The organism is Seonamhaeicola maritimus, from assembly GCF_008056315.1.
Taxonomy (GTDB): Bacteria; Bacteroidota; Bacteroidia; order Flavobacteriales; family Flavobacteriaceae; genus Seonamhaeicola; species Seonamhaeicola maritimus.
In genome coordinates this window covers 1,845,730-1,903,400 of sequence record NZ_VRKQ01000008.1, presented here as the reverse complement: position 1 = coordinate 1,903,400, position 57,671 = coordinate 1,845,730, and the positions used below count along the sequence as shown (strand labels likewise).

The 57,671-nt window shown below is 31.8% G+C and carries 53 protein-coding genes (2 of these 53 only partly in view); 32 read left to right on the top strand and 21 right to left on the bottom strand.

The features are described 5' to 3' along the window. Both FUA22_RS07980 and FUA22_RS07975 read left to right on the top strand, forming a co-directional pair. Positions 1-643 carry the 3' portion of a glycosyltransferase family 9 protein gene (locus FUA22_RS07980; protein ID WP_147767364.1) on the top strand. Its footprint begins 407 nt before the window's first position, so the window shows 643 of its 1,050 coding nt (coding positions 408-1,050); its start codon lies off the left edge, out of view; the stop codon is at positions 641-643. Positions 644-841: 198 nt separating this feature from the next. After that, positions 842-1,417 (top strand): Crp/Fnr family transcriptional regulator, encoded by a 576-nt coding sequence (locus tag FUA22_RS07975; RefSeq protein WP_147767363.1) that lies wholly within the window; start codon positions 842-844, stop codon positions 1,415-1,417. Between the two features lie 152 nt (positions 1,418-1,569). Here FUA22_RS07975 and fumC read toward each other — a convergent pair whose 3' ends face one another. Then, the gene (fumC, locus tag FUA22_RS07970) at positions 1,570-2,967 is read right to left on the bottom strand and encodes a class II fumarate hydratase (RefSeq protein WP_147767362.1); all 1,398 of its coding nucleotides are present in this window, start codon (positions 2,965-2,967) and stop codon (positions 1,570-1,572) included. Positions 2,968-3,163: 196 nt separating this feature from the next. On the opposite strand from fumC, the gene FUA22_RS18415 reads away from it, so the two are divergent. Further along, positions 3,164-3,340 carry a hypothetical protein gene (locus tag FUA22_RS18415; protein ID WP_170309871.1) on the top strand — a complete coding sequence of 59 codons (177 nt, stop codon included), beginning with the start codon at positions 3,164-3,166 and terminating at the stop codon, positions 3,338-3,340. A 71-nt stretch (positions 3,341-3,411) separates the two neighbouring features. Here the strand turns inward: FUA22_RS18415 and FUA22_RS07965 are convergent, their stop codons facing one another. The 4 genes from FUA22_RS07965 to prfB form a co-directional block, all read right to left on the bottom strand. Further along, positions 3,412-5,835, bottom strand: a complete 2,424-nt coding sequence (locus FUA22_RS07965) for an outer membrane beta-barrel protein (RefSeq protein ID WP_241664786.1) — start codon at positions 5,833-5,835, stop codon at positions 3,412-3,414. A gap of 115 nt (positions 5,836-5,950) precedes the next feature. After that, positions 5,951-6,292: an arsenate reductase (glutaredoxin) gene (gene arsC / locus FUA22_RS07960; protein ID WP_147767360.1), complete on the bottom strand. Its 342-nt coding sequence runs from the start codon at positions 6,290-6,292 to the stop codon at positions 5,951-5,953. Then, on the bottom strand, positions 6,289-6,909 hold the full coding sequence (locus FUA22_RS07955; RefSeq protein ID WP_147767359.1) for an HAD family hydrolase: 621 nt from the start codon (positions 6,907-6,909) through the stop codon (positions 6,289-6,291). Before FUA22_RS07955 ends, arsC begins: the two co-directional genes overlap by 4 nt. A gap of 1 nt (position 6,910) precedes the next feature. Then, a protein-coding gene (gene prfB / locus FUA22_RS07950; RefSeq protein ID WP_147767358.1) for a peptide chain release factor 2 occupies positions 6,911-8,021 on the bottom strand; the annotation gives its coding sequence in 2 pieces (ribosomal slippage) (positions 6,911-7,957 and positions 7,959-8,021; 1,110 coding nt in all). A gap of 93 nt (positions 8,022-8,114) precedes the next feature. On the opposite strand from prfB, the gene FUA22_RS07945 reads away from it, so the two are divergent. Then, positions 8,115-9,131: a threonine aldolase family protein gene (locus tag FUA22_RS07945; RefSeq protein ID WP_147767357.1), complete on the top strand. Its 1,017-nt coding sequence runs from the start codon at positions 8,115-8,117 to the stop codon at positions 9,129-9,131. A 4-nt stretch (positions 9,132-9,135) separates the two neighbouring features. Here FUA22_RS07945 and FUA22_RS07940 read toward each other — a convergent pair whose 3' ends face one another. Next, positions 9,136-9,459, bottom strand: coding sequence for a YbaB/EbfC family nucleoid-associated protein (locus FUA22_RS07940; RefSeq protein ID WP_147767463.1), 324 nt, complete (start codon positions 9,457-9,459; stop codon positions 9,136-9,138). 71 nt (positions 9,460-9,530) lie between these two features. On the opposite strand from FUA22_RS07940, the gene FUA22_RS07935 reads away from it, so the two are divergent. The 3 genes from FUA22_RS07935 to FUA22_RS07925 all read left to right on the top strand — a co-directional run bounded on the left by FUA22_RS07935 (position 9,531) and on the right by FUA22_RS07925 (position 14,214). Further along, positions 9,531-11,591 carry a S9 family peptidase gene (locus FUA22_RS07935; protein WP_147767356.1) on the top strand — a complete coding sequence of 687 codons (2,061 nt, stop codon included), beginning with the start codon at positions 9,531-9,533 and terminating at the stop codon, positions 11,589-11,591. A 77-nt stretch (positions 11,592-11,668) separates the two neighbouring features. Next, the gene (locus tag FUA22_RS07930) at positions 11,669-12,709 is read left to right on the top strand and encodes a PLP-dependent cysteine synthase family protein (RefSeq protein WP_147767355.1); all 1,041 of its coding nucleotides are present in this window, start codon (positions 11,669-11,671) and stop codon (positions 12,707-12,709) included. A 245-nt stretch (positions 12,710-12,954) separates the two neighbouring features. After that, positions 12,955-14,214 (top strand): aminotransferase class I/II-fold pyridoxal phosphate-dependent enzyme, encoded by a 1,260-nt coding sequence (locus FUA22_RS07925; protein ID WP_147767354.1) that lies wholly within the window; start codon positions 12,955-12,957, stop codon positions 14,212-14,214. A gap of 52 nt (positions 14,215-14,266) precedes the next feature. Here the strand turns inward: FUA22_RS07925 and FUA22_RS07920 are convergent, their stop codons facing one another. Next, positions 14,267-15,388 (bottom strand): GTP cyclohydrolase, encoded by a 1,122-nt coding sequence (locus FUA22_RS07920; protein WP_147767353.1) that lies wholly within the window; start codon positions 15,386-15,388, stop codon positions 14,267-14,269. 22 nt (positions 15,389-15,410) lie between these two features. Next, positions 15,411-16,436 (bottom strand): transporter, encoded by a 1,026-nt coding sequence (locus tag FUA22_RS07915; RefSeq protein WP_147767352.1) that lies wholly within the window; start codon positions 16,434-16,436, stop codon positions 15,411-15,413. A gap of 156 nt (positions 16,437-16,592) precedes the next feature. Here FUA22_RS07915 and FUA22_RS07910 point away from each other — a divergent pair, with 156 nt between their 5' ends. Genes FUA22_RS07910 through FUA22_RS07895 form a run of 4 tightly spaced genes read left to right on the top strand, consistent with a single transcriptional unit; the run spans position 16,593 to position 22,077 of the window. Then, positions 16,593-16,877 (top strand): DUF4834 family protein, encoded by a 285-nt coding sequence (locus FUA22_RS07910; protein ID WP_147767351.1) that lies wholly within the window; start codon positions 16,593-16,595, stop codon positions 16,875-16,877. Positions 16,878-16,908: 31 nt separating this feature from the next. Then, positions 16,909-19,347 carry a YfhO family protein gene (locus tag FUA22_RS07905; RefSeq protein WP_147767350.1) on the top strand — a complete coding sequence of 813 codons (2,439 nt, stop codon included), beginning with the start codon at positions 16,909-16,911 and terminating at the stop codon, positions 19,345-19,347. Then, positions 19,340-20,617, top strand: coding sequence for a glycosyltransferase family 4 protein (locus tag FUA22_RS07900; RefSeq protein ID WP_170309870.1), 1,278 nt, complete (start codon positions 19,340-19,342; stop codon positions 20,615-20,617). The genes FUA22_RS07905 and FUA22_RS07900 overlap by 8 nt, the downstream gene beginning before the upstream one ends. After that, positions 20,617-22,077 (top strand): oligosaccharide flippase family protein, encoded by a 1,461-nt coding sequence (locus FUA22_RS07895; RefSeq protein WP_147767349.1) that lies wholly within the window; start codon positions 20,617-20,619, stop codon positions 22,075-22,077. Before FUA22_RS07900 ends, FUA22_RS07895 begins: the two co-directional genes overlap by 1 nt. 79 nt (positions 22,078-22,156) lie before the next feature. Here FUA22_RS07895 and FUA22_RS07890 read toward each other — a convergent pair whose 3' ends face one another. Continuing rightward, positions 22,157-23,428 (bottom strand): DUF3300 domain-containing protein, encoded by a 1,272-nt coding sequence (locus FUA22_RS07890; protein ID WP_147767348.1) that lies wholly within the window; start codon positions 23,426-23,428, stop codon positions 22,157-22,159. 137 nt (positions 23,429-23,565) lie between these two features. Here FUA22_RS07890 and FUA22_RS07885 point away from each other — a divergent pair, with 137 nt between their 5' ends. Both FUA22_RS07885 and FUA22_RS07880 read left to right on the top strand, forming a co-directional pair. Continuing rightward, positions 23,566-24,966, top strand: coding sequence for a Gfo/Idh/MocA family protein (locus FUA22_RS07885; protein WP_147767347.1), 1,401 nt, complete (start codon positions 23,566-23,568; stop codon positions 24,964-24,966). 138 nt (positions 24,967-25,104) lie between these two features. Then, complete coding sequence (locus tag FUA22_RS07880) at positions 25,105-25,839, top strand: hypothetical protein (RefSeq protein WP_147767346.1); 735 nt, start codon at positions 25,105-25,107, stop codon at positions 25,837-25,839. Positions 25,840-25,896: 57 nt separating this feature from the next. On the opposite strand, the gene FUA22_RS07875 is transcribed toward FUA22_RS07880, so the two are convergent. Beyond that, on the bottom strand, positions 25,897-26,583 hold the full coding sequence (locus tag FUA22_RS07875; RefSeq protein WP_147767345.1) for a hypothetical protein: 687 nt from the start codon (positions 26,581-26,583) through the stop codon (positions 25,897-25,899). Between the two features lie 164 nt (positions 26,584-26,747). On the opposite strand from FUA22_RS07875, the gene FUA22_RS07870 reads away from it, so the two are divergent. Continuing rightward, entirely contained in the window at positions 26,748-27,824 is a 1,077-nt protein-coding gene (locus FUA22_RS07870) for a DUF3667 domain-containing protein (RefSeq protein ID WP_147767344.1), read from the top strand. Between the two features lie 3 nt (positions 27,825-27,827). On the opposite strand, the gene uvrA is transcribed toward FUA22_RS07870, so the two are convergent. After that, a complete protein-coding gene (uvrA, locus tag FUA22_RS07865) occupies positions 27,828-30,611 on the bottom strand; it encodes an excinuclease ABC subunit UvrA (protein ID WP_147767343.1) in 2,784 nt (927 codons plus the stop codon). A 241-nt stretch (positions 30,612-30,852) separates the two neighbouring features. Between uvrA and FUA22_RS07860 the strand changes: the two genes are divergently transcribed. After that, positions 30,853-31,437 (top strand): RNA polymerase sigma factor, encoded by a 585-nt coding sequence (locus tag FUA22_RS07860; RefSeq protein WP_147767342.1) that lies wholly within the window; start codon positions 30,853-30,855, stop codon positions 31,435-31,437. A 228-nt stretch (positions 31,438-31,665) separates the two neighbouring features. Here FUA22_RS07860 and FUA22_RS07855 read toward each other — a convergent pair whose 3' ends face one another. Continuing rightward, on the bottom strand, positions 31,666-32,325 hold the full coding sequence (locus tag FUA22_RS07855; RefSeq protein ID WP_147767341.1) for an endonuclease III domain-containing protein: 660 nt from the start codon (positions 32,323-32,325) through the stop codon (positions 31,666-31,668). A 36-nt stretch (positions 32,326-32,361) separates the two neighbouring features. Between FUA22_RS07855 and bcp the strand changes: the two genes are divergently transcribed. Then, positions 32,362-32,814, top strand: coding sequence for a thioredoxin-dependent thiol peroxidase (bcp, locus tag FUA22_RS07850; RefSeq protein WP_147767340.1), 453 nt, complete (start codon positions 32,362-32,364; stop codon positions 32,812-32,814). Positions 32,815-32,842: 28 nt separating this feature from the next. On the opposite strand, the gene FUA22_RS07845 is transcribed toward bcp, so the two are convergent. Next, positions 32,843-34,324: a TonB-dependent receptor gene (locus tag FUA22_RS07845; RefSeq protein ID WP_147767339.1), complete on the bottom strand. Its 1,482-nt coding sequence runs from the start codon at positions 34,322-34,324 to the stop codon at positions 32,843-32,845. A gap of 93 nt (positions 34,325-34,417) precedes the next feature. Between FUA22_RS07845 and FUA22_RS07840 the strand changes: the two genes are divergently transcribed. Then, positions 34,418-35,179 (top strand): MBL fold metallo-hydrolase, encoded by a 762-nt coding sequence (locus tag FUA22_RS07840; protein ID WP_147767338.1) that lies wholly within the window; start codon positions 34,418-34,420, stop codon positions 35,177-35,179. A gap of 9 nt (positions 35,180-35,188) precedes the next feature. Beyond that, entirely contained in the window at positions 35,189-35,689 is a 501-nt protein-coding gene (locus tag FUA22_RS07835; RefSeq protein ID WP_147767337.1) for a hydrolase, read from the top strand. Between the two features lies 1 nt (position 35,690). Here FUA22_RS07835 and FUA22_RS07830 read toward each other — a convergent pair whose 3' ends face one another. Both FUA22_RS07830 and FUA22_RS07825 read right to left on the bottom strand, forming a co-directional pair. Then, on the bottom strand, positions 35,691-36,059 hold the full coding sequence (locus FUA22_RS07830; RefSeq protein ID WP_147767336.1) for a DNA topoisomerase IV: 369 nt from the start codon (positions 36,057-36,059) through the stop codon (positions 35,691-35,693). Positions 36,060-36,097: 38 nt separating this feature from the next. After that, positions 36,098-36,478, bottom strand: coding sequence for a helix-turn-helix domain-containing protein (locus FUA22_RS07825; RefSeq protein ID WP_147767335.1), 381 nt, complete (start codon positions 36,476-36,478; stop codon positions 36,098-36,100). Between the two features lie 283 nt (positions 36,479-36,761). Between FUA22_RS07825 and FUA22_RS07820 the strand changes: the two genes are divergently transcribed. Both FUA22_RS07820 and FUA22_RS07815 read left to right on the top strand, forming a co-directional pair. After that, the gene (locus FUA22_RS07820; RefSeq protein WP_147767334.1) at positions 36,762-37,913 is read left to right on the top strand and encodes a M14 family zinc carboxypeptidase; all 1,152 of its coding nucleotides are present in this window, start codon (positions 36,762-36,764) and stop codon (positions 37,911-37,913) included. A 70-nt stretch (positions 37,914-37,983) separates the two neighbouring features. Further along, a complete protein-coding gene (locus tag FUA22_RS07815) occupies positions 37,984-38,466 on the top strand; it encodes an Lrp/AsnC family transcriptional regulator (protein WP_147767333.1) in 483 nt (160 codons plus the stop codon). 66 nt (positions 38,467-38,532) lie between these two features. Here FUA22_RS07815 and aroB read toward each other — a convergent pair whose 3' ends face one another. Next, positions 38,533-39,600, bottom strand: a complete 1,068-nt coding sequence (gene aroB, locus FUA22_RS07810) for a 3-dehydroquinate synthase (RefSeq protein ID WP_147767332.1) — start codon at positions 39,598-39,600, stop codon at positions 38,533-38,535. Between the two features lie 96 nt (positions 39,601-39,696). Here aroB and FUA22_RS07805 point away from each other — a divergent pair, with 96 nt between their 5' ends. After that, positions 39,697-40,878, top strand: coding sequence for a proline dehydrogenase family protein (locus FUA22_RS07805; protein ID WP_147767331.1), 1,182 nt, complete (start codon positions 39,697-39,699; stop codon positions 40,876-40,878). Between the two features lies 1 nt (position 40,879). Here the strand turns inward: FUA22_RS07805 and FUA22_RS07800 are convergent, their stop codons facing one another. Together FUA22_RS07800 and FUA22_RS07795 are read right to left on the bottom strand one after the other, a co-directional pair. Next, a complete protein-coding gene (locus tag FUA22_RS07800) occupies positions 40,880-41,233 on the bottom strand; it encodes a hypothetical protein (protein ID WP_147767330.1) in 354 nt (117 codons plus the stop codon). Positions 41,234-41,256: 23 nt separating this feature from the next. Continuing rightward, entirely contained in the window at positions 41,257-42,456 is a 1,200-nt protein-coding gene (locus FUA22_RS07795) for an alanine dehydrogenase (RefSeq protein ID WP_147767329.1), read from the bottom strand. Between the two features lie 187 nt (positions 42,457-42,643). On the opposite strand from FUA22_RS07795, the gene FUA22_RS07790 reads away from it, so the two are divergent. Beyond that, the gene (locus tag FUA22_RS07790) at positions 42,644-45,058 is read left to right on the top strand and encodes an outer membrane beta-barrel protein (RefSeq protein ID WP_170309869.1); all 2,415 of its coding nucleotides are present in this window, start codon (positions 42,644-42,646) and stop codon (positions 45,056-45,058) included. Between the two features lie 9 nt (positions 45,059-45,067). Here the strand turns inward: FUA22_RS07790 and FUA22_RS07785 are convergent, their stop codons facing one another. From FUA22_RS07785 to porX, 3 genes are all read right to left on the bottom strand, one after another. Further along, the gene (locus FUA22_RS07785; RefSeq protein WP_241664785.1) at positions 45,068-45,616 is read right to left on the bottom strand and encodes a hypothetical protein; all 549 of its coding nucleotides are present in this window, start codon (positions 45,614-45,616) and stop codon (positions 45,068-45,070) included. 263 nt (positions 45,617-45,879) lie between these two features. Further along, a complete protein-coding gene (gene tsaE / locus FUA22_RS07780) occupies positions 45,880-46,326 on the bottom strand; it encodes a tRNA (adenosine(37)-N6)-threonylcarbamoyltransferase complex ATPase subunit type 1 TsaE (protein WP_147767327.1) in 447 nt (148 codons plus the stop codon). 90 nt (positions 46,327-46,416) lie between these two features. After that, the gene (gene porX / locus FUA22_RS07775) at positions 46,417-47,970 is read right to left on the bottom strand and encodes a T9SS response regulator signal transducer PorX (protein WP_147767326.1); all 1,554 of its coding nucleotides are present in this window, start codon (positions 47,968-47,970) and stop codon (positions 46,417-46,419) included. Between the two features lie 61 nt (positions 47,971-48,031). Between porX and FUA22_RS07770 the strand changes: the two genes are divergently transcribed. From FUA22_RS07770 to FUA22_RS07725, 10 genes are all read left to right on the top strand, one after another. After that, positions 48,032-49,264 (top strand): HD domain-containing protein, encoded by a 1,233-nt coding sequence (locus FUA22_RS07770; RefSeq protein ID WP_147767325.1) that lies wholly within the window; start codon positions 48,032-48,034, stop codon positions 49,262-49,264. An 86-nt stretch (positions 49,265-49,350) separates the two neighbouring features. Then, positions 49,351-50,364: a UDP-3-O-(3-hydroxymyristoyl)glucosamine N-acyltransferase gene (gene lpxD / locus FUA22_RS07765; protein WP_147767324.1), complete on the top strand. Its 1,014-nt coding sequence runs from the start codon at positions 49,351-49,353 to the stop codon at positions 50,362-50,364. Next, positions 50,365-51,771 carry a bifunctional UDP-3-O-[3-hydroxymyristoyl] N-acetylglucosamine deacetylase/3-hydroxyacyl-ACP dehydratase gene (locus FUA22_RS07760; protein ID WP_147767323.1) on the top strand — a complete coding sequence of 469 codons (1,407 nt, stop codon included), beginning with the start codon at positions 50,365-50,367 and terminating at the stop codon, positions 51,769-51,771. 92 nt (positions 51,772-51,863) lie between these two features. Then, a complete protein-coding gene (gene lpxA / locus FUA22_RS07755) occupies positions 51,864-52,649 on the top strand; it encodes an acyl-ACP--UDP-N-acetylglucosamine O-acyltransferase (RefSeq protein ID WP_147767322.1) in 786 nt (261 codons plus the stop codon). A gap of 4 nt (positions 52,650-52,653) precedes the next feature. After that, positions 52,654-53,220, top strand: a complete 567-nt coding sequence (gene efp / locus FUA22_RS07750) for an elongation factor P (protein WP_147767321.1) — start codon at positions 52,654-52,656, stop codon at positions 53,218-53,220. Between the two features lie 6 nt (positions 53,221-53,226). Next, entirely contained in the window at positions 53,227-54,171 is a 945-nt protein-coding gene (locus FUA22_RS07745; protein ID WP_147767320.1) for a UDP-3-O-(3-hydroxymyristoyl)glucosamine N-acyltransferase, read from the top strand. Between the two features lie 96 nt (positions 54,172-54,267). Beyond that, entirely contained in the window at positions 54,268-55,140 is an 873-nt protein-coding gene (sucD, locus tag FUA22_RS07740) for a succinate--CoA ligase subunit alpha (protein ID WP_147767319.1), read from the top strand. A 135-nt stretch (positions 55,141-55,275) separates the two neighbouring features. Then, positions 55,276-55,848 carry a DUF4082 domain-containing protein gene (locus FUA22_RS07735; protein ID WP_147767318.1) on the top strand — a complete coding sequence of 191 codons (573 nt, stop codon included), beginning with the start codon at positions 55,276-55,278 and terminating at the stop codon, positions 55,846-55,848. A gap of 109 nt (positions 55,849-55,957) precedes the next feature. Continuing rightward, positions 55,958-56,704 carry a 3-oxoacyl-[acyl-carrier-protein] reductase gene (gene fabG / locus FUA22_RS07730; protein ID WP_147767317.1) on the top strand — a complete coding sequence of 249 codons (747 nt, stop codon included), beginning with the start codon at positions 55,958-55,960 and terminating at the stop codon, positions 56,702-56,704. A 126-nt stretch (positions 56,705-56,830) separates the two neighbouring features. Beyond that, positions 56,831-57,671, top strand: the 5' end (the start) of a protein-coding gene (locus FUA22_RS07725) for a VWA domain-containing protein (protein ID WP_241664784.1). Its footprint extends 1,073 nt past the window's final position; 841 of the gene's 1,914 nt are visible here — the first part of the coding sequence; its start codon is at positions 56,831-56,833; its stop codon lies beyond the right edge, outside the window.

The following is a 57,671-nucleotide window of genomic DNA, read 5'->3' as shown; positions in this document are numbered from 1 at the left end:
GTTAACACAACAAGCTAAAGCCAAATTCAAAATTTTTGGAGAAGTAACAGAGGAGATTCAAAACAAATATCCAGATTACAGACACATCTCAAAATACCCTGTTTATAATTTGAGATATTATTTGCAAAAGTTGGGATTAGATTATAATTCCAAAGATCTTCCTGTTCTTGATATTAAATTAAATGAGGCTGAAATTACAGGCGGAAAAAAGATTCTGGATGATTTAGTTAAAAATGATAAAAAGACCATCTGTATTTACACGAATGCAACTGGAGATAAATGTTATTCCGAAGAATGGTGGGTAACCTTTTATCAACGTTTATTAAAGGAATATCCAGATTATAACGTAATAGAAATGCTGCCTATTGAAAATATTTCAAAGATTAACTTTAAGGCACCTAATTTCTATAGTAAGGATATTAGAGAAATGGGAGCTGTATTGCGTAACACAGCTGTATTTATAGCTGCTGATAACGGAGTGATGCATTTAGCTAGTGCTTCATTAGTGCCTACAGTGGGCTTCTTTTCTGTTACTAAAGAGGAAGTTTATGGGCCTTACGGAAGAAATGGAAGTTTTGCTCTAAACACTAATAAAACTGATATAGATGCTTGGTTTGAGGCTATAAAAGTTATTTTGCCATAGATTTTGTTTTAAATAAAATGTTTGGCTATTTAGCCTTATGTAGAATTTCTTTTTGATTTGTAGTATTATATTATTCTAGTTTATGAATGTAATTGGTAAAAGTTTATATGTAAGTTATCGATTAATTAAGTGATTTTATAATTGAGACATTATTTTAGAATTACCAATAAAACCCCTAACATAATTCCTTAAATATTAATGAACCAAAATTTTGCCTTTTTAAACTCCTTTATTGAGATTTCTGAAGAAACATTTTTAGAATTAGATAAAATAACAACTTTCAAACGAGTAGAATCAGGGACTCAAATTGTTAAACTTGGTGAGGTACCTTCTAAAGTTTATATGCTGATTTCTGGGACAATAAGATGTTATTTAAGTACAGAATCTGGTAAAGAATTTAATAAATCTTTTTATCTCCCAACAAGTTTTGTTGCCTCCTTAACCGCTTTAATTAATAGTAAACCTTCATTATTTGTTTTTGAGACCCTTTCTGATTGTAAAATGTTTGAGATTGATTACAAAAAGCTCAAAGAGTTATGTAAAAAGGATCAGAGTATTAATGATTTGTATTCTAGGGTTTTAGAGGTTGTTTATATTAAGTATGAAAGGCGTTTGGTAGAATTGATATCTCTTGATGCTAAAGAAAGATATTTAGAATTAAGGAAAAAAATACCTAATGTAGATGAAATTATCCCTCAGTATCATATTGCTTCTTATTTAGGGATTACAGCGGTTCAATTAAGTAGAATTAGAAAAAAAATAGAGAGTTATTAACATTTGTTAATAGTTAACAATATGTTAAACAATATATTTGAGGTGATTTCCTTTCACGAATGAAAAGTACAAAGGATTGATAGCTAACCAACCAAAAAAAAACAGGTAAATTAATTTACCTGTTTTTTTATAATTATTTTTTGAACTGAGTATTATTTCAAACTTCCAACCATATCTTCTGGTTTTACCCAAGCATCATATTCCTCTGCTGTTACGTAGCCCAAATTAATGGCCTCTTCTTTTAAGGTTGTCCCGTTCTTGTGAGCTGTATTAGCAATTTCTGCAGCTTTATAGTATCCTATTTTTGTGTTTAATGCTGTTACAAGCATTAAAGAATTATTAAGTAATTCTTTAATTACGGCATGATTAGGTTCAATACCTATTGCACAATTTACATCAAAACTTACACAAGCATCACCAATTAATTGAGCAGACTGCAACACATTAGCTGCCATTACAGGTTTAAACACATTTAATTCATAATGACCTTGAGTTCCACCAACAGAAACAGTAACGTCATTACCAATAACTTGAGCACAAACCATTGTCATGGCCTCACATTGTGTTGGATTAACTTTTCCCGGCATAATTGAACTACCTGGTTCATTAGCCGGAATAATGATTTCACCAATACCACTTCTTGGTCCGGAAGCCATCATTCTAATATCATTTGCAATTTTATTTAGAGAAACAGCTAACTGTTTTAAAGCACCATGTGTTTCAACTAAAGCATCATGAGCAGCTAAGGCCTCAAATTTATTAGGTGCTGTCACAAATGGTAAATTTGTAAATTCAGCTATAAATTCAGCAACGCGTTTGTCATATCCATTTGGTGTATTTAACCCCGTTCCAACAGCTGTTCCTCCTAAAGCTAATTCACTTAAATGCGGTAAGGTGTTTTCTAATGCTTTAATGCCATGATTTAATTGAGCAACGTAACCAGAAATTTCTTGACCAAGAGTTAAAGGTGTAGCATCCATTAAATGGGTTCTACCAATTTTTACTACATCTTTAAATGCTTTTGATTTTTCATTTAAAGTATCTCTTAATTGTTTTACACCAGGAATTGTTGTCTCAACTACTTTTTTATAAGCAGCAATATGCATGCCAGTAGGGAAGGTGTCGTTGGATGATTGTGATTTATTAACGTCATCATTTGGTTGAATAGTTTTTTCACCTTCACCAATAATCTTTCCGGCCAATTGATGTGCTCTGTTAGCAACCACCTCATTAACATTCATGTTACTTTGAGTACCAGAACCGGTTTGCCAAATAACCAAAGGAAATTGATCATCATGCTTTCCTTCTAAAATTTCATCACAAACAGCAGCAATTAAATCTCTTTTTTCAATTTGTAAAACTCCAAGATCGCAATTTGTATAAGCAGCAGCCTTTTTTAAGTATGCAAAACCATAAACTATTTCTAATGGCATCGATCCAGAAGGACCAATTTTGAAGTTATTCCTGGATCTTTCCGTTTGGGCTCCCCAAAGTTTATCGGCAGGTACTTTTACCTCGCCCATAGTGTCTTTTTCTATTCTGAAACTCATTGTTTTAATTATTAATAGTAAGCTACAAAGTTACTTTTTTTTCGATGGTTATAGACATGATTTTTGTTAGTTTTTCAGCCATGTTTTTAATAATTCTTCATTGTGAAAAACCCTGTTAATAATTTTTAAATTGATATTGTATAACAAATAGCTTTACATTATCTTTGCAGCAGTTTATAAATGATAACTTACAATTATGTTCGATTTTGACCAATATTTAGGATTTTTAGCTTTTTTAACCATTTTAACAATTGGGTTCTGGCTAATGATATTTTTGTTAACCTTTGTGATTCCTTATTGGATTGGAGGTGCTTTTATTGAAAGAATGAAAGAAATTAGAGAAGCAAAAAAAGCTAAACGTCAAGAGGCATAGTTTTAAAATATATTGAATAAAAAAGGGAAGCTAAATTAGCTTCCCTTTTTTATGATTATAAATTTAAATATTTATATCTGAACATCTCCGCCACCGCCATAATCTCCACGACCTCTTTCTACTTTTTTCTTTTGATTAAACCTATATGTAAACGATAACTTATACGTTCTGCCTCCCCTATAGCGTATGTCTCTTTCAGTAAAAAATAAAGGAGTATCTACGGTACCACCAAATTTGTTACTATTTAGTAAATCATTTATGCTAAAAGCAATTGAGGCCTTTTCTTTGAATAAATCTTTACTAAAAGCTTGATTTATACCAAACACACCTTCTCTTACATTTTGAGCATCTTCTGTACGACCTCTGTAGCTAAAGTTTGATTGCCAATCAATGCTTCCGGGTAAGGTGTATTTATTTGAGAACCTGGCGTTCCAACTTAAGTTTTCATAGTCAAAATTAATACCATTGGCTTCTCCATCAACAACAGAATTAAAAAGGTTAAAGTTGGTGTTCATACGCCATTTTCTAGAAGGGGAATAGGTTAAATTAAATTCAAATCCTAAACGATCCTCTGATGCTACGTTTCCAGGAGACCTAACAATTACAGGAAGATCACGTCCGTCAATATTTACAAACTCACCTGTTTCAGAACTTATAAATTTAAAGATATTAGTAGAATGCTGGTGATATAAAGACGATGATAAAATGAATTTCCCCATTCTATTTAAATAACCCAAATCAATCTTTCCGGCATAAGTAGGATTCAATCCTGGGTTTCCCTGAAAGACATTTGTTAAACTACTTCTTGATGGATAGGGGTTTAAAAAGAAAGACCAAGGCCTACTTAACCTTCTGTTAAATCCTAGAGTAATATTTTGATCTTCACTAAACTCATAACTTAAGTTGACTGTTGGAAATAGACCCGTTAAATTTCTTCTTTCAAAATCTCCACTAGTTGGTTGATCTAAGGTTAATTGTGTGTTTTCCATTCTCAATCCTAACAAATAAGAAAACTTATTAATCTTACTTCCAAATTGCATATAAGCAGCATGGATATAATTTCTATAATTAAACACATTGGAGAGGTTCCTGTCTATTTCAAAGGTATTCGTGTTATTATCAAGTAGGAGTACGGTATAGTCGGTTGTGCTATCTGAGTAATCTCCACGATAACCAATTTCGAACTGACTATTTTCTCCAAGAGGTAGGATGTAATCTGACCGTAATAATATTTTTGATGAGGCCTGTAAATTGCTTAAAATATCTGTGTCAACGCCATCACTATTTATTAAAGAGTTTTCATTTTGGTCATTTTCTTCATACTGAAAATCAAAAGTTAATTTATGTCCGCTTGACTTAAAGTTTTTGGTGAAATTAACAGAGTACTGTATGGTTTTGTTGTCACCTAATTCTGGGTCCAGTCTAATGCTTTCTGAAAAGGGGTTGAAGTTTGAATCAAATTGAGTAATTATGTTCTCTGAAAATCTATCTCTATCACCCTCGCTATAAACTAAGGATGTTGTAAGTGAAGCAGAATCATTTATATACCACTCAATACCTATGTTATTTGTTAATCCTTTTCTAACATTAGTCCAATCTCTTTTTTCATCAAACACACTTCTATCTTCCTTATTTGTGGTCGTTGTATACCAATGCCCAATAGATTCGCCATAGTTATAAGAAACAGTATTAAAGATGTTAACATTCCCTGTTCTGTAATTTATATTACCAGATATACCAGCAGATTCAGGGTGTCCAACATTAGCTGTTATAGCGCCGTTTAAACCTAATAACTTACTTCTTCTTAAGATTATATTCAAGATACCTGCAGTACCCTCAGCTTCGTATCTAGCTGAAGGGGAAGTGATAACTTCCACTTTCTCAATAGCTTCAGCTGGAAGTTGTTGTAAAGCATCAGATGAATTTAATCCTACTAATCCAGACGGTTTTCCATTTATTAATATTCTAACATTCTCGTTTCCTCTTAAAGCTACATTTCCTTCTGCATCAACCGAGACGGAGGGTACATTATCTAATACATCACTTACGTTTCCACCTCTAACAGTTAAATCTTTACCAACATTATAAATTTTCTTATCTAAACGCACTTCAACTGTGGTTCTTTCAGCAATAATTTCAACTTCGTCTAAAGACTCCATATCAATTTCTAATTCAAAAACACCAATGTTTTCGTTTTTAGAAATTTGTTTATTTGGAATAGTTCTAGTTTTAAAAGAAATGTATTCAATTTTAATATCATAAAAACCCTGAGGTACTTTCACACTAAAATCGCCATTAACGTCAGTTATGCTTCCTGTTAATATTTTGTTTTCTTTTTTACTGAAAAATGAAATGGTAGCATATTCTAAAGGGTCCTTAGTCTCTTTGTCAATTACTTTTCCAGTAACGGTAACATCCTTAATACCAATTGAATTCCCTTTAGAATTTTCTAGTGGTTGTGGTTGAGCGTAAGTAGTAAATACACACAATATCATTAAAAAGGAGGTTATAATCAGTCTGTTCATCAAAACGTTTAATGTTTAAGACCGCAAAAATAACCTATGGTTTAGTGTAGTTCGGTTAAAGTTATGTTAATAGAATTGGTAAATGTTAAATTATATCTAATATCTTTTCTGTAGGTCTTCCAATAGTTGCTTTATTACCATTTATAACTATAGGTCTTTCAATAAGTTTGGGGTTTTCAACCATGGCAGAAATGATTTCAGAATCTGTTAAGTCTTTCCCTTTATAATTCTGTTTCCAAATAGCTTCATTTTTTCTAACAAGTTCTATAGGCTTGATACCTAATAGGTTGATGATTTCTTGTAGTTCTTCTTTTGAGGGGACATTCTCTAAATATTTAACAATTTCAAAATCTTTACCAGATTCTTCTAAAGCCGCAACTCCTAAACGGGATTTACTACAGCGGTTGTTGTGATATATTTTAATCATAATAAATTGATATTGTATTGATTTAAATCTTCAATTAATTGTTTTGGGCTTTTAAACCGAATACCATTAATGCCTAATTTGTTAGCTGCTTCAATATTTCTTGCATTGTCGTCTATAAATATGGAGTTTTCTGCTTTTATATTGAACCTATTTAAGGTTAAATGATAAATCTCATCAAATGGTTTTCTTGTTTTCTCTTCTCCTGAAACAATAATTCCTTCAAACCATTGTAAAAACTCAAACCTATCTATTGCAATAGGGAAGGTTTCTGCACTCCAATTAGTTAGTGCAACCACTTTATACTCTTTTGAATCTACCAGTTTTCTTAAAATATCTACCGTTCCGGAAATTTCATCTCCTAACATTTCTACCCATCTCCCGTAGAACATTCTAATAAGATTTTCGTGCTCAGGAAACATAGCGACTCTTTCTTCTGTAGCTTTTGTCATTGAGTAGCCTGCGTCTTGGTTTTCATTCCATTCGTTAGTACAAATGTTATCAAAAAACCATTGCATTTTTTCTCGATCTCCATTGAATTCATCTAAATAAACAAATTCAGGTTGCCAATCGATTAAAACACCTCCAAGGTCAAATATAAAAGTATCTATTTTGCTCATATTATAATTGATCTGTGCCTTCTTGTTTCTGTCCCATGGTCATTAAATAGGACTTTAAAAAGCTATTAATTTCGCCATTCATAACAGCATCTACATTTCCAGTCTCATGAGCTGTACGCACATCTTTAACTAATTTGTATGGGTGCATCACATAATTTCTAATTTGACTTCCCCATTCAATTTTCATTTTACTCGCTTCAATGTCATCTCTTTGAGCTCGTTGTTTTTCCAACTCTATTTCATATAATTGAGAGCGTAACATTTGCATGGCTCTATCTCTATTATCATGTTGTGAGCGTGTTTCAGAACATTGAATTTGAATACCTGTTGGTTTATGTAATAACTGAACTTTTGTTTCAACCTTGTTTACATTTTGTCCGCCAGCACCACTTGATCTTGCTGTTGTTATTTCAATATCTGAAGGATTAATATCAATCTCAATAGTGTCATCTACTAAAGGATATACATAAACAGAAGCAAAACTAGTATGACGTTTCGCATTACTATCAAAAGGAGAAATTCTAACTAATCTGTGAACGCCATTTTCGCCTTTTAACCAACCAAAAGCAAAATCGCCATCAATTTCTAAAGTCACTGTTTTAATTCCAGCTACATCGCCTTCTTGATAGTTTAATTCCTTCACCTTGAAACCGCTTTTTTCGGCATACATTAAATACATACGCATGAGCATGCTTGCCCAATCACAACTTTCGGTGCCTCCAGCACCAGCAGTAATTTGAAGTACGGCACTTAGACTGTCACCTTCATCAGAAAGCATGTTTTTAAACTCGGTATCTTCTAGAAAGGTAGATGTAGCTTCATACTGTTTAACTACATCATCAGCTTCAGCGTCACCTTCTTTGTAGAATTCATAAAGTACTTCTATATCTTCTAATTGGGTCTTTAATAAATTGTAATCTTCTACCCATTTCTTTTTAACTCTGAGTGATTTCATTACAATTTCTGCTTTTTTGGGGTCATCCCAAAAGTTGGGGTCGAAGGTTTTTTCTTCTTCGTTTTGTATTTCAATAAGTTTTCTATCTACGTCAAAGATAGTGCCTAAGTTTGTCGAGGCGGGTATTAAGATCTTTAATTTGATCTGAAGTTATCATAGAATAATTTGTTTTGAACAAAAATAGAATTAATAGTGATTAGCAAAAATAACTTCGGATATTTTTTTAGCTTTAACCATTAATTTTTTCGAAATGAAAATAGACTTAAGAAGCGATACAGTTACAAAACCATCTAAAGATATGCTTGATGCCATGATGCAGGCCAAGGTTGGTGATGATGTTTTTAGTGAAGACCCAACTGTTAAAGAATTAGAACATCAGGTTGCAGATATGTTTGGAAAATCAAAGGCATTATTTTTTCCTAGCGGAACTATGGCAAACCAAACGGCTTTAAAATTACATACTAACCCAGGAGAACAAGTTATTTGCGATAAGTACGCGCATATTTATAATTACGAATCTGGAGGGGTTGCATTTAATAGTGGCGTTTCTTGTAAATTATTAGATGGTGAAAGAGGTATGTTTACAGCAGATCAAGTTGTGGAAGCCATAAACCCATCTGACTATTGGTATGCACCATCAAGTCTGGTTGCCGTGGAAAATACAACTAATAAAGGTGGAGGAGCTTGTTGGGATTTTGATGAGTTAGTAAAGATTAGAAAAGTATGCGATACAAATAAATTAGCATATCACTTAGATGGTGCTAGATTGTGGAATGCATTAGTGGCTAAAGAAGAAACCACAAAACACTATGGCGAAATATTTGATACCATTTCGGTTTGTTTGAGCAAAGGTTTAGGTTGTCCAGTAGGCTCGGTTCTTGTTGGTAATGAAGACATCATGCAAAACGCCATAAGAATAAGAAAAGTTTTTGGTGGTAATATGCGTCAAGCAGGATATTTAGCTGCGGCAGGACTTTATGCTATAGATAATAATATTGACAGATTAGTAGAAGACCATAAAAGAGCCAAAGAAATAGGTGGTGCATTATCTCAACTATCAGCTATTAAAGTTGTAGAAACTATTGAAACTAATATTATAATTTTTGAACTAAATGATGATGTAAATGAAAAAGCATTTGTTCAAGGTTTAGCAAACAAAAATATTCATATTATAAGTATGGGAAGTAAAAAACTACGATTGGTTACTCATCTAGATTACACCAATAATATGCATAAAATAGTATTAAAATCGCTAAAAGAAATTTAAGTTCTTATTTGAACATATCCATTCCCGGAATGTTTGGCATGCCTTCTTTAGCTACAGCGGCTAATTCTGCTTCATTAATATTAGTTGCCTTCTCAATGGCTTTATTGAGTGTAAGTATTAAGTAATCTTCAAGTTGTTCTTTGTCCTTAAGCAACTCATCATCAATTCTTATAGATTTAATTTCTCTATTAGCTGTAAGAGTTATCTTTAGTTTATTATCGTTACTATTCTCATCGACTAAAACTGTATCTAACCTTTTTTTTGTTTCTTCAACTTTTTTCTGGGTTTCCTTTAGTTTCCCCATCATATTCATCATATCTCCAAACATAATCTTTAGTATTTTAAATCGGTACAAAGCTATTTAATTTTTATATTTTTGACAGCTAAAATTTCAAGAATTTGGAAAAATCAATTAAAGCCCCAGCAGCTGTGAAAAGGCCTAAAGAGCTTAGTATTCATAATGATGTTAGAATTGATAACTATTATTGGTTAAACGATAGAGACAATCAAGAAGTTATTGATTATTTAAATGCTGAAAATGAATACACCAAGCAGGTTATGCAGCACACTGAATCTTTTCAGAAAGATTTATTTGAAGAAATGAAATCTAGAATTAAAGAAGATGATACATCAGTTCCTTATAAGTTAAACGGCTATTGGTACTTAACTCGATTTGAAAAAGGAAAAGATTATCCAATTTATGCCAGAAAAAAAGAGAGCTTAGAAGCTAAAGAGGAGGTGCTGTTTGATTGTAATGAAATGGCAAAGGAGCATACATACTTTAAATTAGGAGGTATTGCAATAAGCCCTGATAACAAGTTGGCTGCTTATACAACAGATATAGTAAGTAGGCGTCAGTATACTATTCGGATTAAGAATTTAGAAACTGGTAATGTTTTAGAAGATTGTATCAAAAACACTACTGGCAGTGTTACTTGGGCTAATGATAACAAGACCTTGTTTTACGCCATGAAAGATGAAGTAACACTTCGTTCACATAAAATACTTAAACATAAACTAGGAGCTAATTCTAAAGATGATAAAGTAGTGTATTTTGAAGAAGATGATACTTATAATACGTTTGTCTATAAAACCAAGTCAAAAAAACACATTGTTATTGGTTGTGCAAGTACTTTGTCTACAGAATATCGTTTTTTAGATGCTAATAATCCTGATGGACAATTTAAAGTTTTTCAAGAGCGTCAAAAAGATTTAGAATATAGTATAGCACACTATAACGGTTACTTTTACATTATGGCAAACTGTGACGGTGCAACCAATTTTAAACTTTTAAAAGCGGACGAAAATAAGACAAGCATTGAACACTGGCAAGAAGTAATTCCACATAGAAAAGATGTTCTTCTTGAAGATATTGAAATTTTCAAAGATTATTTAGTAGTTAATGAACGGAAAAATGGATTAAACAAATTGCGAATAATTAGTTGGGTTGATAAAGAAGATTATTACCTGTCCATTCCTTCTGAAACCTATACAATTTATATTGGTAGTAATCCGGATTTTGATAGTGATTGCTTACGTTATATTTATAATTCACTAATAACACCAAACTCTGTAATAGACTATAAATTTAAGACCAAAAAACGCCAAGTAAAAAAGGAACAAGAAGTTTTAGGAGGAAAGTTTGATAAGGATAATTATGAATCCAAAAGAATTTGGGCTACGGCAAGAGATGGAGTAAAGGTGCCAATTTCTTTAGTTTATAAAAAGGGAATAAAATTAGATGGATCAAACCCCTTGTTACAATATGCCTATGGTTCTTATGGGTCAACTATAGACCCATCGTTTTCAACTATTAGATTAAGCCTGCTTGATAGAGGTTTTATTTATGCCATTGCACATACTAGAGGAAGTGAATATTTAGGTAGAGATTGGTATGAAAACGGAAAATTACTTTTTAAGAAGAAAACATTTTTCGATTTTATAGATTGTTCGAAATTTTTAATTGAGCAAAAATATACTTCAAAAGATCATTTGTATGCATATGGTGGATCTGCGGGAGGCTTATTGATGGGTGCTATTATAAATATAAATCCAGAATTGTATAAGGGTATTTTGGCAGCTGTTCCCTTTGTTGATGTAGTTACAACTATGTTAGATGATACTATTCCTTTAACCACAGGTGAATATGACGAATGGGGAAATCCTAACAATGCTGAATATTACAAGTATATGAAATCGTATTCTCCTTATGATAATGTAGAAACTAAAGAATACCCAAATATGTTGGTAACAACAGGGTTACACGATTCTCAAGTGCAGTATTGGGAACCTGCCAAATGGGTAGCTAAATTGCGGGAGTTTAAAACAGATTCTAACAAATTATTATTGCACACAGACATGGATTCTGGACATGGTGGTGCATCGGGTAGATTTGAAAGTTTAAAAGAAATTGCCCTTGAATATGCATTTTTGTTAGATTTGGAAGGTATTAATGCGTAATTTAAAAAAAAACCTTACTTTTGTCAGGTTTTAAGGCACATTTTAACAATAAATTTGTGGCTTGTAAAAAGCATTTAATGAAACAAGAAAACAAGGTTTTTAAAAGTGTTTTAGATTTAATAGGCAACACGCCGCTTGTTAAGCTTAACAAAATAACCTCAAACTTTAAAGGCGATTTTTATGCTAAAATCGAATCCTTTAATCCAGGACATTCTTCCAAAGACAGAATTGCACTTTATATTATAGAACAAGCCGAAAAGAAAGGCATATTAAAACCAGGTGATACTATCATTGAAACTACATCGGGTAACACCGGATTTAGTTTAGCTATGGTTAGTATTATTAAGGGTTATGAATGTGTTTTAGCAGTTAGTTCTAAATCGTCACCAGATAAAATAGATATGCTTAAAACCATGGGAGCCCAGGTTTTTGTATGTCCTGCTCATGTTAGTGCAGATGACCCAAGATCTTATTACGAAGTTGCAAAACGTTTACATCAGGAAAGAAAAGGTTCGGTATACATCAATCAATATTTCAATCAATTGAATATTGATGCACACTATCATGGAACTGGTAAAGAAATTTGGAATCAAACAGAAGGAACTATAACACATTTAGTTGCCTGTAGTGGAACTGGTGGAACTATTTCTGGTACTGCAAAATATATAAAAGAACAAAACCCCAATGTAAAAGTTATTGGAGTTGATGCTTTTGGATCGGTTATAAAAAAGTATCATGAAACTAGAGAGTTTGATGAGAAAGAAATTTACCCTTATAGAATTGAAGGATTAGGTAAAAATCTTATTCCGGCGGCTACTGATTTTGATACAATTGATGAGTTTATTAAAGTAACAGATGAGGATAGTGCTCATACTGCTAGACAAATTGCTAAGACAGAAGGTATGTTTGTTGGCTATACTTCAGGAGCGGTTGTTCAAGCTTTAAAACAGCTTAACGAAGCAGGAGAATTTAAAGAAGATGATAAAGTTGTCGTTATATTTCCAGATCACGGCTCAAGATATATGAGTAAAGTTTATAGTGATAAATGGATGAATGATCAAGGCTTTTTTGACAGTGTTCACGAGGAAACTGTTGAAAAAGTTCAGTACATAAAATAGTGTTATACTACTGTTAAAAAAGAGAGATTGGTTTTTGTTGTATAGCAAAATTTAATCTCTTTTTTAATTTTTGATAATTGAGCAATAAAAATTATGCTTAAACCATTAAAATAATTAATTTTGCAAGAACTAACTAAGGACTAATCTTTTTAAGAATTACGTCTAAATAATTCATTATTTAGCTTGCTTTTAATGCACTTCCTTTTTTAGTTATATCATAATTTAAAGCATTTAGATTTATATAAATGAAAGATTTATTTGAAAAGATTTATAAAGATAAAGGGCCATTAGGAAAGTGGGCGTCTCAAGCTGAAGGATATTTTGTGTTTCCTAAATTAGAAGGAGAGATTTCAAATAGAATGAAATTTCAAGGAAAAGAAGTTATAACTTGGAGTATCAATGATTATTTGGGTTTAGCAAATCATCCAGAGATTAGAAAAGTGGATGCTGAAGCTGCAGCTCAATATGGTTCTGCTTACCCTATGGGAGCTAGAATGATGTCAGGTCACACAGATTTACATGAAAAACTTCAAGATGAATTAGCATCTTTTGTAAGTAAAGAAGCTGCTTATCTTTTAAATTTTGGATACCAAGGTATGGTATCTACAATTGATGCACTTGTTGCTAAAGATGATATTATTGTTTATGATGTTGATGCTCATGCTTGTATAATTGATGGAGTTCGTTTGCATATGGGTAAACGTTTTACTTATAAGCATAATGATGTTGAAAGTTTAGAGAAGAACTTAGAACGAGCCACTAAAATGGCAGAACAAACTGGCGGAGGAATTTTAGTTATTTCTGAAGGTGTGTTTGGAATGAGAGGAGAACAAGGTCGTTTAAAAGAAATTGTAGCTTTAAAAGAGAAATTTAATTTCAGATTGTTTGTTGATGATGCTCATGGTTTTGGTACTTTAGGTGTTACAGGAGCTGGTGCGGGTGAGGAGCAAGGCGTTCAAAAAGATATTGATGTATATTTTGCTACGTTTGCTAAATCATTGGCAAGTACGGGAGCATTCATTGCTGGTGATCAGGAAATTATTGATTATTTAAAGTATAATCTTCGTTCTCAAATGTTTGCCAAATCATTGCAAATGCAATTGGTTGTTGGGGCACTTAAACGTTTAGACATGCTTAAGACGATGCCAGAATTAAAGGCAAAATTATGGGAGAACGTAAATACTTTACAGTCTGGTTTAAAAGAACGTGGTTTTGATATTGGTACTACGCAAAGTTGTGTGACTCCAGTATATTTAAAAGGAAGTATTCCAGAAGCTATGGCCTTGGTTAAAGATTTACGTGAGAACTACGGTATCTTCTGTTCTATAGTAGTATATCCAGTTATTCCTAAAGGAATGATATTATTGCGTTTAATTCCAACTGCTACACATACATTAGAAGATGTTAAGGAAACTCTTGCTGCCTTTGAAAGCATTAGAGAAAGACTTGAAAATGGAACTTATAAGCGCTTATCTGCTGCAGTTATGGCTGCTATGGGAGAGTAGTTTAGAAGTGTAAAATATAAATTAAAAGTCCGATTATGTAAATCGGACTTTTTTATGCTAAACTCTTTCTGTATGTTTTTCTTCGTCTATAAACAACAGGATCAAAGTGTTTCCATATTTTATGAATGGCAACGTTGTCTTCCAATTCTGGCGTTCTATAACATGTTTCTATACCTTTTTCAGTAAATGTGTTATAGTATTCATTAAAAATAACAGCATGAACCCCTTTGTTTTGGTAATCTGGATGTATGCCTATTAGATAAAAAATAACATCTTTACTATTCTTTTTCGCTTTTAAAATATGAGAAAATCCAATAGGAAATAACTTTCCATTAGCTTTTTGAAGTGCCTTAGCAAAGGCTGGCATTACAATGGCGAAACCAACCAATTCATCATTTTTATCAATAACAAACTTGATGTATTCTGGATTTACAAAGCTTATAAACTTCTTTTTGAAATACTCTTTTTGAATATCTGTAATTTCAACAAAACTTGATAAGGAAGCATAACTCTTATTAAATAAATCAAACATTTTATCAACATAAGGCATAACCTCTTCTGTCTTGGTAAATTTAAGAGCAGTAAGTTGATAACGCCTTTTTATAAGTTCTTGTGCTTTATAAAAGAATTCAGGCTTTACGTTTTTAAATGGGAATATGCTTTCTGAATAAGCTTTTTCAATGGTGTAACCAGCCGATTCATAATGATTTACATAGTAAGGGTGGTTGTACCAAGTAACCATTGGAGCAATAGTATCAAAGCCATCTGTTACAACACCTACTTTATCAAGGTTTGAAAAACCTACGGGTCCTTCTGTATAGTCCAAATTATTTGCTTTTCCAATATTTTCTACTTTATTAAGTAAAGCTTTAGAAACTTCTATATCATCAATAAAATCAAACCATCCAAACCGCATTTTCCGTTGATCTTGATTTTTTACCTCTAACCAGTTAATAATGGCGGCTACTCTTCCAACCAGTTCATTTCCCTTATAGGCTAGAAATAATCTAGCTTCCGCATCTTTAAAAACAGGGTTTTCTTTTTTGTCGAATGTTTTTAATTCTTGGCTAATTATAGGAGGTGTCCAGTATTCAGAATCTTTATAAAGCTTGAAAGGAAATTTTACAAACGCTTTTAAATTCTTTTTGGAACTTACTTCTTTAATTGTAATCATTTAGGGTTAACGTCTTTGTTGGTTAGTTGTCATCAAAATCAATTTCTTTCTTTTTTTGCTTTTTTGTCTTATTGTTGTCATCAAATACATCAGATTTTCTCTTCTTTCTTTTTGAAGATTTAGTCCTTTTAGAACCTTTACTGGATTCCAACATATTTTCACTATTCTTTTCTTCAGGGTCTTTATGAAAATCTAATCTATAGGAAGCCCCTATACTAACACCAAATACAGAAGGCGTGTCTTTTGAGTTAAAAGTTATTGCCGTGTCTAGTTGAAAATCTTTACCAAATAAATAAGCACCGCCAACTCTAAACAAATTGTCTGCGTAAAAATCACTTTTTATACCTTGAGTTTCTCCAAAAACCACCCATTTTGGATTAAAAGAATGAGTAAGAGTAAGAATATATTGAAAGTCTGATTGGTCTGTACCAATTCTATCCTTAATTAAATTCATAACAAACACCCAACCACCAGAAAAGTTGTTCTGAGTTGCTATCATTATCTTTGGACTAAAGCCTTCAATTCCAGGCGCCGTATATGGGTTGTTTTTAGTGTCATAATTTGCTCCGGCGTAAACTGATATAGCAGGAATTAGGTGTCTCCATTGAAAGCTATGGTTAGCTTTCCAACTGTATAAATTTGGTTTATTGGCCTCTTCATTTTTATATGGGTCAAATACCAGGTATTTAGCTCCTAAAGTAACATGCTTGAAATTGGCTCTATTATCTTTAGCATCAACTGAATAGGTGTATCTCTTAGTGTCGTTTTGATAGTTTCCTTCTAAACTAATCTCTAATTCTTCAAATAATAAGCCATATCTAGCTGCAAAATCAACGCCTAAGCCAGAAACTTCATAGGTGGTAGCTGGTGTGCGCTTTTCTTTTACAAAATAAGGGCCGATTTCAAATTGTACTACATTTTTTCCAACAGAGAAAGCACTTCTTGAAACTCCAGGTCTGTTAGAGTTTATAACATCAGTGTATTGACTAAAGGCGTGTGTGGTAATTAAGCATATAAAGATTAGGATAGTAGATTTGAAAGGCTTCATAATTAAATTTTTATGTTATAACAAGTATAAAACTTCGTGACACATTTTTATTTAATTCATTAACGTGTTCTCAAATATAGATATTTTATACTTTTTTTATCATATTTGAACGTTTTTTAAACAAGTAGAATTGTATTTTTGTTAAAAAGAATTTTTATGCTACAATTTGCATCGGCAACGGGTTTAGTAAGAATGATACTTATCATTTTGCTGGTTTATTTTGGAATTAAGATACTTGCCCGTTTATTTTCTCCGTTTTTAATTCGATTTGTTGCCAAAAAAGCCGAACAACGTTTTGGTGATCAGTTTGGGCAGTTTCAAAAGCAACAGGAGCAGGCAAAGCCAAAAAAAGAAGGAGAGGTTAGTATAGATAAAATACCGAAAAAGAAAGCTTCTAATAAAGACGTAGGGGATTATGTGGATTTCGAAGAAATTGATTAATTTCACCATCATTGTTTTTTAAAGCACTTTCATGCAATTTTCATTTAAAAAGTTTCTGCCGCACGTATTAGTTTTAGTGGGGTTTGTAGTTGTATCATTAGCTTACTTCAGCCCTGTTTTACAAGGAAATGCCATTTTCCAGAATGACATCAAACAGTATATAGGGATGTCAAAACAACAAACGGACTTTAGAACTCAAACAGGAGAAGAAACCTACTGGACTAACAGTGCTTTTGGAGGTATGCCTACGTACCAGTTAGGAGCTAAGTATCCACATAACTATATTAAGAAATTAGATTTATCACTTCGGTTTTTACCCAGACCTGCAGATTATCTGTTTCTGTATTTATTAAGTTTCTACATTTTGCTTTTGGTTTTAAAGGTAGATTTTAAACTAGCTGCTATAGGTGCTTTAGCTTTTGGCTTTTCAACCTATTTAATTATTATTTTAGGTGTTGGCCATAATAGTAAAGCGCATGCTATTGCCTATATGCCGTTAGTTTTAAGTGGAATTTTGCTCACTTTTCAACGAAAATATATAGCAGGTTTTCTTTTGACAACTGTGGCCATGGGATTAGAAATTGTTTCTAATCACTTTCAAATGACTTATTATTTATTGCTGTTAGTCATTGTTTTAGGTATTGTTTATTTAATAGATGCTTTCAAAAAGAAGTTGCTTCCTCATTATTTTAAATCGGTTGGAATTCTGTTATTGGCGGTTGTTTTGTCTATTGGTCTTAATGCTACTGGTGTTTTAGCTACTCAAGAATATGTTAAAGAAAGTACCCGTGGTAAAAGTGAATTAACTATAAATGCAGATGGTTCTCCTAAAGAAGTAACATCAGGATTGGATAGAGATTATATCACCCAATTTAGCTATGGATTGGTTGAAACTTTTAATTTATTCATTCCAAGGTTTATGGGAGGCGGTAACTCAGAAAATGTTGGTAAAGATTCTAACACCTATGATGCTTACAGAAAACTTGGAGCGTCACATGCTCAGGCATTGGAAGCCTCTGAGCACGCCCCAATGTATTGGGGTAAACAACCTATTGTAGAAGCGCCAGCTTATATAGGTGCTGTGGTTCTCTTCTTGTTTGTTTTGGCTTTATTTTTAGTTAAAGGAAGGTTGAAATGGTGGCTTGTTGGAGGAACTATTATGTCATTATTACTATCATATGGTAAGAACCTAAGTTTTTTAACAGATTTCTTTATTGATTATGTGCCGTTATATAACAAGTTTAGAGCGGTTAGCTCTATTCAGGTTATTTTAGAGTTGTGCATTCCAACGTTAGCTATTTTTGCATTAGTACGATTGTTAAATGATTTTGAAAAGAAGGAAGAAAAATTAAAAGCACTAAAAAATACCACAATTATTACTGGAGGATTGGCCTTAATTTTTTTATTGTTTAAAAACTCCTTATTTGATTTTTCTGGAGCTAGTGATGGTTTTTATGTTCAGAACTATGGCCCAGACTTTATTAGTGCTATAAAAGATGACAGAAAAACTGTATTTACTGAAGACACGCTTAGAACTTTAATATTAGTCCTGCTTTCGGCTGGAGTGGTTTTTTTGTTTTTAAAAGAAAAACTTAAAGAAAAATGGCTATTAATTGCTTTTGGAGCACTTATTCTATTTGATTTGATAGGGGTTGATAGACGGTATGTTAATAATGATGATTTTGTATCTTCTATAAAAGTAAATAAACCATTTACGGCTAATAATGCAGATAAGGAAATACTGAGTGATACAGGTCATTTTAGAGTTTTCGATATTGCTGGAGCTTCAGAACCAACAAAAGCATCTTATTATCATAATTCTTTAAATGGTTATAACGCGGCCGAATTAAAGCGATATAGAGAAGTATTTGATTTTTATGTAGCCAAGAATAATCTCAATGTTTTGAACATGCTAAATACTAGGTATTTAATAGCCCAAAATGAAGAAGGGGTTTTTCCTTACAAGAATGAAGATGCCAATGGGAATGCTTGGTTTGTTGAAAAACTTAGAGTTGTAGAATCAGCAAATGAAGAAATAAAACTTCTAGATAGCTTAGACAATAAGCGGATTGCAATATACGCAAGAACAGAAGGGCTTCTCAAAAATGAACGAGGAAGAAGTTTTGAACTAGATTCATTAGCATCTATTACTTTAGAAGAATTTAGACCGAATTACTTAAAATATGAATCTAATAACCCTAACGAGGGGTTTGCTGTCTTTTCAGAGATATATTATGGTAATGGTTGGAAAACCTACATAGATGGAGAGGGAGCTAGTCATATGCGAGTAAACTACACCTTGCGTGGAATGAAAATCCCCGAAGGAAAGCATGTTATTGAGTTTTGGTTTGATCCAGATGTTGTGAAAACAGGAAGCAGCATTGCTTTAGGAAGTTCAATATTATTAGGGCTACTTCTTTTGGGCGGATTATTCTTTGGGTATAAGAAAAAACAAAAAGAAAGTGCGTAAAAAAGCACTCATAATAACTTATTATTGGCCTCCAGCAGGTGGTCCTGGTGTACAACGTTGGCTTAAATTTGTAAAATATTTACCGCAGTTTGATGTTGAACCAATAGTTTTTATACCAGAGAACCCAAACTATGCCTTAAGAGATGAAAGCTTGGTAAATGAAGTTTCAGATGATACTAAAATTTTAAGACTTCCTATTAAAGAACCATATAAACTCGCTAGGTTTTTATCAAGAAAGAAGTCCAAAACTATTAGTAAAGGGATTATTTCTGAAATCAAAAATCAGAGTTTAGTAGAGAAAATTATGCTTTATGTAAGGGGTAATTTCTTTATTCCAGATGCTAGAAAAAATTGGGTATCTCCTTCTGTGGAGTATCTTTCTAGTTTTATTTCAAAAGAGAATATTGAAACTATAATTACCACAGGTCCACCACATAGTTTGCATTTAATTGGCATGCACCTTAAAGATAACCTAGGGGTGAGGTGGATTGCCGATTTCAGGGATCCATGGACAACTATTGGGTATCATAAAAAATTAAAACTGACTAGACTTTCACGCAAAAAGCACCTTTTTTTAGAAAAAAGTGTTTTAAATAATGCTGACCAGGTTATAGTCACCAGTTTTGTTACTAAAAATGAGTTTTCTGAAATTACCAATAAACCAATAGAGGTTATTACGAATGGTTATGATTGTGAATCGGTTAAGCTAGTTGAGTTAGATACTAAGTTTTCATTGGCCCATATAGGGTCTTTATTATCAAAAAGGAATCCTGAAATTTTATGGCAGGTTTTACATGATTTGATTCATGAAGAATCAGGTTTCTCTAGTGATTTTCGACTGAATTTCATTGGTGCTGTTAGTGATGAAGTGATAATATCAATTAAAAAATACTGTTTAAGTGATTACACAAGTAATATGGGTTATGTCTCACACAAAGAGTCAGTTAAGTTTCAGAAAAAATCACAAACACTGTTGTTAATTGAAATTGATTCCGAAGAGACTAAATGTATTATTCCAGGTAAACTTTTTGAATATATGGTCTCAGAAAGACCAATTGTTGCAATTGGCCCAAAAGACTCTGATGTAGAAAAAATCATTAAAGAAACTAACACAGGAAGTTATTTTAATTATGAAAATTATGATTCCCTAAAAACTACTATATTAAGTCATTATAAAGCTTATAAAAATGGTTCATTAAAATCATATCCAATTGGCCTTCAAAAGTACAGTAGAAAAGAATTAACCAAATCACTTTCTAAATTAATATAATGGGAATTGTAGCTTCACAATCTTTTAAAAATGTCATCTCAACGTATTTGGGGTTTTTAATAGGGGCTATAAACACGTTATTTTTGTATACCGAATTTCTAAGTGATGAATACTACGGAATGGTAGGTTTTATGTTGTCTGCAGCTTATGTAATGATGCCTTTAATGGCTTTTGGCGTGCATAATACATTGGTTAAGTTTTATTCTTCCTTTAAAACTAGAGTTTCTCTAAATAGTTTTCTAACATTAATGGTTTTGTTGCCATTAGCTATTGTTATTCCTTTAAGTTTTATTGGGTATGTGTGTTATGAAAATATTGGTGAATTCCTTTCAACAGAAAACGCTATTATTAAAAATTATGTTTGGCATACGGTTGTTATAGCTGTTGCATTAGCCTATTTTGAGGTGTTTTTTGCTTGGGCAAAAGTACAAATGAGGACTGTTTTCGGAAATTTCATGAAAGAGGTTTTTCATAGAGTAGGCACTATGATTTTACTATTTATGCTTCATTTTAATGTTATTGACGTTGAACAGTTTATGATAGGTTTGGTTAGTGTTTATCTTTTAAGAACTTTTGTTATGAAAGTGTTTGCTTTCACAATTAAGCTACCAGTAATAACTTTTAAAAGAATTAGCAATTTAAAGAGTATTATAAAGTATTCCGCATTAATAATAATTGCAGGTTCCGTAGCCACTGTTTTGCTAGATGTCGATAAGGTTATGTTAGGGAAGTATATTCCAATAGAACAAATTGCCTATTATAATGTAGCAATCTTTATTGCTACTGTTATTGCTGTTCCACAGAGGTCCATGCATCAAATTTTAATGCCTTTAACAGCTAAATTTCTAAACGATAAAGATTTTGATTCATTAGAAGGTTTGTATAAAAAGAGCTCGCTCAATCTTTTTGTGATAAGTGGATTAATTTTTTTATTAATTGTATTAAATATCAATCAATTATATTTTCTTATTGATAAAGAGTTTAGTGTGGGGTTATATGTAGTTCTAATGATTAGTGTTGCAAAACTATATGATTCTATTTTAGGTAGTAATAATGCTATTTTGTTCAACAGCGATTATTATCGTATCGTGCTTACACTAGGCGTGTTTCTGGTTATTTTAATGATAGTTTTAAATGTGATATTTATTCCGTTATTTGGTATTCACGGTGCTGCTTTGGCTACTTTTTTAGCTATATTCTTTTATAATACGGGCAAGTTATATTTTGTGCATAAATATTTCAAAATCCTACCATTCACCAAAAATACTCTAAAAGTAGGTATGCTTGTTATAGCAACGGTTTTACTCTTTTATTTCTGGGATTTTTCTTTTCATCCAATAATTAATATTGCTTTAAAGTCAATTATAGTTAGTTTGATTTATACTCTAATAATTTATAAATTCAATTTCTCCGAAGATATATCAGCAATCATCAATAAAACTTTAAAGGGAAGAAGATAAAAAGAGAAAACCCCACGATTTTGCTTTGAGGCAAACTTATCGCAGGGCTTTCCAACTAACCAACCAAAACGGTTAAAATCTATCTTCGTCTAGATATAGATCTTGTATTGTTAATAGAGGAACTTCTACTTTTACTTTGAGTTGCTCTAGAGTTATTGCTTTTTGTTGATCTAGACACCGTTGATCTTTGCGGTGAACTAGATTTTCTTTGTATACTAGGTCTAGAAGTTGCTTTCTGACTAGATCTTGTTATACTTTTTGAAGATCTGTTTGTTACTTGTGGCGTTCTTCTAGAACTGTTACTACTATAATTACGAGACTTAGAGCTTTCTGGTTTTTTTGTTGTAGAATAACTTCTATTTCTTGTTATAGTATTTGAAGACCTATTATTACTTGTTGATGGCCTTGTTGTTCTACTAACGCTTTCCCTCGTTCGTTTAGTATTATTTATTTGAGAATTCGTTCTGCCACTTGATCTTGATATACTATTATTATTTCTTGTTGTTGTATTACGTCTAGCAGATTCAGATTTGCTATTTCTAGAATTTCTATTAGCTACACTTGTTCTATTATTAGAAGTAGAATGCCTTGATGAACTAGCCTTGGCTAAATCTCTTCTAGTATTAGCATTTCTATTAACTCTAGTAACATTTCTTGAGCTTCTATTTACAGTTGCATAACTTCTATTTCTAACAACATTACTACCTCGTCTACTATAAATAGATGATACTGGTCTATGATTATTATAAAATGGTCTAGAGTACACATATCTTACAGGTCTATAATATTGTCTGTAAGGACGACTATATACAACACAATGTCTATATGATGGAATAGCGTAGTATCTATGCCAAGGTCTGTAAACATAACTTCTATTGTAAATGTTAATGTAACCAGTAAAATGAGAATATACGTTATACCTGTTATAATGAACGTATAATCCGCCAACTCTATTTATATAACCATAGTTATTGTAATTAATATTCACATTTCCAGCTTGAATAATGCGCCCATAATAGTCATAGTAAATTGGAGTATTCTCAATTTGAATTATGGCACCATATTCGTCATATTGAACATATGCGTTATAATTATATCCTGAATTGAAACTAACGTTTACATGAGGTGAACCAATGGAAACATTTAAACGAGAATTACCTCTTAAAATATTAAAATCGAATTGGCCATCTCTAAAAACGGAAAACTCAATACCATTTTCTACAAAAATGAAAGAATTACTATAACCACCTATATAACTATTGGCATATAAGTTATTTGAATTGGTTGTAGATGCGTTAACAGTGAATCCTGTAAGGATTAGGCCTGCAATTATAAATATTAATTTTTTCATAATTATAAAGTTTAAATGTGAATACACTTCAATAATACCAAACAGCGTGCCAAAAAAATATCTTAGCGTTTCATGTAAAATTTGATTAAGTTTAAAACACCATTAGAAAATTTTATTAATTACTAAAAACCATGTCAATGAAAAACCTAAATAGAAGAAGTTTTATAAAAAAAACATCATTAACGGGTGTTGCATTAAGTTTAGGTGGCATATTGAATTCTTACTCTAAAAATGAGTTTGTATTAGAAAACAATAATCAATATATGGGAGATTTTACTGCACCTAAAATGGATGTAGTAAGAATTGCAATGATAGGGGTTGGTTCTAGAGGATCTGGCCACACTTCTAGGTTAGCTTCAATAGAAGGAACTGAAATTGTAGCCATAAGTGATTTGTATGAAGATTTAACAAAGCACTCTGCTGAAAAGTGTGTTGAAATAGGGAAAGGGAAAAGACATAATAATATTTCACTCTATCATGGTGCTGAAGATTCATGGAGATTGATGCTAGAAGAGGTTAAGCCAGATGCAGTATTTATTTCAACTAATTGGAATAATCATGCTATTATGGCTATAGAATCAATGAAAAAGGGGGCTCATGCTTTTGTTGAAGTTCCTATAGCTGTTACTTTAGAAGAAATGTGGGATATTGTTTTTACTTCAGAGCAAACCCAAAAGCATTGTATGATGATGGAAAATGTAAACTACGGAAGAGAGGAACTGCTATATTTAAATATGTGTAGGCAGGGTGTGATTGGAGAGCTTTTACATGGCGAGGCTTCCTATATACATGAATTAAGAACGCAAATGCGGCAGGAAGAGAGGGGTACTGGTTCTTGGAGAACTCATCATTATGCCAAAAGAAATGGGAATTTATACCCAACTCATGGATTAGGGCCAGTGGCTCAATACATGAATTTGGCCAGAGGAGAAGATAATTTTAATAGTTTGGTGTCATTTTCTACTCCAGCATTAGGTAGAAAAGATTATGCCTCAAAAAATTTCGATAAAAATCACAAATGGAATGCTTTAGATTATAAAGGGGGCGATTTGAATACTTCTATCATTAAAACAAATTTAGGGCGCACTATTATGATTCAATGGGATGAAACAAGTCCTAGGCCATATTCGCGTCATAATTTAATTCAAGGAACCAAAGGTGCTTTGGCTGGTTTTCCAACAAGAATAGCTCTTGAAGGTGGTGTAGAAGGAGTTTCTGAAAATCATCATAGTTGGGTACAAGGAGATGCCTTGGCTAGTATTTATGAAAAGTATGAGCATCCTTTATATAAGAGGCTAGGAGCAATATCTAAAAAAATGGGAGGTCATGGTGGGATGGATTTTATGATGCTTTATAGAATTATTGAATGCTTAAGAAACGGAAAGCCTTTAGATCAAAATGTTTATGAAGGTTGTTTTTGGAGTGCTGTTAGTCCTTTAAGTGAAAGGTCTGTAAATCAAGGAGGTTCACCTCAGTCATTTCCTGATTTCACCAGAGGGAAATGGAAAAGCACAAATCCTTTAGAGATTATAAAGTAATTATCCTTTTTATAGGATTATATCTTAAGTACAATCAGTATTTTTCAATTTGTCAAGTTATTGTCAAGTTTGTAATTCTTTAAAAAACTGAGGGTTTAATTATTATTGCTGTAATTAATTAACTAAAATATTGTAAATATGAAAAAAATTACTTTAGTATTATCTTTATTATTGATGTCAATTTCTTTTGCTCAGAGAGTGGAACCAACTTTTGACTGGACGAACAAGTCAGATTATCAAATTAACGGTGAAGAAGCTGTAACTTTTAAGCCAGGTGATGTTGTTTCTATTGAAATGACTTATACAATGGGCTCAACAGGTGGGGTAAATGACGTTTTTAATTTTATTCTAGCAGGACTACAAGATGAAGCTTTTGCAGATGTTGACCCTTCAACAGGAACGTGGGCAAACGAAACAGTTGCTAATACAGCTTATCAATATCCTGGAGCTGGTACTGGTGGTGTAAGTACAGCTAGCATAACTATTCCTAATGACATTGTTCTAAACTCTGCAGATGCCAATTTAACTTATCGTATTTTAACTTATTTAGCATATACTCCGGATGGTGGAAGTACTATTTATGGAGGTACAGGAGCAAGTGATCCAACTTTAGTTTATGTAAGAAGTCAAGCGGAAGTTGATGCAATATTATCTACATCAGAATTTAACAAGAAGAGTTTAAAAGCCTACTACAGTTCAGATAGAAATACTGTTGTAATGAGAGATAGGTTAGTTGGCGGTTATTCAATTTACAACTTAATGGGTCAAGAGGTATTAGAAGGTGAAATTTCAAATCAAATTAGTGTTGAAACTTTAAAATCTGGTTTATATATTTTATCAACAGCATATGGTTCTTTAAAATTTGTTAAATAACCATGTATATTTAATTAGTTTGAAAAGGCACCAAATTGGTGCCTTTTTTATTAATTATTATTTACGTTTTGAGTGTTTTTTCACTTTACCGTTTTTTTTGTAGTAATAATTGTTGTAATCATCATCCCAGTCATCGTAGTAATTATTATGACGGTGTTTTTTCTTTGTATAAGAATGATTCATATCACATGAATAAATTCCACATTGATTACAATAATCATCGTATCCGTTTACACTTCCTCTAGTTCTAACTATTTCGCCCCAGTTATTATAGTTTACATGTAAACCGCCAACTTGTTTTAAACTTCTATTTCCTCTGTTATATTCCATATAAACATTGCCAACACGTTTAATTTTCCCATAGCGATCATAGTTTAAATACACCGATCCAATTCGCCTTACTTTACCATTTCTGTCATGAGAAATTGAGACACTTCTTTTTCTGTTTTTAGTATATCTATTGTATTCGTAAGAGCCTCTATGGTTTAAATTAATGTTGCTTCCTCTTAAACGTTTATTATAGTCATAATTTTGAATATTATTTACGTTTGTATTAAAATCGAAACTTCCGTCAGGAAATACTAAAAACTCTACACCTCGTTCAACAAACATAATAGGTTGTGCATGGCGATAGCGCTTGTTTTTTACTAAATGTTTTCCCTTTTTATCAGAATGAAATTCTGACGCAGTTATTGTTGCTGAACTCATTAGTAAACTAATGAATAATAGTAATAATCTTTTCATAGTTCTAGGATTTAAAATAATGCCTACTCTTTAGCTTTTCGGCTTACGCTATGTATTGACCGTTTCAATATGTATGCCAAAACTTTAAGTGGTTGATATTCAATAATATTTAGTTTCAATAGTTTTAAATCTTTTTGTTATTTTTATATAAACCAATCATATTAATGGAAAGTTCAACAGAAACTTGTAAAAATTGCGAACAGGAATTTGATCAAGATTATAAGTTTTGTCCACATTGCGGTCAACAAGCAAAAGACGATCTTACTGTTGGTGTTTTATTTTACAATACGATAAGTAATTATTTTTCCTTTGATGCACGCTTTTTTAAGAGCTTTTTGCCCTTAATGTTTAAACCTGGTTATTTGGCAAGAAAGTTTATTGAAGGCAAGCGTTTGCTCTATTTACACCCCGCTCAACTGTACCTTTTTATATCTGTTATTTTCTTCTTTTTAATGTCTGTACTGGTTGTTAGAAGTAATGTTCAAAACATTGATAACGCCTTAAAGAATGCTAAGATTAAACCACATATAACCGATAGCTTAAAGACTAAAGCTGTTAAGGTTTTAGATTCTATAAAAATAGATAGCGTACTGAAACCATTGAGAGATAAGGGAATTAAAGGCATAGATAAAGAGCAGGTGAAAGTAATAGATTCCTTAATAAAGACCAATACTGCTAAAGATTCAGACTTACAATTAGACTTTGGGTATAATGCAAAAAAGGTAGATTCTTTAATAACAGCTGATGCGCCAGATAATCAGATTTATAAAGCTATGGGTATGAATGAAGATGCGGGGTTTTTAAAGCGAAAACTCTATGCACAAACTTTAAAGTTTCATAAGCAACGTAATGGTGGACAAGTTCTGCAAGCAGTTTATGACACTATACCAATTGCGTTATTTGTTTTGCTGCCTATTTTTGCTCTAATTTTAAAACTATTCTATCATAATAAAGGTGTTTACTCCCATCACTTAGTATTTAGTTTTTACTTTTTCTCTTTTTTATTTACTGTTTTTAGCTTAATACTGATTATAAATTACATTGTTGATATTCCAGATTGGATTGACTTTTTAATTTTGATGTCCACATTCTTTTATTTATTTGTTGCCATAAAAAGGTTTTATAACTCTGGATGGATAATTAGTTTTATAAAAACTAATATTATCTCATTCATATACTTGAGTTTTGTATTGCCAATAGCTATTGCAATTTTATTTGCTGTAGGCTTTTTAGTGTATTAGGAGCTATTTTAGTTTTTCTACTAAATATTTTCCAGTTTCTGATGTTTTAATAGTAACCACTTCTTCTGGAGTTCCGGTTGCTACTAATTTACCGCCATTTTCACCGCCTTCTGGTCCTAAATCGATGATGTAATCTGCACATTTAATGAGTTCTAAATTGTGTTCTACTACAAGAATAGAATGCCCGTTTTTAATCAATGCATTAAACGATTTTAGTAATTTTTGAATATCATGAAAATGTAAGCCGGTAGTAGGTTCATCAAAAATAAATAAGGCCTTATCTTTATTATTTCCTTTGCCCAAAAATGAGGCTAGTTTAATTCTTTGAGCTTCACCGCCAGAGAGTGTAGATGAGCTTTGTCCTAGTGTAACATAACCTAAACCTACATCTTGTAAAGGCTGAAGCTTGTTTTTGATCTTAGATTGTTCCTGAGCATCAAAAAAGGTAATAGCATCATCAATAGTTAGATTTAAAATGTCATCAATATTCTTATTGGCAAAAGTTACTTCAAGAACCTCTTTTTTAAAGCGTCTTCCTTTACAAGTTTCACACTCTAAATGAACATCTGCCATAAACTGCATTTCAATGGTTACTTCTCCTTCACCTTTACAGGTTTCGCATCTTCCACCATCAACATTAAACGAAAAATGTTTTGCTTGATAATTTCTAATGGCACTCAATTTTTGTTTTGAATACAGCGCCCTTATATCATCATAAGCTTTAATATATGTTACAGGGTTAGATCGTGATGATCTGCCAATAGGATTTTGGTCTACAAACTCAATAGCCTTCACATTACTGAAGTTACCTTCTAAAGTGCTGAATTGTCCAGGTCTATCACTAAAGTCAGTTAGTTTTTTCTGTAATGCTGGATATAGAATCTTTTTGATAAGTGTGCTCTTTCCGCTACCCGAAACACCTGTAACTACGGTTAACATTCCTAAAGGAAAACTAACATCAATATTTTTCAAGTTATTTTCTCTAGCTCCAATAATATCTACATGATACTTAGAGGTTCTTCTAGTTTTAGGAACTTCAATTTTTAAAGATTCATTTAAGTATTGAGCTGTTAAAGAATCTGATGCTAGAATGTCTTTGTAGGTTCCTTTGGCCACAACATGACCTCCAAAAGTTCCGGCCTCAGGGCCTATGTCAATAATGTTATCCGCAGCTTTCATAATGTCTTCGTCATGTTCAACTACAATAACGGTATTGCCCAAATCTCTTAAAGATTTTAATACGGAAACAAGACGTTCTGTGTCTTTTGGGTGCAAACCAATACTTGGCTCATCTAAAATATACATTGATCCTACTAAGCTGCTACCCAATGATGTTGCCAAATTAATTCTTTGACTTTCCCCACCCGAAAGTGTATTGGATTTCCTATTAAGGGTTAAATAATCTAAACCAACATTAGCCAAAAAAGATAATCTAGTATTAATTTCCTTTAATAATCTAGATGCAATTTTAGTGTCATTATCATTTAATTCTAGTTGCTTAAAAAAACTGGCTAGTTTGTTTAAAGGCATTTCAACCAAATCTGTAATGGTGGCACCATTTATTTTTACATAATTAGCTTCTACTCGTAATCGTTTACCGTTACAAGTTTTGCATTTTGTTTTCCCGCGGTAACGAGATAACATGACTCTATTTTGAATCTTATAAGCTTTAGATTCTAATTCTGAAAAGAATGAGTTTAAACCTTCAAAGTGCTCATTACCATTCCAAACTAATTGCTTTTGTTCTTGAGTTAGTTCAAAATAAGGTTTGTGTATTGGGAAATCAAATTTATGAGAGCTGTTTACTAATTGGTCTTTATACCAACTCATACTTTCACCACGCCAAGGAAAAATGGCGCTTTCATAAACTGAAAGCCCAGTATTTGGTATTACCAAATCTTCGTCTATACCAATAATGTCTCCGTACCCTTCACATTTTGGGCAGGCGCCATATGGGTTGTTAAAACTAAAAAGATGAACGTTAGGTTCTAAAAAGGTGATATTATCTAATTCAAATCTATTACTGAAAACCCTATTCTTATTGTCTTTTAGAGTTTCAATAGCACATTCTCCTTTACCTTCAAAAAAGGCTGTTTGAACGGCATCTGCTAATCGGTTATAAAAATCTTCTTCATTTTTTGTGATAACCCTATCAACTACTAAATGAACCTGATCACCTTCAGAAATTTGAGCTTCATCAATTCTTACTACATTGCTCTTAACTTTAATTCTGGCATATCCTTGTTGCTGTAAAGCTTTTAGTTTGTCTGCCATTGTTCTCCCTTCTTCTAAATAAATAGGGGCAAGGAGCAATAATTTTTCGCCTTCAGGAAAAGTTTTTAAGTAATCTAAAACATCAGTTACAGTGTCCTTCTTTACTTCATTGCCAGAAACTGGTGAATATGTTTTGCCAATTCTGGCAAATAAAAGTTTTAGATAGTCGTAGATTTCAGTAGTAGTACCTACTGTAGATCTGGGGTTGGTAGAATTAACCTTTTGTTCTATAGCAATAGCAGGCGCTATCCCTTTTATATAATCTACTTTTGGTTTATTAAGTCTGCCTAAAAATTGACGTGCATAACTTGATAAGCTTTCTACATAACGCCTTTGTCCTTCAGCATACAGTGTATCAAATGCTAAACTAGATTTTCCAGACCCAGATAAACCAGTAATAACCACTAATTGATTTCTAGGGATAACAACATCAATATCTTTTAAATTATGCAGTTTAGCACCTTTTATTATAATATTTTCTTTTGGATTTACTTCTGAAATATTAGTGTTCATAGGCTTTTTACGGAAACAACCCTGCAAAGATACTACAAGTATTTGGACTTATAAAGTATCGATGAAATGTATTAAAGATTGAAAAAATATGTTTATTTTTTGTGTTTTAGGAACGATTGTTGTTATATTTGAAACATCAATCAGTCTAATTAAATCAACTTTCGCCTATAGTGTAAGATTACTTTTAAAAATTTAACCCCAAGCAAAGAAGCCCTCTCTTCTTGCATTAAAAGTAATGATTATGCAAAAAAAACTTATTTCAGACGCAACGCTTGTTAGTAGTTACATTAAAGGAGACGAAAGCGCTTTAGAAACATTAATCTACAGACATAAACAGAAAATTTACAGTTTTGTCTATTCTAAAGTTTACGATAGAGATATTGCAGAAGATATTTTTCAGGATACATTTATAAAAGTAATTAGAACTTTAAAAGCGGGTTCTTATAATGAAGAAGGTAAGTTTTTACCTTGGGTAATGCGTATTGCTCATAATTTGGTTATTGATTTCTTTAGAAAAAACAATAGAATGCCAAAATTTGATAATACAGGTGAGTTTAGTATTTTTTCTGTGTTAAGTGATTCGGCTTTAAATGCTGAAAAAACAATAATTAAAGAACAGGTAGAAAATGATGTTAGAAGGTTGGTAGATGAGCTTCCTGATGATCAAAAGGAGGTTTTATTAATGCGCATGTATAATGACATGAGCTTTAAGGAAATATCAGAAAGAACAGGTGTTAGCATCAATACTGCACTAGGAAGAATGCGTTATGCACTCATTAATTTACGTAAGATAATTGATAAACATAATATTGTTTTAACCAACTAATACAATAATGTAATTTTTGCTGCGTTACTATTTAAGATAAATCCTTAAATTATAATAATGGCAAAACTTTACACTGAGAAAAATTTTACTGAAAATTTAAACGAACTTGAACCGAAAGAAGAAACGGTTAATTTTCTTCTGAATTACTCTAAGGCTTTAAGTGTTATAAATTGTAATAAAATGAAGTTCGAAGCGCTTCTAAATTAAAATTAAAAGTCCTGATGCAAATCAGGACTTTTTCTTTATATAATATTCTTGCAAAACAGATTTTCTACCAATAGCTTTTGTTATAATATCTTTGTCTAGATTCCAACCTCTGGCAGGAGAATATTCCCTGCCATACCAGATAATTTGAAGATGTAAATCATTCCAAAGTTCTTTCGGGAATAGTCGTTTAGCGTCTTTTTCAGTTTGAACTACATTTTTTCCATTACTCAAATTCCATCTATACATTAATCTATGGATATGTGTGTCTACAGGAAATGCAGGAATTCCAAAAGCTTGAGACATTACTACACTGGCCGTTTTGTGTCCTACAGCAGGTAAAGCTTCTAAGGCTTCAAAACTTTGTGGTACTTCACCATTATATTTATCAATAAGGATTTTAGATAACCCATGTATACCTTTGCTTTTCATAGGGGATAAACCTACAGGTTTTATAATATCCCTGATTTCTTCTACCGAAAGTTTAGCCATATCGTACGGATTATCAGCTTTTTCAAAAAGTAAAGGTGTTATTTTATTAACTCTTACATCGGTGCTTTGAGCAGACATAAGTACCGCAATAAGTAGTGTATATGGGTCTTTGTGGTCTAACGGAATGGGTATTTCAGGATAAAGTTTGTATAACGTATTAATTACAAAGTTTACACTTTCTTGTTTGGTCATAGGGTTGTATTTTTGCAATAAACAAAGTTAAAAAATATGACCACACTAAAAGCGGGAGATAAGGCTCCAAATTTTGAAGTTTTAGATGAACAAGGAAATACTGTTAAACTGTCTGATTTTAAAGGAAAAAAGCTAATAGTTTTCTTCTATCCAAAAGCTAGTACACCGGGTTGCACAGTTGAATCTTGTAATTTAAGAGATAATTATGAAGTCTTACAAGAGCAAGGGTATGAGTTATTAGGAGTAAGTGCTGATTCGGCAAAAAGGCAATTAAATTTTAAGAATAAACATAATTTTCAATTTCCTTTGTTAGCAGATGAGGATAAGATTGTTATTAATGGTTTCGGAGTTTGGGGTCCAAAAAAATTTATGGGAAGAACTTATGATGGGATACACAGAAAAACATTTATAATAGATGAAGAAGGTGTTATAGAACGGGTCATTGATAAAGTAAAAACAAAAGATCACGCTGCTCAAATATTAGAATAAAAAAAAGCCCTTAATAAGGGCTTTTTTTTTATTTCTTTGAAGAAGACCTTCTTTTTATTGATAAGGGTTTAAGTGGTTTTCTTGTATAGCCAAATAAGCGGTAATCTTTAATTAAATCAGCAGTTCCTTCTGGTAGCATATTCTCCCAACCAGGTTCTCCGCTATCAATCATGTCTAATGCTTGTCTTGAGAAAATATCCATAATACTTTCGTCATAATCAGTAATATCAACCACCTTACCATTATATTTAAAGAACTTGTATAGCTCTTTCATTCTTGGGTAAACCTTTAGGTTTTCACTAGTAATTAGCTCTCCAGTTTTCTCATCATGCATAGGGTACAAGTATACTTTTAAATCTTTAAAGAATAACTTTCCAAATGCTTCTAAAATACCGCCACTAATGTGTCTGTAATATTTCTCGTCAAAAATATCAACCAAATTACTAACACCCATTGCTAATCCCATTCTAGCTTTAGTATAGTTTGAGAAGTATTCAACAACTTTATAATACTCTTGGAAATTAGAGATCATTACAGAATGGCCCAAAGCACAGAGCAAATCTGCTCTATCTATAAAATCTTGCTCGTCAATTTCTCCTTCAGCTCTCAGGTTTGATAAAGTGATTTCAAATACAACCATAGTGTTGTCCTCATTCACCTTCTTTTCACTTGTAAACATCTCATATGATTTCTCATACATTGCCATGTTTACCTTAGTTACTGGTCTGAAGCTACCTCGAAGCGCTAAAATATTTTTCTTGTAAAATACCCTAGCTGGTAAAATGTTAGTTCCGTCTGGACCAAAAACTACAGCATCAGTCATTCCGTTTTTAACAAGTTGTAAACTCATTAAACGATTATCAATGTTTTTAAAAACAGGACCAGAGAAATTTATGGTATCTATTTCCAGTTGATCATTATCTAAATGATCATATAAATATCTAAGCAGTTTTTTCGGTTCGTTATACTTGTAAAAAGCTCCATAAATAAGGTTGGTTCCTAAAATCCCTAGAGTTTCTTGTTGTAACCTAGCATCGGTTTCTTTAAATCTAAGATGTAGTATGATTTCATTATAATCCTGGTTTGCTTCAACCTGATATTTAATTCCTACCCAACCATGGCCTTTAAACTGTTTAGCAAAATCTATTGTGGCAACTGTATTAGCATAACAGAAAAATATTTTATTAGGATGGATGTCTCGGGTAATACGCTTTTCCATCAGGTCCATTTCATGAGTAAGCATTTTACGCAATCTAGATTCCGTTACATATCTGCCATCTTCTTCAGACCCGTATATGGCATCACTAAAGGATTTATCATATGCGGACATTGCCTTGGCAATAGTTCCAGAAGCACCACCAGCCCTGAAAAACTGTCTGCAAGTTTCTTGACCTGCACCAATTTCAGCAAATGTTCCGTAAATATTTTCGTTTAGATTAATTCGAAGGGCTTTCGATTTTAGTGATGGTACATCGTCAAATTCTCTGTCTCCTTTTATGGTTATTTCCATATCATTAATAGGTTGTATCCGTAGCTCGCAAAGGTATTAAATAAGTGAAGCAAACAAAAAAATAACACTATTTTTGTGTAAATCTTAACGCATTTGAAAGTTACATTTTTGGGCACAGGCACATCACAAGGTATTCCAATTATTGGGAGTAAACACCCTGTTTGCTTGAGTAGTAACCCAAAAGATAAAAGGTTGCGTGTTTCAATTTTGGTAGAATGGGAAGGCAATACTTATGTCGTCGATTGTGGGCCAGATTTTAGATATCAGATGCTAAGGGCAGGTGTAGAAAAAATAAATGGTATTTTATTCACACATGAACATACTGATCATGTTATGGGTTTAGATGATATTCGTCCATTTTATTTTCGGCAAGGAGATGTTTCTATATATGGACATAAACGTGTTTTAAAATCTTTAAAAAAGCGATTTGATTATGTTTTTAAGACAAAGAATAGATACCCTGGTGCGCCATCTGTAATTTTAAATAGAATAAAAAACAAACCTTTTGAAATTGGTGGGTTAGAGGTTCTCCCTATAAATGGGAGGCATGCAGAGCTACAAGTTTTCGGGTTCAAATTCAATAATTTTGCATACCTGACCGATATGAAAACTGTTAAAGATAAGGAGGTGGAAAAGATTAAAAACGTTAAGGTGTTAGTGGTTAATGCTTTACGGATTGAGCCGCATCGGTCTCATTTTAATTTAGAGGAAGCTCTTGAGTTTATCAAGAAAGTAAATCCTAAAAAAGCTTATTTAACCCATATAAGCCATTTATTAGGTTTTCATGATGAAGTTGAAAAAACATTACCAGAAAACGTATTTTTGGCATATGATGAATTACAATTAACCATATAACCCTATTTTATGAAGCAAAGAATTTTTATTTACCTGTTTATCTTTTCAATACTTCTAGTATTGTTTCAGTATGTGAATTCTAAACGTGTATTTGAAGACTTAACAAACAGACTTGATAAGAAAACAGAGCGAATAGGAGCTTTTAAAGATTCTTTAGATGTTATTCAAGATATGTTTTTAGAAGTTTCGCATTTTAATTTAGATAGAAATGAAGACGCTATTAGTTATTTTGAGGATGAAGGTTATAATATAGATGAATTAATCCCTTATATAAAGGACGAGTTGTATAAATTGAACGAAGGGAGAGGAGATCATCCAATAATTCCTTACGGCTCAAGTGAAGGGCGGAAAATGATGATTAATACAGTAAAAATGTTAAACCACAAGTGGATTATTGCAGATTTTACAGATGGAGAATTTTGGGGTGAAATCTTTTTAACTTATGAAATCACAGAAGATAAACTCTTGAAATTCAATTTAGTTGAATCGTTCCTGTATCCGTTTGACTAAACTATTTGGCTTTGTAGGCAATTCCTTTTTGTTTTTTAGCCTCTCCAACATAAGAATATTCAAAAGTATAAGAATTATTGGTGGTTGTTAGAATTTTTAAGTGAATATCCTTTTGTTCAGCCATATTCTTTGGGTTTATCGTTTTAAATATAACCTCACAATCATTAATCCAGCGCAGTTTAGATGAGTCTATTTGTTTATTATAGGTTTCAATTTGTAGGTTTTCAGTTCTTATAAACTCAGATTTGAATATCTCTCCATTTATAGTTACTTCACTATAAAACTTGCCGGTTTTGAAATCAGTACAGTTTCGTTCTGTATTGTAACAATTGAACAGTAAAACGAATAAAAACAGGTATAAGAATCGCATAGTAATAAATTTCAATGCAAAACTACTAAAGAATATGGTTAATTCTGAAAGTTTTTAAAAGTTCCATCAGAATAAAAAATCACAATGCGTTCTATAGTTTTATTCCTATCAGATTCAGAATTGATTATTGTTTCTAATTTTTTATTTGAATTAGTTGTTTGTGGTTCATTTTTAGAATCCAGATAATTTTGATTTGAAGGGAATTCTCCTTTGCCATTTAATAGCCAGTATAATTCAACTTCAGGGAAGGAGGAAAGCACCTTTAAAACAAACTCTAAACTAGGCTTGTTTCTTCCAGATAAAATGTGTGAAATACTTGATCGTTGTACATTGATTTTTTCGGCAAAAGAAGAGGCTGTTTCACCATAATAATCTATTACTTTTTTTAGTCTTTTAGAAAATTCTTCAGTGTTTACCATTGTGAAATAGGTATTATGGTATTTTGGTTTTACAAATGTAAAGAATAGTTATTAAACTTCAGGTAATATCTATGTTAAAAATAATTTAGTGTTAATATAAAACTTTATATAATAAATTCTAAACAACTGAATATAAGTGTTTAAAATAAATATTTATGATATTAACTTGTTTAATATCGAGTTGACTAATCATTCTGTATACAATTGTAACTAAATGAGTGTATTTTGCCTGTTTACATTTGTAAAAATGTAAATGTTTACATTTGTGGTCAAAATAATCAGCATGCAAATAGAAGACATTAAAATACTTTTCAAAAACAATAAAGAAGAAGCTCTTTTTGGCAGGTATATTACCAACAATAACATAGAGCCTTTGTTAGATAAATTAGCTCAAAAATTCACTGTTGAAACTATAGGTTATTCTGTATTAAACAACCCTATTTATGGTGTTAAAATAGGAAGTGGTGATAAACGAATTTTGATGTGGTCTCAAATGCATGGAAATGAATCAACTACAACTAAGGCTTTGTTTGATCTTTTTAATTCTTTTTTTGATGACAAAAACTATTTAAACCCCATTCTTCAGGCTTATACCTTATATGTTATACCAATATTAAATCCGGATGGAGCTCAGGCTTATACTAGAATTAATGCCAATGAAGTTGATTTAAATAGAGATGCTCAAAATTTAACCCAACCTGAAAGCTTAGTCCTTCGGAAAACATTCGAATCATTTAAGCCACATTTTTGCTACAATCTACATGGGCAACGAACCATTTTTAGTGCTGGAAATACTAATAAATCGGCAACCGTGTCTTTCCTTTCGCCAGCCCAAGATGAAGCTTGCACGGTAACACCCAATAGAATGGTAGCTATGGAAGTTATAGGTGTAATGAATGATGTTTTGCAAAATCTCATTCCAAATCAAGTAGGTGTTTATGATGATGCATTTAATATTAACTGTATTGGTGACACATTTCAGAGTCAAAACGTACCAACTATATTGTTTGAGGCTGGTCATTTTGAAGGAGATTATGACAGGGAGTACACTAGAGAGCTTATTTACACATCATACATTTCTTCATTAATTTATATTTCAGGGCATGACATAGATGGGAAAAATAGTCATTCGTATTTTGATATTCCTGAAAATGAAAAGAACTTTTTAGATGTAGTTATAAGAAATGTTGGTGGATATTCAAATGATAGTTTGGTAGATATTGGAATTCAATTTAAGGAAACATTGGTTGGAGGTAATATTGAATTTGTTCCAATTGTAGAAAAAATTGAAGTGTTAGTTGGTGTTTATGGTCATAAGGAATTTGATGCGGCTGGAGAAAAAGTGTTAGGAGATGATGGGAAAAAGCTAACAATTAATAACGAAAACGATTTCGTGATATTGAAAAATGAAAAAATCGCATTAATCCCAAAATAAAACGTATCGAATATGCGGAATTATTAATGAAAATGTATTATTTTTGCCTTTTATTTAAGAAAAGCTAATTATGGGAAAAATAAAGTTAGACGAAATCGACCACCAAATTCTTGATATGTTAATTGATAACACAAGAATTCCTTTTACAGACATCGCGAAAAAATTATTAATATCTGCAGGTACAGTTCATGTACGTGTTAAGAAAATGGAAGAGTCAGGAATCATTAAGGGGTCTTCTTTGATGTTAGATTATAAGAAACTTGGATATTCTTTTATTGCCTATGTTGGAGTATATCTTAATAATACATCACAAACAAAATTTGTTTTAGAGCGTATTAATGAAATTCCTTTTGTTACTGTTGCTCATATTACTACTGGTAAATTCAATATTTTCTGTAAGATTAGAGCTAGAAGTACGGAACATGCCAAAGAGGTTATTTTTCTTCTAGATGATATTGAAGGGGTATACAGAACCGAAACTATGATTTCTTTAGAGGAAAGTATTAATGATAAGAAGCGTTTGATGCATTCTATCTTTAATGATATGAATTAATTTTAATTCATCTATATAAAAAAAGCCCTTTTAAAGGGCTTTTTTTATATCATAACTACAAAAATCTTAAGATATATAAAAGTCAAAGGCATTAATAATGATGCGGTCTTCTACTTTGCAGTCAATTTTTGGTTTCCCTATCGATTCTAATAATACAAAATTAATATTTCCGTGATTATTTTTCTTGTCATATTTTAACAACTCTATGATAGGTGAGTATTCAGTATTGTCAATATTTACTTTACCGTAATAGTTAACAAATAATTCTTTAATATCATTAGTCAGTTCCATTGGAAAACCTGATATTTCAGAAGATATGTAACACGCAAGAATCATACCTATAACAATGGCTTCGCCGTGTAATAAGGTTGATTTGTTTGGATTGCTTAAAAAGTAAGATTCTATGGCGTGACCTAAAGTGTGGCCAAAATTTAAAGTTTTTCTGAGCCCATCTTCAAATGGATCTTCATCAACTACATTTTTCTTTATTACCACAGATTGATAAATCAATTCATCTAAATCAGCTAAGCTTAGTTTAGTTAAATCTTGGAATTTATTCCAGTAACTTTCATCACTAATTAACCCATGTTTTAGCATTTCGGCTAACCCAGAACGCATTTGATTGGAAGGAAGTGTGTTAAGAAAATTAGGATCTATAAGCACTAAATCGGGATCACTAATTACTCCAATTTGATTTTTTAAATGCCCAAGATCAACTCCTGTTTTTCCACCTACAGAAGCATCTACCATTGAGAGTAGAGTGGTTGGGACATTCACATAAGAAATACCTCTTTTAAAGGTGCAAGCAACAAATCCACCTAAGTCTGTGATAACACCACCACCAATGTTAATCATCAAACTTTTTCTATCTGCATCAAGATCAGAAAGAGAGTTCCAAACACCTACACAGGTATCTATGTTTTTATTAACCTCGCCTGATTCTATTTCAATTATTTCAATAACAGTATTTGCATCTAGTTTTTCCAAGAAAACCGGCAAACATTTTGCATGGGTATTTTCATCAACCAGAATAAAAATTTTTGAAAAATTCTTATCTTTAAGATGTTTATTTATAGCTAAATAGCATTCCTCCTTAAAATGAATTTTGCAATCTTTATAAGTAATAGAATCCATAAAATAATTTGCATTTTTTAAGGCAGTGAAATTAAGGAGATTTTATATAAAATGATAACTATTGGTTAATTATATTTGTTTAAAATTTTAAAGATAATGCATAAAAAAGAACGAATTTTTGATAATACCGAAATTGCTTTTTCCCTTAAAAACGATTCGGAATTAGAAAGAGCTTATTTTTTATTTAAAATGATTTCTATTGAACCTTTAGTAAGAATAGGTACTGCTGCAACAAATTTTGCTATTAAAGCTAATCTACCTATTGAGGGATTAATACGTTCTACCGTATTTGATCATTTTTGTGGAGGCGTTAGTGAAAATGATTGTTTGCCGGTAATTGAAAAAATGTTTAATAAAGGAGTTAGTTCTGTCCTTGATTATTCTGTTGAAGGAAAGGAAGATGAAATGGAGTTTGAAGGAGCTGTTAAAACCATTCTAAAAATAATTGATTTTGCTAAGGATATTGAAGCTATGCCTATTGCGGTATTTAAGCCCACCGGTTTTGGAAGGTTAGGCCTATATAAGAAAATTGGTAGGAAAGAAAATTTGACCAAACTTGAACAGGATGAATGGAATAATGTAGTAAGAAGATTTGATATTATTTGTGAGAGGGCAAAGGAAAATGATGTAGCTGTTTTAATTGATGCTGAAGAGAGTTGGATGCAAAATGCAGCTGATGAGTTAGTTACAATGATGATGGAAAAGTATAATACTGAAAAACCTATTGTTTTTAATACGCTTCAAATGTATAGACACGATAGATTAGAATTTTTAAAAAATGAGCATAATAGAGCTATTGCTAAAGGATATTTTATTGGATATAAACTTGTTAGGGGAGCTTATATGGAGAAAGAAAATGAAAGAGCAAAGGTAAAGGGCTATAAATCTCCAATATGTAAAAATAAATTGGCTACGGATAACAATTTTAATGAAGGACTTAGGTATGTTATAAAAAACATAGATCGCATTTCGTTATTTGCAGGTACTCACAATGAAGAAAGTTCCTATTTACTTATGGATTTAATGAAGAATAATGGTTTGAAAAATAATGATTCGCGAGTATGGTTCGGTCAATTGTATGGTATGAGTGACCATATTAGTTTTAATTTGGCCAATGATGGCTATAACGTCGCAAAATATATTCCTTTTGGTCCTGTAAAAGATGTAATGCCTTATTTAATTAGAAGAGCAGAAGAAAACACCTCTGTAGCAGGACAAACTGGAAGAGAGTTGTCTCTCATAAAGAAAGAGAAGAAAAGAAGAAAGCTATTGAATTAAATTATTTCTCAATTTTGACTTTCTTAATGGTGGCTATACTATCACAATTTTCTATTGTCAAAATAACATTATCGGCATTATAAAGGCCTTCAATATTATAAGTTCCACAAGGTTCTTTCCTAGTATTACTTTCTGAGAAATTTACCTTACCAAATTTTAAAACATGATTTATTAGAGTAGAATCAGCAATATGAGAGCTTGTATAATTAAGTTGCTTAGAATTTATGTTTTTTAAAACTCTGGCTTCAGGACCATAATCACATGATACTTTTTTACCATTTAAAAAGAATGCTAAAACTATTAAACCAATAGAAAAACCACCTAAATAGTAGCCTAAACGTTGTATAAACTTCATTGAATTGCTTTTGAGGAGCTTGACTAAAAAATGAGTAGATTGGCATCACTATAACTCAAATCAAACCATTCACCCACAGATTTACTTGTTAAAATTCCGTGGTAAAAATACAACCCATTTCTTAAACCTCTATCAAATCTTAAAGAATTTTCTATTCCGCCTTCTTCAGCTATTTGCAATAAATATGGTGTAAATATATTACTAATAGAAACAGAAGCTGTCCTAGGGTATCTGGCAGGAATATTAGGAACGCAATAGTGAATTACACCATGTTTTTCATACGTAGGTTGGGTGTGAGAGGTAACTTCACTAGTTTCAAAACAGCCACCCATATCAATACTAACATCTATTATAATAGCTCCTTTCTTCATGGATTCAACCATAGATTCAGATACCACAATAGGCGATCTGTTTTTACCTCTAACTGCACCGATTACAACATCACATCGCTTTAAGGCTTTGGTCAAGTTTTTTGGCTGTATAGTCGAGGTAAAGAATGGTCTTCCTAAATTTGTTTGAATGCACCTTAGTTTTGTAATAGAATTATCAAAAACTTTCACATTAGCTCCAAGTCCCATAGAACTCCTTGCAGCAAACTCCCCAACTGTACCCGCTCCTAAAATAACTACTTCAATTGGTGGCACTCCACTAATATTTCCGAACATAAGTCCATTGCCAATTTTTGGGTCTGATAGAAGCTCTGAAGCTATCAAAACAGAAGCAGTCCCCGCAATTTCACTTAAAGACCTAACCGCTGGATAGGTACCATCTGCATCTCTTATAAATTCAAAGGCCAAGGCCGTAATTCTTTTTGAAGCCAAGGCTTCAAAATATTTTTTAGTTTGCGTTTTTAGTTGTAATGCAGAAATTAATATAGTTTGGGGGTTTATAAGCTTAATCTGCTCCAAAGTAGGGGGTTCAACCTTAAGAATCATTGGGCAGCCAAAAACTTTAGCAGTATCCTTGGTTATTTCCGCTCCAGCTTCACTATAATCTTTATCACTGAAACTAGCGCCCTTTCCTGCACCAGATTCTAACAGTACTTTATGTCCGTTATTAACTAAGGCAAAAACGGCATCAGGAGTTAAACAAATGCGTTGCTCTTGAAAAGCTGTTTCTTTGGGAATACCAATAAATAATTCGCCTTTTTTCTTAAAGATTTCAAGGGTTTCTTCTTGAGGTAAAAGTTGTTGTTTAGTAAACGGTGAAAGCGGTTTCGACATGAATTGAAGCTTTAATAAAAATCAAATTACAAATAAATTTTTTTAATGTTAATAAAAACTATAAAATAATTGATTTAGAGTAATGTTTCAAGCCTCAATATTGTGAGAATTTTAGTTAAATTTACTACGGTTTTGCCGCATCAATTTTTAATTTAATTATTCTATGTTTGTATATACAAACAATTGTATGTTTAAAGTATTTTTAGCTCTCAGCATATTTTTAACTTCCCTAAACTGTTTTGCTCAAGATTTGGTTTTACAAGGCCATGTATTTGACGAAAAAAATACTCCTGTTCCATTTGCAAATGTAGTATTACTATCAGTTGATGGAAATGATATAATTAGTGGAACAACCACGAATGAAGAAGGTGCATTTATTTTTGAAGTATTGTCTAAATCGAAATACATTCTTAAAGTCACTTTTTTAGGATTTAAACCTTTTTCGGAGGAAATTGATCTTAATTTAACTCCAAAATTTCAGAATATTATTCTTAAAGAAAATATTGAAGCTCTTGAAGGCGTAACTGTGGTTGCAAAAAAACCTACTGTAAGACGAATGGTAGATAGATTGGTTTTTAATGTTGAAAATTCAACCTTATCTAATAATAATGTTTTGGATATGCTGAACCACACACCTGGTGTTTTGGTTCATGATGGCCTAATAACTGTTAAAAATTCTAGGCCTACTATCTATATCAACGATAGAAAAATTCATTTATCATCTGAAGAAGTACAACAATTGTTGGAAGGAACATCTGGTGGAAATATTAAATCTATTGAGGTTATTACTAATCCACCTGCGAAATATGAAGCAGAAGGCGGAGCAGTTTTAAATATTATTACAAGTAAGAATATTGTCGCTGGGTATAACGGAAGTGTTTTTGGGAATTATAAGCAAGGTTCAGAATACCCTAAATATTCGCTTGGAACAAGTCATTATTTTAAAACAAAGAAACTAAACACTTATATTAATTTTAGTGATAACCCTAAAAGAGAATATGAGAACTATCGAGAAAATGTTAACTTTTTTGAAGACAACATGCCTTCCTCAAGTTGGCAGACTATTATTGAAAGAAGAAAGGAAAAGTCAAATAAAAACATCAATGCAAATATTGACTATATTATTAATGACAGAAACACAATTGGTTTTTCTTCTAACATGTTATTTTCACCACGAAAAAAAACCAAATCATTTGTGAATTCTGTATCTGAAGTTTATAATATAAACCAAGTGTTAGATTCGTCATTTGTTACAGATAATAGATTGGTTAATGAATCTTTCAATTTAGCTTTTACTCTAGATTATGTTCATAAGTTTAAAAAAGAAGGGGAAAAGGTGTCTTTTAATTTACATCATACTAACTACGATTTTTCAGGTTTTCAAAATGTAGATACAGATTATTTGTTTCCGGATCAATCTTTAATTAGAGATAATAGGTTTCAAACATTTTCCAGTCAAGTTATAAGAATTAATACAGGTCAGTTTGACTATGAATTACCAATTAATGAATCCTCCTTTTTTGAGGCAGGTGCTAAAGTATCTAATATAGATTCAGAAAGTATATTAAACCAATTCGTATTTATTAATGGTGTAAAAGAGGTGGATTTTGACAATTCCGATACCTTTCTATATGATGAAACCAATTATGCTGCCTATGCTAGTTATTCTAAAGAATGGAATTCTTGGAGTCTAAAATCTGGGTTGCGATTTGAGTATACAAATATTAAAGGAAAGTCGATTACGGCAAATGAATTAAATAAAACCAATTATTTAAAAACCTTTCCATCGGCCCATATTTTATATGAAATAAATGAAAGCAATAAAATTTATTTTAATTATAACAAACGTATATATCGCCCAAGATATAATGACTTAAACCCTTTTAAGTATTACTATAATGACAAAACTTATACTGCTGGAGATCCCAGTCTAAAACCCCAGATTGACGACGTATTCACATTAGGTTATGAATTAAATGAGGATTACACTTTTGAACTTTATTACAGAAATGAAAACAATCCTTCTCTTCAGATTACTGTTCAAGACAATGAGAAGGGAGAGTTAATTTATAAAAACACAAATATTTCTCAAAGTATATCATATGGTTTAGATTGCTCTGTTTATAAAGATATATTGCCTAATTGGTACATATATGCAGACGCTTCTATATTTTATTATGAAAATGAGTTTTTTAATATTGAAAATAATAATGAACTATTAAAAATTGACAAATGGTCGTTATACACTCAAATCAATAATTATTTTAATTTTTTAAAAGATAATAGTTTAACACTTGACGTTTCTTATTTCTATGTTTCACCAGTAGTAGATGGTCCAGGTGAATCAACATATCTATCTAGCCTAAATATCAATTTGAAGAAAACTTTTTGGGATAATAGAGCCTCTTTAAATATGGGAGTTCAAGATATTTTTAATAATTTGAATTTTACAGAAAAGATTAAATATCAAAACCAGGATATTACCTTTAAGTCTGAAAAAGAAAATAGGTTATTTGTAATTGGTTTTAATTATAAATTTGGAAACTTCAAACTTAAAAGCAATAAGAAAGAAATTGATCTAAAAGAAAGGGATAGACTGTAATATAATTATTTAAAAATAATCTTTCACTTTACCCCAAAAGTTTTTTGGTGATATTTTAAATTCATCTTCAAGTTCCTCAATTGATTTATTAACTGTGTTAACCTTGTTGAAGATTTGTGCTCTTATTAGGTAAATTGAAGGTATTATTATTGCCATAATAGGAATCATATAAATCAATTGATTGGAATCGAAATATTGAACCTCTTTATTTAACGTGTCGAATGTTTGATATGAATACATGGCAATAGGCACTAATAATGTGTGATACCACCAATGCCTACAAGTGAAAAACCATAAAAACAACAAATATAAAGGAATAAGTTTACCGGTTAAAACCCACATACCAACATTAGCGCTTTCAAAAAAGCCACTATTATATTCAAATAAAAAAGTGTTCCAGATAGTTGCATCTGGAACACTTTCGTGTAAGTAAAACAAATAGGGTGTTATAGCTACCAAAGTAGCAATAATACTACCTATTATCAAATTTCCTTTTGGACTACCTGTTCTGGTCGGCCTGTTCTGTTCTGTCAGAATTCTTGATTTTTGTTTTGTCAACTTTTGCTGTTTGCTCTGCATCTACGTTGTATGTTGTTGCTGCACTAGCTAAAAACATCATGCCTCCGAAAATTGCCATTGCAATTAAGTACTTTTTAGTTTTCATTTTATAAGGGATTTAATTAATTAATTACCCAAATGTAAATAAAGACTATGTTGAAGAATTTAGCGAAATGTTAAAATTATGTTAAAAACAATCATTTAAAAAAAATACGCTGCGGTTTTACCGTAAAACTTCAAAAACAGGAGGTTTTGGTTGTTGTTTATGTGTTTAGCTTTGCACGTTTTTCGGTTAAATTAGGTTTAAAATTAAGTCTTAACGTTCTAGAATTATCCTCATTTAATTCAATATCAATTCTATCAAAACGTTTAGGGGCTATTGGTTCAATTAATTCTGGCCATTCAACTATTATCCATTCATTAGAATACAAATAATCTTCAATACCAAAGTTATGGGCTTCTTCCAAATCGTTGATTCTATATAAATCAAAGTGAAAAATAGTTCTAGTACCAGTCTCATATTCATTAACAATAGAAAAGGTTGGACTACTAACTTCATCACTACTTCCAATACATTTTGAAAGTGACTTTATCAACGTAGTTTTACCAACACCCATGTTTCCGTATAAGAATAAGGTTTTGCTTGTAGCATTACTAAGAATTTCCTTAGCAACTTTATCTACTTGGTCTATTGTATAAGTAATTTCCAAACTGATCAAATTATGATGCAATAATAGTAAAATATTTCTAAAAAACCTAGAAAAAAACGCATTTCATCGATGATATATGCTTTACATGGATTATTTTGGATTAAAAACTGCGAATGGTATTACCATTTCTTCTAAAGAAACACCACCATGTTGATACGTATTTCTATAGTAACTTACATAGTGATTATAATTATTGGGGTAAGCAAAAAATAAGTCCCCCTTTGCGAATATGAACGAGCTGCTCATAGTAATTGATGGCAAATGTAGTTCTTTAGGGTTTCTGGCTTCCAAAACATCTTTATTGTCGTATGTTAAACTACGTCCTGTTTTGTAGCGAAGGTTTAAACTTGTATCTCTATCTCCAATAACTTTTGATGGGTTTTTAACATTTATGGTGCCATGGTCTGTAGTTAAAATGAGTTTAAATCCAAGTTGTTGAGCTTGCTGAATCATTTCTAAAAGTGGCGAGTTTTTAAACCAACTTAGCGCTAATGATCTATAAGCCTTATCATTAGAGGCTAGTTCCTTAACAACTTCCATCTCGGTTTTTGAATGAGAAAGCATATCAACAAAGTTGTAAACTATAACAGATAAATTGTTGTTTTTTAAAGCATTGAAGTTTTCCGCTAGTTTTTTACCATTTTTAAGGTTGGTTATTTTAAAATACTCATATTCTAAATCATTCAAACCTAATCGTTTCATTTGAGTTTCTAAAAAATCTGCTTCATGTAAATTTTTACCTCCTTCGTCTGTGTCGTTTTTCCAATATTGAGGATATAGTTTTTCCATATCACTTGGCATTAGCCCAGAAAAAATAGCATTTCTAGCGTACTGTGTAGCCGAAGGTAGAATGCTAAAAAAAGCTTCTTCCTTTTCTTTTTTGTAATAATTATTAATGATGGGTTCAAAAACCTTCCATTGATCATATCTTAAATTATCAATTACAATCAAAACAGTAGGTTGCTCTTTACTTATTTCAGGTAAAATACGTTCTTTAAATAAGGTATGAGACATTATAGGAGCATCTGTATGTGGCAAGAACCAATTGGAATAATTCTTTTCAATAAATTTCCCAAATTGAATATTAGCTTCTACCTTTTGAGACTCTAATATTTCAAACATCCCGCTATCTTCAATATCTTCAAGTTGTATTTCCCAATAAATAAGCTTTTGATAGAGGTCTACCCATTCTTCATAAGAATTCACCATAGCTAAATCCATAGCTATTTTTCTAAACTCTTGTTGATAGTTTGAAGTTGTTTTTTCAGAAACTAATCTTGAATGATCTAAGTTTTTCTTAAGACTTAGCAAAATTTGATTTGGATTAACAGGTTTTATAAGGTAATCAGCTATTTTGTTGCCAATAGCTTCTTCCATGATGTATTCCTCCTCACTTTTAGTTATCATCACTACAGGTAGATTATCTTGCTTTTCCTTAATCTCATTTAAAGTTTCAAGACCAGTTAGTCCAGGCATGTTTTCATCAAGAAATACTATATCAAAATTCTTTTCATCTAAAACATCTAATGCCTCAGTTCCACTTTTGCAAGTGGTGATTTTATAATTACGCTGTTCTAAAAATAAAATGTGAGGTTTTAGTAAATCAATTTCATCATCAACCCAAAGTATTTGTATAGTATTCATTAAGGCTTTTTATTAATTGTTAATCTTATATTTGCGGATAGATAACCACAATTTTTAAAGTTTGAACAAACTTAAAATATTAAACGACCCAATTTACGGATTTATTACTATTCCAAATTCGTTGATTTTCGATTTAATTCAGCATCGATATTTTCAGAGACTACGTAGAATTACTCAAATGGGAATGTCCTATTTAGTATATCCAGGGGCGCATCACACAAGGTTTCATCATGCTATAGGTTGCGTGCATTTAATGCAGCAGGTTGTCAATGTGCTTCGTTTTAAGGGTGTTACAATTTCTGAAGAAGAAGAAAACGCATTGTACGCCGCAATTTTATTACACGATATTGGGCACGGGCCTTTTTCTCATGCTATGGAGCATAGTATTGTAAATAATGTGTCTCATGAAGAAATCAGCTTGTTTTTCATGGAGCGTTTAAATGAAGAATTTAACGGAAATTTAACGCTTGCCATAAAAATATTTAAGGGTGATTACCACAGAAACTTTTTATGTCAGCTAATTTCGGGTCAATTAGACATGGATAGAGCTGATTATTTGAAACGTGATAGTTTTTATACAGGTGTTGCAGAAGGAAATATAAATAGTGAACGTTTAATAACCATGTTAAATGTAGTTGATGATGAATTGGTTATAGAAGAAAAAGGTATTTACAGTGTTGAAAAATTTATTGTTGCTAGACGTCTTATGTATTGGCAAGTGTATTTGCATAAAACAGGATTAGTTGCTGAACAGTTGCTAATTAGAGTGCTAAAACGAGCTAAGGAGTTGCACGATAATGGCAGAAAATTGTTTGCTAGTAAGGCTTTAATGTATTTTTTAAATAATAAAATTTCTATTGAAGAATTCAATAATGAAACGCTAGAAGTATTCTCTAAATTAGATGATTACGATATTATTTCTGCAATGAAGCATTGGCAAGATGATGATGATTTTGTGTTGAGTAATTTAAGCGAAATGATAATTAATAGAAACCTACTGAGAATAAAGGTTAAAAAGAAAAAGATTAAAAAAGAGAATCTTGAGAGTCATATTAATGAATTAGTGTCTAACTATCAAATATCTAGAGCAGAAGCCAAATATTTCGTTTTTACAGGAAGTATTTCTAATCAAGCATATCAATTAAAGCACAACCGTATTAATATATTATATAAATCAGGAAAAATTGCAGATATTGTAAAGGCTTCAGACCAACTTAATTTAAAAGCGTTATCAAAACCTGTTACTAAATACTATTTGTGTTATCCAAAAGAATATTTAAGTTTAAGTCATTAAAATATAATTAGATTTTTCTGGTTAAAAACTTTAGCACTTTTTTCCTATTTTTGCCCTACTAAACTAAAATCAACAAACTTTACTTTGTGAAATTTACAGCGCAACAAATAGCAGGGATACTTGAAGGAGATGTAGTTGGTAACCCTGAAGCCGAAGTCTCCAAATTATCTAAAATTGAAGAAGGGACGGAAGGATCTTTAACTTTTTTGGCTAACCCTAAATATACTTCTCATATTTATACTACAGAAGCTACTGTAGCTATAGTTAACAAAAGTTTTATTCCTGAGCAAGAAATTGACACTACCTTAATAAAGGTTGAAGATGCGTACAAGTCCTTTTCTAAGCTTTTAGAATATTACAATCAAGTCAAGAATAATAAGACTGGTATTGAACAACCAAGTTATGTTGATGATACAGCTAAATATGGTGAAAATATATATTTGGGAGCTTTTGCATACATAGGGGAGAATGTTACATTAGGAGATAATGTTAAAGTATTTCCAAACGCATATTTGGGAGACAATGTTACTGTAGGTGATAACACAGTTATATTTTCAGGTGCTAAAATTTATTCTGAAACTGTTATAGGTAATAGCTGCGTAATAAACGCTGGAGCTATAATTGGGGCAGATGGTTTTGGTTTTGCGCCAAATGAAGAAGGTGAGTATAATAAGGTGCCTCAAATTGGTAATGTGATTTTGGAAGATTTTGTAGATATAGGGGCTGCAACTACTATTGATAGGGCTACTTTAGGGTCAACTGTTATTCGTAGAGGGGTAAAGCTTGATAATCAAATTCAAATTGCTCATAATGTTGAAATTGGAAAGAATACGGTAATAGCTGCTCAAACTGGAATTGCTGGTTCTACTAAAATTGGTGAGAATTGCCAAATAGGAGGACAGGTTGGTATTGTTGGTCATATTACTATAGGTAATAATGTTAGAATTCAAGCCCAGTCGGGTATTGGAAGGAATGTGAAAGATAATGAAGTGCTTCAAGGATCCCCAGCTTTACCATATTCAGACTACAATAAATCTTATGTTCATTTTAAAAACCTACCTAAGATTGTTAAAAATATTAATGATTTAGAAAAAAAATAAATGGGAATAATTAATACAGATATAAAACAAAAAACCATTGGAAAAGAAATTTCTTTAAAAGGTGTTGGTTTACACACAGGTAAAGATGTTACTTTAACATTTGCTCCAGCTACAGCTAATTTTGGTTTTGCCTTCAAAAGAGTTGATTTAGAAGGTGAGCCAGTTATTGAGGCTGATGCTAATTATGTTACCAATACACAAAGAGGTACATGTTTAGAAAAAAATGGTGTCACTATTCAAACTTCAGAACATGTTCTAGCTGCTTTGGTAGGAATGGATATTGATAATGTTGTTATTGAATTAGATGCATCTGAACCACCAATTATGGATGGGTCTTCAAAATTCTTTGTTGAAGCAATAGAGCAGGCTGGTGTTGTGGAATTGGATGCTTTCAGGGAAGAGTTTGAAGTTACTGATATTGTTTCATATATGGATGAAGAATCTGGTAGCGAAATTTTGGTAATGCCAGCTAAGGAATACAAAATTACTACAATGGTAGATTTTGGTACCAAGGTATTAGGCACTCAGAATGCTACTCTTAATAAAATTTCTGATTTTAAACGAGATATTTCAGATTCTCGCACATTTAGTTTTCTTCATGAAATAGAAATGCTTTTGGAGCACGGTCTTATAAAAGGAGGAGATTTAAATAATGCTATAGTTTATGTGGATAAGCCATTATCTCCTGAAACAATGGATAAATTGCGAGTTGCTTTTAAAAAGGATTCAATCGCGGTTAAACCTAATGGTATTTTAGATAATTTAACACTTCATCATCCAAATGAAGCTGCAAGACATAAATTGTTAGATGTTTTAGGTGATTTAGCATTGGTGAAAACAAGAATAAGAGGTAAAGTAATTGCCAACAAACCTGGGCATTTTGTAAATACACAGTTTGCAAAGAAACTTTCAAAAATCATAAAGAATGATCGTAGAAACAATGTGCCAAATATTGATTTGAATCAACCTCCTTTAATGGATGTTACTCAAATCATGGCAATGTTGCCTCACAGACAACCATTCTTATTAATTGATAAAGTTTTTGAACTTAGTGACACTCATGTTACGGCGTGCAAGAATGTAACAATGAATGAGGAGTTTTTTAAAGGTCATTTCCCTGGAGCTCCCGTTATGCCAGGTGTTTTGATAGTTGAGGCTATGGCACAAACAGGCGGGATTTTGGTGTTAAACACCGTTCCAGATCCTGAAAACTATTTAACATTTTTCATGAAAATGGATAATGTAAAATTCAAACAAAAAGTAATGCCTGGTGATACTTTAATTTTTAAATGTACGTTAATCACACCTATTCGTCGTGGTATATGTCACATGCAAGGATATGCCTATGCCAATGGTAAACTATGTGCAGAAGCAGAATTAATGGCTCAAATTTCTAAGGTAAAATAGCTATGTATGTAGCGATTGTTGGTCTGGATTGTATTTTGGAACGGTTAATTGCGAACACATTTTTACTTATTTATTAAAATAAAAAAACAAAAATGAATCAACCACTTGCATATGTGCATCCAGGTGCCAAAATTGCTAAAAATGTAGTAATTGAACCTTTTACAACTATTAATAATAATGTTGTTATTGGTGAAGGAACTTGGATTGGAAGTAATGTAACCATCATGGAAGGTGCCAGAATAGGAAAAAATTGTAACATCTTTCCTGGTTCTGTTATTTCGGCTATTCCTCAGGATTTAAAATACAATGATGAAGACACAACTGTAGAAATAGGGGATAATGTAACAATTAGAGAGTGTGTAACTATAAATAGAGGTACTACAGATAGAATGAAAACCGTTATTGGTGACAATTGTTTAATTATGGCATATTGTCATATTGCACATGACTGTATTGTGGGTAATAATTGTATATTTTCTAATAATAGTACTCTTGCAGGACATATTACTATTGGAGACTATGTAGTTTTGGCTGGTATGACAGCAGTTCATCAATTTGTATCTGTTGGAAATCATGCTTTTGTAACCGGTGGTTCTTTAGTAAGAAAAGATGTGCCTCCTTTTGTTAAAGCAGCTCGTGAACCTTTATCTTATGTAGGAATAAATTCTGTAGGATTAAGAAGAAGAGGTTTTTCAACAGAAAAAATTAGAGAAATTCAGAATATTTTCAGAATACTTTATCAAAAAAATTATAATAATACCCAAGCGGCAGGTATTATTGAAGCTGAAATGGAAGCAACACCAGAGCGTGATGAAATTCTTCAGTTCATTAAGAATTCGCATAGAGGTATTATGAAAGGATATTTTAAATCAAATTAATTATATGGCTAGTACAAGTGATATTAGAAACGGATTATGTATAAGATATAATCATGATATTTTCAAAATTATTGAGTTTTTACATGTAAAACCTGGTAAGGGTCCTGCATTTGTTAGAACTAAACTTAAGAGTGTAACTACAGGAAAAGTTATTGATAATACTTTCTCTGCTGGTCATAAGTTAGATGATGTTCGAGTTGAAACGCATAAATTCCAATTTTTGTATAATGATGGAGATTATTATCATTTTATGAATACTGAAGACTATACACAAATTCAATTGGTTGAAGCTTCTTTAGATAATCCTGGATTAATGAAAGAAGGTGAAGTAGTTACTGTTCTTATTAATTCCGAAGATGGTATGCCTCTTTCTGTAGATATGCCTGCTAGTGTAATTTTAGAGGTAACTCATACAGAGCCTGGTGTTAAAGGAAATACGGCAACAAATGCTACCAAACCTGCCACAGTAGAAACAGGAGCTACGGTAAACGTCCCATTATTTATTAATGAAGGTGATAAAATTAAAGTAGAGACTGAAAAAGGAACATACAAAGAACGTGTAAAAGAATAGTTTTAATTGAAATTTCCTAAGCCACAAACACTTAAGTCCATTGCAGAATTAATCAGCTGTGATTATGTTGGTGCAGATGATTTTCAAGTTTTAGGCATGAATGAAATTCATGTTGTAGAACCTGGAGATATAGTTTTTGTAGACCATCCTAAATACTACGATAAAGCTCTAAATTCAGCTGCAACTATCGTATTAATTAATAAAGAGGTGGATTGTCCGCAGGGTAAGGCGCTTTTAGTAAGTGATGATCCTTTTAGAGATTTCAATAAACTTTCTGATCATTTTAAACCGTTTCAATCTGCTAATAGTCAAATTTCTGATTCAGCTTCAATAGGAGAAGGTACAGTTATTCAGCCAAATTGTTTTATTGGGCATAACGTTGTTATTGGTAAAAATTGTGTTATTCACTCAAACATAAGCATATATGATGATACCATTATAGGTGATAACGTTACCATTCATGCAGGAAGCGTTTTGGGTGCTAATGCTTTTTATTACAAGAATAGACCGGAAGGTTTTGATAGGTTATTATCATGTGGGCGTGTTGTTTTAGAAAACGATGTTGATTTAGGAGCTGCTTGTACCATAGATAGAGGTGTTACAGGAGATACTATTATTAAAGAAGGTACCAAAATTGATAATTTTGTACAAGTTGGTCATGATACCGTAATAGGTAAGAAATGCTTAATTGCCGCACAGGTTGGTGTTGCAGGTTGTGTGGTTATTGAAGACGAGGTCACTATTTGGGGGCAAGTAGGTATTACTAGTGGTATTACTATTGGAGCCAAAGCAGTAATATCTGCAAAATCTGGTGTTAGTAAGTCTTTAGAAGGAGGCAAAAGTTATTTTGGTATTCCCGCAGATGATTTCAGGTCAAAATACAAAGAGATAGCTTCAATAAGAAAAATTCCTGAAATTTTAGAGGTTTTAAAAAAGAAGGGGGATTTTTAGCATATTAACACTAAAATATATTGAATAATCCTTTAAAAAATTAATTCTAAAAATTACATTTGCTTGTATTTTTTTAATAAAAACAAATAATCACGTATGAGTGTTTTAGTAAATAAAGATTCAAATATTATAGTACAAGGTTTTACAGGTAGCGAAGGAACTTTTCACGCTGGTCAAATGATTGAGTATGGAACCAATGTTGTTGGAGGTGTTACACCAGGAAAAGGTGGTCAGACTCACTTAGATAAACCTGTTTTTAACACGGTTGAAGATGCTGTTAAAGAAGTTGGAGCTGATACAACAATTATTTTTGTTCCGCCTGCTTTTGCTGCTGATGCCATAATGGAAGCTGCTGACGCAGGAATTAAAGTAATTATAACTATTACTGAAGGTATTCCTGTGGCCGATATGATAAAAGCTTCAGATTATATTAAAGGGAAAGACTGTCGTTTAATTGGTCCTAACTGTCCAGGTGTGATTACTCCGGGTGAAGCAAAAGTTGGAATCATGCCAGGTTTTGTATTCAAACAAGGAAAAGTTGGTATTGTTTCTAAATCAGGTACGTTAACTTATGAAGCTGCAGATCAAGTTGTAAAACAAGGATTAGGTATTACAACTGCAATTGGAATTGGAGGAGATCCAATAATTGGAACAACAACAAAAGAAGCAGTTGAGTTATTAATTAATGACCCAGAAACTGAAGCCGTAGTAATGATTGGTGAAATTGGAGGTCAATTAGAAGCAGATGCTGCTAATTGGTATAAAGAAAGCGGAAGCACAAAACCTGTTGTTGGCTTTATTGCTGGTGAAACTGCGCCTGCTGGACGTACCATGGGGCATGCAGGAGCCATTGTAGGAGGAAGTGATGACACTGCTCAAGCTAAAAAGAAAATCATGAGAGCTTGTGGTATTCATGTGGTTGATTCACCTGCCGAAATAGGTAAGAAAATTGCAGAAGTTTTAGGGTAACCTATCAAATAATATTTTAAAAAATCCCTTAGTAAATTATGCTAAGGGATTTTTTTTGTTAAATAAAGTTAAAAATGGGTAACAAATTTTGAGGCTGATTGATATACTAGTATAATCCATAAAAAACTAGAAATCATGAGAATTAAAAAATTAATAATAGCCTTTGTTGTTTTAGGTTTAAATTTAAGTAGTTGTTCAAAAAATGACGACGCTGACATAATTGAAATTTTGCCAGAGTATCCTATGAAAACATTAATGGAAGATGGTGCAATGGAATTGGTAAATACCAAAGTTAATAGCCCTAATACTCATGAAATTGGATATAGATTTAAGTCTTTCAAAAATGGTGAAATAACGGCTTTAGGAATTCGAGTACCAGACAATGGTTCTTATAGAGTTACCGTTTGGAACGTTGATACACAAGAAATTCTTGGAACTGCATATGTAACATCTACTTCAGGACTTTTGTCATTTGAAGACATTGATCCAATTAATATAGAATCTGGAACAGAATATTTTGTTGGAATTAATACAAACGATTATTACATATTTAATGATAGCGGAAATGATATATTTCCTGTGGAGAGCAATAATATATTAGTACTTGGTTACAGTGCTCAATTTGGAGCAAATCAAGTTTTACCAGGTAATCTAGTGACAACTGCATATTTAGGAATGGTTGATGTGAAATTCGTTCCAAATAATTAAGTTTAGTTAATATTAGAAATGAAAACCTCACAAGATTTTGTGAGGTTTTTTTATATAGATGCAACATGGAATTACTATATTTGATTTACACTAATCACAATATTGAATTATGAAATTATTAGAAGGAAAAACTGCCATAATTACTGGGGCTAGTAGAGGAATAGGAAAGGGGATTGCTCAAGTTTTTGCAGAACAAGGTGCTAACGTTGCTTTTACGTATAGTTCTTCAGTAGATGCTGCAAAAGCCTTAGAAGATGAATTGAATGCTTTAGGAGTAAAAGCTAAAGGATATAAGAGTAACGCAGCTAGTTTTGATGAAGCTCAAGAGCTTGCTGGAGAAGTAGTAAAAGAATTTGGAAGTATAGATGTTTTAGTAAATAACGCTGGTATCACAAAAGATAATCTTTTAATGCGTATTAGTGAGGAAGATTTTGATAAGGTGATTGAAGTTAATCTAAAATCTGTCTTTAATATGACTAAAGCAGTTCAACGTACTATGTTGAAACAACGTAAAGGTTCTATTATTAATATGAGTTCTGTTGTTGGAGTAAAAGGAAACGCTGGACAAACTAATTATGCAGCATCTAAAGCTGGTATTATTGGGTTTTCAAAATCAGTGGCTTTAGAGTTAGGGTCAAGAAACATTAGAAGTAATGTGATTGCTCCTGGGTTTATTGAAACTGAAATGACCGCCAAATTGGATGAAGAAGTTGTTAAAGGTTGGCGTGCAGGAATTCCATTAAAACGTGGTGGAACTCCAGAAGATGTTGCTAATGCTTGTGTGTTTTTAGCTAGTGACTTGTCGGCCTACGTAACTGGTCAAACTTTAAATGTTGATGGAGGAATGCTTACATAGTTTATGACTGCAGAAACTTTAATTTATATCATATTATCTGGAATATTGGCGCTATTTATAGCGCTTTTTCAGTATAGATATAAATCAAAAACAAAGAATATAAAACTAAATTCCGTTTTTTCTTTTTTGAGGTTTTTGACAATTTTTGCAATTTTATTGCTTATTGTAAATCCTAAGTTTGAACAAATTAAAGTATATGCTGAAAAACCAAACTTAGTTTTGGCGGTTGATAATTCAGGTTCTATCAAGCATTTGAATAGAGAAAAAGTAGCAAGAGAACTATTTGAAACCATAATTAAAAATGATGAATTAAATAATAAATTCAATATTTCTACATATACTTTTGGGAACGCCATAAAGGCTTTAGATTCATTGACTTTTGATGAATCCGAAACCAATGTAAATAGTGCTTTTAGTCAACTTTCTCAAATCTATAAATCTTCAGTTGCTCCAACAATAATTGTTACTGACGGAAATCAAACTTTTGGAAACGATTATCAGTTTGCTCACAACTTTTATAAACAGGCAATTTACCCGATTATTTTAGGAGACACAATTACTTATACAGATTTAAAAATTCAACAATTAAATGTAAATAAGTACGCTTATTTAAAGAATAGATTTCCGGTAGAAGCCATCTTAGTTTATAATGGAGATAATAATGTCAATGCAGTATTAGAAGTAAAGAAAGGTAATACAACCGTTTATTCACAATCTGTAAGTTTTTCTAAGATTGATAATTCTAAAGTTGTCAATTTAACACTACCTGCTAATACTATTGGCACAAATAGTTATAAGGTACATTTGGTACCTATTGAAAATGAAAAAAATAAGGTAAATAATAGTAAGAATTTCGCTGTTGAAATCATTGATCAAAAAACTAAAATAGCCTTTGTTACAGATATGCTTCATCCTGATATTGGAGCACTTAAAAAAAGTATTGAAAGTAATGAACAGCGATCAGTAT

Excerpts from the sequence above, each read along its gene's own strand:
- FUA22_RS07975 (WP_147767363.1), top strand. The coding sequence starts at position 842 with ATGAACCAAAATTTTGCCTTTTTAAACTCCTTTATTGAGATTTCTGAA.
- bcp (WP_147767340.1), top strand. The coding sequence starts at position 32,362 with ATGACCACACTAAAAGCGGGAGATAAGGCTCCAAATTTTGAAGTTTTA.
- fumC (WP_147767362.1), bottom strand. The coding sequence starts at position 2,967 with ATGAGTTTCAGAATAGAAAAAGACACTATGGGCGAGGTAAAAGTACCT.
- FUA22_RS07955 (WP_147767359.1), bottom strand. The coding sequence starts at position 6,909 with ATGAGCAAAATAGATACTTTTATATTTGACCTTGGAGGTGTTTTAATC.
- FUA22_RS07860 (WP_147767342.1), top strand. The coding sequence starts at position 30,853 with ATGCAAAAAAAACTTATTTCAGACGCAACGCTTGTTAGTAGTTACATT.
- FUA22_RS07825 (WP_147767335.1), bottom strand. The coding sequence starts at position 36,478 with ATGGTAAACACTGAAGAATTTTCTAAAAGACTAAAAAAAGTAATAGAT.
- FUA22_RS07940 (WP_147767463.1), bottom strand. The coding sequence starts at position 9,459 with ATGTTTGGAGATATGATGAATATGATGGGGAAACTAAAGGAAACCCAG.
- FUA22_RS07925 (WP_147767354.1), top strand. The coding sequence starts at position 12,955 with ATGAAAGATTTATTTGAAAAGATTTATAAAGATAAAGGGCCATTAGGA.
- FUA22_RS07800 (WP_147767330.1), bottom strand. The coding sequence starts at position 41,233 with ATGAAGTTTATACAACGTTTAGGCTACTATTTAGGTGGTTTTTCTATT.
- fabG (WP_147767317.1), top strand. The coding sequence starts at position 55,958 with ATGAAATTATTAGAAGGAAAAACTGCCATAATTACTGGGGCTAGTAGA.
- lpxA (WP_147767322.1), top strand. The coding sequence starts at position 51,864 with ATGAATCAACCACTTGCATATGTGCATCCAGGTGCCAAAATTGCTAAA.
- FUA22_RS07875 (WP_147767345.1), bottom strand. The coding sequence starts at position 26,583 with ATGAAAAGATTATTACTATTATTCATTAGTTTACTAATGAGTTCAGCA.
- FUA22_RS07790 (WP_170309869.1), top strand. The coding sequence starts at position 42,644 with ATGTTTAAAGTATTTTTAGCTCTCAGCATATTTTTAACTTCCCTAAAC.
- FUA22_RS07830 (WP_147767336.1), bottom strand. The coding sequence starts at position 36,059 with ATGCGATTCTTATACCTGTTTTTATTCGTTTTACTGTTCAATTGTTAC.
- FUA22_RS07805 (WP_147767331.1), top strand. The coding sequence starts at position 39,697 with ATGCATAAAAAAGAACGAATTTTTGATAATACCGAAATTGCTTTTTCC.
- FUA22_RS07880 (WP_147767346.1), top strand. The coding sequence starts at position 25,105 with ATGAAAAAAATTACTTTAGTATTATCTTTATTATTGATGTCAATTTCT.
- FUA22_RS07965 (WP_241664786.1), bottom strand. The coding sequence starts at position 5,835 with ATGATATTGTGTGTATTTACTACTTACGCTCAACCACAACCACTAGAA.
- FUA22_RS07820 (WP_147767334.1), top strand. The coding sequence starts at position 36,762 with ATGCAAATAGAAGACATTAAAATACTTTTCAAAAACAATAAAGAAGAA.
- FUA22_RS07930 (WP_147767355.1), top strand. The coding sequence starts at position 11,669 with ATGAAACAAGAAAACAAGGTTTTTAAAAGTGTTTTAGATTTAATAGGC.
- uvrA (WP_147767343.1), bottom strand. The coding sequence starts at position 30,611 with ATGAACACTAATATTTCAGAAGTAAATCCAAAAGAAAATATTATAATA.
- porX (WP_147767326.1), bottom strand. The coding sequence starts at position 47,970 with ATGAATACTATACAAATACTTTGGGTTGATGATGAAATTGATTTACTA.
- FUA22_RS07915 (WP_147767352.1), bottom strand. The coding sequence starts at position 16,436 with ATGAAGCCTTTCAAATCTACTATCCTAATCTTTATATGCTTAATTACC.
- efp (WP_147767321.1), top strand. The coding sequence starts at position 52,654 with ATGGCTAGTACAAGTGATATTAGAAACGGATTATGTATAAGATATAAT.
- FUA22_RS07920 (WP_147767353.1), bottom strand. The coding sequence starts at position 15,388 with ATGATTACAATTAAAGAAGTAAGTTCCAAAAAGAATTTAAAAGCGTTT.
- FUA22_RS07855 (WP_147767341.1), bottom strand. The coding sequence starts at position 32,325 with ATGACCAAACAAGAAAGTGTAAACTTTGTAATTAATACGTTATACAAA.
- FUA22_RS07870 (WP_147767344.1), top strand. The coding sequence starts at position 26,748 with ATGGAAAGTTCAACAGAAACTTGTAAAAATTGCGAACAGGAATTTGAT.
- FUA22_RS07890 (WP_147767348.1), bottom strand. The coding sequence starts at position 23,428 with ATGAAAAAATTAATATTTATAATTGCAGGCCTAATCCTTACAGGATTC.
- FUA22_RS07905 (WP_147767350.1), top strand. The coding sequence starts at position 16,909 with ATGCAATTTTCATTTAAAAAGTTTCTGCCGCACGTATTAGTTTTAGTG.
- FUA22_RS07910 (WP_147767351.1), top strand. The coding sequence starts at position 16,593 with ATGCTACAATTTGCATCGGCAACGGGTTTAGTAAGAATGATACTTATC.
- FUA22_RS07835 (WP_147767337.1), top strand. The coding sequence starts at position 35,189 with ATGAAGCAAAGAATTTTTATTTACCTGTTTATCTTTTCAATACTTCTA.
- aroB (WP_147767332.1), bottom strand. The coding sequence starts at position 39,600 with ATGGATTCTATTACTTATAAAGATTGCAAAATTCATTTTAAGGAGGAA.
- FUA22_RS07945 (WP_147767357.1), top strand. The coding sequence starts at position 8,115 with ATGAAAATAGACTTAAGAAGCGATACAGTTACAAAACCATCTAAAGAT.
- FUA22_RS07845 (WP_147767339.1), bottom strand. The coding sequence starts at position 34,324 with ATGGAAATAACCATAAAAGGAGACAGAGAATTTGACGATGTACCATCA.
- FUA22_RS18415 (WP_170309871.1), top strand. The coding sequence starts at position 3,164 with ATGTTCGATTTTGACCAATATTTAGGATTTTTAGCTTTTTTAACCATT.
- FUA22_RS07895 (WP_147767349.1), top strand. The coding sequence starts at position 20,617 with ATGGGAATTGTAGCTTCACAATCTTTTAAAAATGTCATCTCAACGTAT.
- FUA22_RS07815 (WP_147767333.1), top strand. The coding sequence starts at position 37,984 with ATGGGAAAAATAAAGTTAGACGAAATCGACCACCAAATTCTTGATATG.
- arsC (WP_147767360.1), bottom strand. The coding sequence starts at position 6,292 with ATGATTAAAATATATCACAACAACCGCTGTAGTAAATCCCGTTTAGGA.
- FUA22_RS07760 (WP_147767323.1), top strand. The coding sequence starts at position 50,365 with ATGGGAATAATTAATACAGATATAAAACAAAAAACCATTGGAAAAGAA.
- sucD (WP_147767319.1), top strand. The coding sequence starts at position 54,268 with ATGAGTGTTTTAGTAAATAAAGATTCAAATATTATAGTACAAGGTTTT.
- FUA22_RS07885 (WP_147767347.1), top strand. The coding sequence starts at position 23,566 with ATGAAAAACCTAAATAGAAGAAGTTTTATAAAAAAAACATCATTAACG.
- FUA22_RS07735 (WP_147767318.1), top strand. The coding sequence starts at position 55,276 with ATGAGAATTAAAAAATTAATAATAGCCTTTGTTGTTTTAGGTTTAAAT.
- FUA22_RS07795 (WP_147767329.1), bottom strand. The coding sequence starts at position 42,456 with ATGTCGAAACCGCTTTCACCGTTTACTAAACAACAACTTTTACCTCAA.